The following is a 53,987-nucleotide window of genomic DNA, read 5'->3' on the forward strand; positions in this document are numbered from 1 at the left end:
GGGCGCTTGGTGTGACGCTTGTTGACCGGCAGGCGCGTTTCGTGAGAGTCTGGCCGGTTGCTCGACGCGGGTGACGACCGAAAGGTCAATTCAGCGCGAGGCAACGGCACGAGATTCAGGCGACAACAGAGTCAGCACCTATCAGCAGTGGAGCGGGAAATACGTCCCGAACTGATTGGCTTCGCGGAGGACGATCCGTGGCTGTATGAGTTCTATGACCAGTCGGGCGACCTGATCTATCTCCACGATGCCGACTGCACGCAGATCGCGTTTGAACCGGTTCGCGAACAACTACGGCTGACGTTCGCATTCGGCGACGTGGCCTATGTCGAGGGATGCCTGACCAACGCCGATGTCATTTTCACACTTGACGATGTCCGCCTTATCCTTTGCGCGCACGACGGTGGACCGATCAATGACCGGCACGGCGAATATCGCGGGCAAGTGAAGGACTTCTCGTGGTTCGGTACTCAGAGATTCGCGCTGTCGCTCATCGATTTACACATGGAATTCCGGGCATCGCGGGTCGAGTACGCGATCGCCCGACGCTGAGCAGTGTCGGGCAATCGCGCAACTCAGCGGTCAGCTGTACGTCACACCCGTCGCGTGCAGCGGGCAGTAGCCGTTGGGATTCTTCACCAGGTACTGCTGGTGGTAGTCCTCGGCATAGTAGTAGCGCTCCAGCGGCAGGACCGAGGTGGTGATCTCGCCGTACCCTGCCGACGTCATCTGCACCTGGTAAGCGGCGCGTGAGGCCTCAGCCTGTTCCTGCTGTTCGGGCGTCGTGGTCAGGATGATCGAGCGGTACTGGGTGCCGCGATCATTGCCCTGACGCATGCCCTGCGTGGGGTCGTGGTTCTCCCAGAACACCTCGAGCAGCTGCTGGAACGTGACCTTGGCTGGATCGAAGATGACCCGTACGACCTCGGCGTGCCCCGTGAGGCCCGAGCAGACCTCGTCGTACGTCGGGTGAGGTGTCTGGCCGCCGGCGTAACCGACAGAAGTCGACCACACGCCGGGGACCTCCCAGAAGGTCTTCTCCTCACCCCAGAAGCAGCCGAGACCGAACACCGCGACCTCGAAACCGTCGGGGGCCTGCGTCTCGACCGGATTGCCGAGTACGAGGTGCGTGCCACCGACCTGGAAGGGCCGGCCTTCGCGCCCCTTCAGAGCGCTGTCGGGCGTGGGAAGCTCTGACTTGCTGCGACCAAAGATCATGGTTCCACCTTTCAATGGGAGTCTACGGACTCAAGTGTGATCAGGCGCGTTCGAGCATCGCGGCGATCTCGGAGAGTCCCTTGTTGCGCGCGTGCTGCAGTGCGGTGACCCCGTCGCGATCAGCGATTGTGGGATCGGCGCCGTGGTCGAGGAGCGATTGGACAATACGTTGCCAAGGATCGGTGCCCTTGCCGAGGATCACGGCTTCCAGAAGTGCTGTCCAGCCCAGATCGTTGACGTGATTGACCGCGATGTCAGTCGTTTCGACAACGTACGCGACGTAATCGTCATGTCCGCGCTCGCTGGCCGGAATGATCGAGATACCGCCGTACCGGTTGCGGACGGTCAGATCGGGGTCTGCCTCGAGGATGACTTCGGCCATGTCGACGCTGCCGGTGACCCCGGTGACGAGCCACGGGGTGTCGTGACGGTTGTCGAGTGCGTCGGGGTCGGCGCCGGCCGATACGAGTGCACGAGCGACGTCGACGTGGTCCTCGGTCACGGCAAGCAACAGCGGTGTGCGTTCGCGCGAGTCGCGTGCTTCCATGTCGGCGTCGGCCTCAAGCAGCAAAGCCACCTTCTCGGCGTTGCCGTTGCGGGCAGCGGCCAGGAGCTGGCGATCGCGGGCTGCGGCCGAAAGCTCGGCGTACGGATTCGCAGGCGTCGCCTCTGGAGTCGGCGCCGAGGTCGTACGGACAGGTGCGGCGTCATCGCCGTCAGATGCGCCCGACGAGCAGGACGCGACGATCATGACCGCGGCGAGAGGGATGAGGATGCGAAACGACTTCACACAGTTCACAACGTCGAAGCCGGGTTTCGTGTTCCTCTGCAGATAGTGTGTCGACCGAGGAGCGTGAGTCTTTGAGCGAGCGATATCAGGTCCCGATCGGCGTCGAGATCGCCACACAGTGGGCTTGGCGGATCCTGATCTTCGTGATTCTCGGCGCGGCCGGGGTGTGGTTGCTCCGGTACTTCTCCGAGATCACAGTCCCGATCGCCGTCGCGGTGTTGGGCACCGCGCTGACGATCGATGCCGTCAACTGGCTGCAAGGTCGTGGTCTACCTCGCGTTCTGGCGACGTTCATCGTGGTCATTTCGATGCTCGTCGCGTTCTTCGGCATGCTGGCGCTGGTCGGACAGCAGCTCTCGACTCAAGTGACGCGTCTGAAGGCCAATGTCGTGGCAGGAATCAGCCAGGTGCAGGACTGGGCCAAGACAGGGCCGCTCAACCTGACTGATGACCAGCTTCAGAGCTGGATCGAGTCGGCCAAGGCGTCCATCTCGTCCAGCGACACGTCGGTGCTGACCCGGGTGACGGAGGTCAGCACAACCCTGACGCATCTGTTTGCCGGATTCTTCATCGCCTTGTTCGCCTCGTTCTTCTTCCTCTATGAAGGCAACCGCATCTGGTCATGGATCGTGGCTCTGTTCCCGCGGGCCGCCCGCGATCGAGTCAACTCTTCCGGCCACACTGCGTGGGCGTCGCTGACGGCGTTCGTGCGGGCGACGGTGCTGGTGGCATTCGTCGACGCTGTGGGCATCGGCTTCGGCGCTTGGGCTCTGGGGGTGCCGCTGAGCTTCGCGATCGGAGTCTTGGTGTTCCTCGGTGCGTTCGTGCCGATCGTCGGTGCTTTGGCGTCCGGGATGGTAGCGGTGCTCGTCGCCTTGGTGGCTCAGGGTCCATGGACGGCGCTGTTCATGCTGATCGTGGTCATCGTGATCCAGCAGATCGAGTCGCATGTCTTGCAGCCGTTCTTGATGGGGCGTCTCGTACGGGTTCATCCGTTGGCGATCATCATGGCGATCGCGGCAGGTATCACGGTCGCAGGCATCGTCGGTGCACTCATCGCTGTGCCGCTCGCGGCCTGCCTCAACGGTGTGGTCGGCCATCTGGTCGCGGCAGCGCGAGAGTACGAAGACCCGCCCGACACCGGCGACGATCTCGAATCCGGTGTGGGTCTCGCATGATCGACGTGCACGCGATCTGTGCCGGGTTCCCGGGCGCGAACCTGACCTTTCCGTTCAGCGAGGAGACGGCCGTCTACAAGGTGGGCGGCAAGATCTTCGCGCTGACAGGTGTCGACCGGGCGACGAGCATCAACCTCAAGGCCGAGCCCGCCGACGTCACGGGACTGGTGGAGACGTATCCGGCGATCGAGCGCGGCTATCACATGAACAAGAAACACTGGATCACGGTGCAGCTCGACGGCACCCTGCCCGACCAGCTGATCAACGAGCTGATCGAAGACTCGTACGACCTGATCGTCGACAAGCTGCCGGCGCGCGATCGTCCCTAGGCGGTGACGGAAGAATCGGGTTTTGTCCGCGATTCACGGGACAAAACCCGATTCCTCCGTCCGGCTAGTGCTCGGCCGGTGCGGGGCTGGAGCGGGTGCGCAGCGGAATCTCCTTGATGAACAGCGAAATGACGAACGCCACGATCATGATCGGGATCGCCGAGATGAACACGTCGTGCAATGCGCTGGCGAAGGCGTCGATGACCTGGGATTTGAGCGGTTCGGGCAGGCCGTTGATCGCCGAGACATCGTTGGTGTCGACCGACGGGGCATTGCCGCCACCAAGGTTCTCCGCCAGATGGTGGGCCAGACGAGTGTTGAGAACCGCGCCGAACAGCGCTGCGCCGATCGTGCCGCCGAGTGTTCGGAAGAAGGTGATGGTGCTGGTGGCGATGCCCATGTGGCGTGGTTCGACGGCGTTCTGCACGATGACGGTCAACAACTGCATCGAGAAGCCGAGCCCGGCGCCGAAGATGAACAGACCGATCGCGGCCAGCCAGTAACTGCTGTCCGACTTGAGCAGCGAAAGGACGACCAAGGCCGCGACGACGATGACGGTGCTGGCGATCGGCATCGGCCGGTAGCGACCCGTTTTGGTGACCCAGTTGCCCGACGGGATCGAAGTGCTGAAAATGCCCAACACCATCGGCAACATGGCCAGGCCCGACTTGGTCGGCGACATGTCCATGACAACCTGCAGATACAACGGGATGAAGATGATCGCGCCGAACATCGCCAGGCCCACCGTCACGGCCATCGCGTTGGTCGTGGAGAAGATCGAGTTGCTGAACAGCTCCATCGGAATGATGGGTTCCTTGGCGCGCAGCTCGATCCAGATGAACAACGCGGTTCCGACGAGAGCGCCCGCGAGCAGCGAGAGCCCGAGGCCGGACGTCCAACCGTGATCGGGTCCGGCCCAGGCCAGGTACAGCAGCAGCGATGACACACCGGCGACCAGGACTCCTGCGCCGAACCAGTCGATCGTGTGCTCGCGGCGGGTGTGGGGGAGCTTGAGCGCGTAGGACGTGACGACGAGCGCGACGGCGCCGATGGGTACGTTGAGCCAGAAGATCCACTCCCAGCCCGGGCCGTCGGCGAGCCAGCCGCCGAGCACCGGGCCGAGGACGCTGGACGTCCCGAACACCGCTCCCATGTAACCCATGTACTTGCCCCGCTCGCGTGGCGGGATGACATCGCCGAGTGTGGCGAACGCCAGCGCCATCAGGCCACCGCCGCCGATTCCCTGTAGGGCGCGGAATGCGATGAGTTCCTCGATATTGCGAGCGAAGCCGCACAGCAGCGAACCCACCAGGAATGTCACGATCGCGGCCTGGAAGATCGGTCGGCGGCCGTAGAGATCGGAGATCTTGCCCCACAGCGGAGTGGCGGCAGTCGATGTCAGCAGGTACGCGGTGACGACCCAGCTCAATTTGTCGAGACCCTTGAGATCGGACGTGATGCGGGGCAGTGCGGTGCCGACGATGCTCTGGTCGAGAGCGGCGAGGAACATGCCGGTCATCAGACCGCCGAGGATCACCAGGATCTGACGGTGCGACAAGTAGGTTTCGTCAGTCGTCGGCGAGTTGTCGGTCATGGCAGAGCTCCAAGTGAGGCAGTGAGACGTACGAGGTCTTGGCGGAGACGATCGCGGTCGCCCTCATCCCACTCGGCCATGGCCGCAGTCAGGATCGTGCGGCGTTGATCGAAGGTGCGTTTGAGGGCGTCCATGCCCGCGTCGGTGATCGCCAGAATGCAGGCGCGGCCGTCGTCCGGGTCGGTCTCGCGGCTGATGAAGTCACGTTCGGCGAGTTGGTGCACGTGGCGGCTGACCGTGGAGGCGTCGAGGCGCAACGACTCCGCCAGATCCCCGAGTCGCAGTGCGCCTTGGCGTTTGAGCGTGAACAGCAATGTCGCCTGAGACCACTCGACGAGGTCGCCGTCGAGTCGGGCACGCAGTCGACGTCCGACGGCGAGTGAGAGTTGCAGGATCGCGTCTTCGGCCGACAGAGCATCCCGTTGCATGGAGCAAACATATAACAAGTTGCGGTCTGCAACTTCAACGCCGGTCAGTGGGACGGCAGTGCTCGGACGATCTCGGGATTGACGCCGGCTGTGATCGCTGCTGCCAGCGACTTGCCGCGATACCAGTCATCGGGGTCGATGCGTGCGCATCTGCCGCGAAAATCCACCAGTTGGAGGCATCCGCAGCCGCGGCGGCCAAGCATCACCAGATCGTCGAGCCGTATCGCGCTGTCACCCAAACGCGATCGGGTCACGACCAGACCGTCGCTCACGTTCGCCCGATATCTGGCCATGTCTCCCCGGACCTTTCCACGCCAGGTCCGACCAGGGCGAGCAGAGAGCTCCGGGGCGAGGCCCTCATCCCACACGTCGAATCTATCGAGAGGGAGTTCTGACGCAGCGATCCACAATTTCGTGGGCGGCTCGTCTTCGTCGAATGCGAGGATAAGTGAATCTAGAGCATCTGCCAGGGCAGAGGTGAGGCGTTCGCTGGTCAGTGACTCTGCACGAGCCAGTTCGACCTCAGGCGTTGAGCTGGGGAATCCCAGCAGGTCCGCGACACAAGAGTCATCAAGTTGTCGGCCAACCACCGAGTTGACCCAGGCGAGCTCGGTCAGCCACGTGGTGCGAGTCGTGGCAACTGCCGATTCGCTGAAACCGTCCACGACGAGTCGCCGCAACAGTTTCAGCATCTCTTCGACCACTTGCGGTACGTTCTCGCCGTTGGGATCGAGGATGAGGTCGACCTGGGTGTTCTTCTCGTCGATCCGCGTGTGAAAGACCTCCGGGGAATAGATCAGGCCAAGATCGTGGCGCAGCCGGCGCCGTGCTTCCTCGCTGAGCGCCTCACCAAGCTCACGTGCTGACTCCCAGTCGACAACCAGTGACACAGCGACCCCGACCTTGCCTGACTCGACCAGCCGAGGCGTGACGTCGACCGGCTGTCCGGACCAACGCTGTGGTGGGTTTCCAGTCGGCAGGTCCAGCGCAAGCGCAGCCGGGATCGGGCCGGTGAACGTGAGGGCAGCGTTGGACGACGTCATCCAGTCGGATGACCAGGCCGCAAGCTCGGCGGCTGTCAGGGCATAGGCGCCGGCGTGTGATGCGTTCGAGTTGCCAAGGCCGCCGAGTCCGAATCGGTAGGTCAGCAGTCCGGCGGTGGAATTGTCGGTTCCGGCCTCGGTCCGCAGTACTGACTTCTCCAAGTCGAGGTCTTCCGACGAGACGTTGCCGATTGAGTGGAGTGCTCGGCTGATGTCGTTCAGGAACGTCGCGACGTCATCCGGCTCGCCAGTCGCGTAGAGCATCAGCGACTCGTCGGACACGACACCAGAGCTCTGCACGTGGAGCGGTTCGATCATGCGAAAGACCAGATGCTCGATCAGGTGGGTGATGCCCATCAGATGGGCCGGTTCGTCGCGATGCCCGACGCCCAAGATGAGCGTGCCGGTCAGAGGACCGGGTAGATCTGCCCAGCGGACCGGGATTCCCCGATGGGTCGTGGTGTGCACCTCAGGGAACATGGCGCAGATTCTCGCACAGCCACTACGTTGGTGAGGTGGATCTCAACGACGTGCGGGCCGCCCGCGAATTGCTCGATGGTGTGACCGAGACGACGCCCATGGCTCACTCGCGTTGGCTGAGCGCGAAGACCGGCCAGGACGTCTTTCTCAAGGCCGAGAACCTCCAGCGCACGGGATCGTTCAAGATCCGTGGCGCGTACGTGCGGATCGCAAGGCTCAGCGAGGAGGAGCGCTCGCGGGGTGTCGTGGCGGCGAGCGCCGGCAACCATGCGCAGGGAGTCGCCCTGGCCGCGTCGCTGTTGGGGATCACATCGACGATCTTCATGCCCGAGGGGGCCGCACTACCCAAGGTCGCCGCGACAGAAAGCTACGGCGCTGATATCGAGTTCCACGGTGCAGGCGTCACAGAAGCGCTGGTTCCTGCACGCGCGTTCGCCGAGCGCACGGGAGCTGTGCTGATACACCCGTTCGACCACGAGGACATCGTGGCGGGTCAGGGCACGGCGGGTCTCGAGATCTTGGAGCAATGCCCCGACGTCAAGACGATCCTGGTGCCGCTCGGCGGCGGGGGTTTGGCTGCCGGCATCGCATTGCTGCGCACGGAGCGTCCGGATCTGCGGATCGTCGGTGTCCAGGCCGAGGCGGCGGCGGCATTTCCCGCTTCGATCACCGCCGGGCATCCGGTGCTCGGGGCGATGGGCGTGACGATGGCTGACGGTATCGCTGTCGCGCAGCCTGGGGACATCCCGTTCGAGATCTTGTCCTCGCTGCTCGATGAGGTCATCACGGTCAGCGAGGAGTCGCTCAGCAGTGCCCTGATCTCGCTGCTCGAACGCGCCAAGATGCTGGTCGAACCCGCCGGTGCCGCTGCCGTCGCGGCACTGCTCGAACGTCCCGGGGCGTTCGAAGGCCCGGTCGTGGCGGTGTTGTCGGGTGGCAATATCGACGCGCTGGTGTTGCTCGACGTCATCCGGCATGGATTGGCTTCGGGCGGACGATTCGCGCACTTGCGAGTCAGGATCTCCGACCGTCCCGGCGCATTGATGGCGTTGTTGACGACCCTCGCTGAGATGCAAGTCAATGTCTTGAACGTCAACCACGACCGATCGTCCGACGCCCTGCCCGTGCGGCAGGTCGATGTCGACATCGAAGTCGCCACCAGGGGCCCGCAGCACCGCACGGAGGTCAAGACCAAGCTGGCCGACCTGGGCTACAAGCTGCTCTAACTGAAAATGTCGGCGGTTCTGGGTCGAACCGTGACCGGTATTGACCCAGAACCGCCGACATCTGCTGCGGCGCCTGCGGCGCCTGGCTAGAAGGGTTTGGCTTCTAGTAGTTCTACTGTGATGGATTTGCCGTTGGGCGTTTCGTAGGTGACGGTGTCGCCCGCCTTCTTGCCCAGGATCGCGGCACCGAGCGGCGAGGTGGGGGAGTAGACGTCGATGTCGACGGTGCTGTCCATGCTCAGCAGCTCACGCGAGCCGAGCAGGAACTTCTCGGTCGTGGTGTCGCCGGCAAAGCGGATCGTGACGATCATGCCGGCCTCGGCGAGGCCGTCGTCGGCAGGCTTCTCACCGACCTCGGCTTTGCGCAACATGGCTTCGAGCTGGTCGATGCGGGCTTTGGTCTTGCCCTGTTCCTCACGGGCGGCGTGATAGCCGCCGTTCTCTTTCAGATCGCCTTCGTCGCGTGCGGCAGCGATCTTGGCCGTGATATCGGCCCACACCTCGCCCTTGAGGTGCGCGAGCTCCTGCTGCAGACGCTCATAGGCCTCCTGGGTCACCCAGATGGTGTCGGACTGAGTCGGCTGAGTCATGCGAGTGCTCCTTTACGTGCTGCACCCCGGGCCAGCGCCCAGGGTGAACTTGCAAGGCTAGCACTCAATCAGCGGCGACACACGTTCTCAGGACACCGTTGACGGCTTTGCGCTCGGTCTCGATCGTCGTGGTGACGCGGACCTTTTCTTTGTCCGATGCGGGGACGTCGATCGTCTTCTCGCCGACGATCGTGTGATCAGCCGCCTGGGCGTAGACCGTGCAGCGTACGGCCAAAGGATCGGGTCGGATCACGTCGAGTTTGATCGCGACCTGCTTGTCGTTGATCACGTCGTAGCCCCACAGGCGGCCGGTGACCGGGTCCTTCTGGAATCCCACCCAGGCCGCGAAGGCGATGCCGAGGGCGATACCGACGGCTGCGACGGCGGGCCACAGCCATCGTGGACGCTGGCGGGTTCCGTAGCGCGAATTCAGGTCGGTCACGTCTCACAGTGTCTCAGGCGCGGCCCAGCCCGGCGAGGACGGCCGCCTTGGAACACCCGGATGCTGCGCGGTGTTGGTCCGAGTGCAAGGATTTGGGTACGTCTTTGAAGGAGAACCGTGGCCGAGAAGCTTCGTCTCATGCATGTGCATGCCCACCCCGACGATGAGTCGAGCAAGGGTGCGGCGTCTACCGCGAAGTACGTCGCCGAGGGTGTCGACGTCCATGTCGTGACCTGTACGGGTGGTGAACGTGGTTCGATCCTCAATCCGCAGTTCAAACATCCCGGTATCGAGGACAATCCCGACCTGATCACCGAGATCCGTCGCGAGGAGATGGACCGCGCCCGCGAGATCCTCGGCGTCACGCAGGACTGGCTGGGTTTCGTCGACTCCGGCTGGCCTGAGGGCGACCCCAAGCCGCCGTTGCCCGAAGGCTGCTTCGGCCTCATATCGGTCGAAGAAGCCGCTGAGCCCCTCGTCCGGTTGATCCGGTCGTTCAAACCGCACGTCCTGACGACGTACGACGAGAACGGCGGCTACCCGCACCCCGACCACATCATGTGCCATCTGATCAGCGTCCATGCCTATGAAGCCGCTGCCGATCCGAGCCGCTACCCCGACGCGGGTGAGCCGTGGCAGGTCTCCAAGCTCTACTACCACCTGGGTTGGAGCTGGGACCGCATGGAAGCCATCGCCAAGGCGCTGGAATCGCATGGCCTCGACAATCCGTACGCCGAGCGTTTCGAGAACTGGGAGCGCAAGCCCGAGGACGAAGCGCGCCTCACGACCCGCGTCGAATGCGCTGAGTACTTCCCGGTGCGCGACGCGGCGCTGCTCGCCCACGCGACGCAGATCGATCCGGAGGGCTGGTTCTTCGCAGTTCCCCACGAGGTGCAGGCCGAGGCCTGGCCCACCGAGGACTATCAGCTGGTCGACTCCAAGGTCGAGACGAGCGTCCCCGAGACGGATCTGTTCGCCGGACTGCGCTGAGCCTTACTCAGGACGTCGACGCCAGGCGGGGATCTCGGCATTCGTCACAGCCCGCAGGACCCACTCGGCGGGTCCGTAAACGTGACGTTTGAGCCACCAGGTGCTCAGCCCGATCTGTGCGCAGAAGACGATCGGCACGATCGCCAACACGACGATCGGCGATAGCTGATCGACGAGGCCTAATCCGTATCCGGTGAAGAGCACCCCCAGAACGGCCGACTGGAGTAGGTAGTTGGTCAACGCGATCTTGCCCATCGGGGCGAGAACTCGCTCGATCTTCGCCCCGGATGCGGTCGTGAACAGGGTCAGACCGAGCGCGACGTAGCTCGCGGTCAGAAACGGGGCCGTGATCTGTCCGATGCCGAAGGCAACAGTCTCGATACCGCCGCCGGGAGCGAAGGTCGCGGCGCTCGCATAGAACGCCGAGCCGCCGAGGCCAACGGGCAGGCCGATCCGGATGATGTGACGCAGTTGACTCGCATAGCGCTGGGGATCGGCGAAAACCTTCTTGCGTCCGGCGGCAAAGCCGAGGAAGAACATCGCCATCGCGCTGGGTGCCTGGATGATCGCTATCACCGCGATGGTCTCGCCCAGGTGATGGGAATGGAAGGCGAGTGCATCGGCGGCGCTGCCGCTGAAGGCGGAGAGTTTGGTCGCGGTTTCGCTGCTCGTTGATCCCGTGAACTCGCCCACAGCGAGCTGCGCGATACCGAGCAACGTCCACAATGTCGCTGCTGTGATGACTATCCACGCTGCGATCTTGACCGCGCGCTGGGGACGCAGATTCCGGCAGGCGATCAACACGAGGCCGAGGATCGCGTACGTCGACAGGATCTCGCCGTAGTAAAGCAGAGCGCCGTGTGCGAGCCCGATCGCGAGCAGCCCGCCCTGACGTCTGACCATGCGGGGAATGAACGCTGTCTCGGCCCGTTCCGCAGCGGCCATCTGCAAGGTGAAGCTGTATCCGAACAAAAATGAGAACAACAGATAGAACTTGGTCTCGAAAAGCAGCTCGACCAAGAAACGGACACCGTGGTCGAGAGCCGAGTCGTAGGTCGGGTTGGTACTCGTCGAGGCGTAGTAAGGATCGGCGAACGCCCAGATGTTGACTGCGAGAATGCCGAGCAGAGCAAATCCCCGTAGAGCGTCGACGTTGAGCAGGCGGACGTTGCGCTTGTCGGTGGTCGTGGTCATGACGGATCTTTCTGTATGAGGTCGGTGACGATGACCCGCAGGGCGACCGATTGCGCCGCCGGGTCGAAATCGGGATCGGCGGCCACGCGTGAGAACAGTCCGTCGGTCAGTGCTGCGATCCAGGTGGTGATCTGACTGATGGGCAGATCGCTTCGGACCTGGCCGGCCTGATCGGCCAACGCCAGGAGCGCGGCTATCCCGTCACGCAGCGCCAGGTCATTGGCTTTGAACAGTGTCGCGACGGCTTCGTCGCGATGGGCAATTGCCGCGATCTCGAGGGCAAGGCCGGAGTACAGCGGGTCGCTGGCCAGGGCGCACACATCATCGAGAAAGCCCAACAGCGCGGCCAGCGGGTCAGCTGCCTGGGTGAGCTCGTCCAGATGTGCACGGAGCTCGACGCCGTCCCGTTCGACGAGCGCGATCAATACGTCGTGCTTCGTTGCAAAGTAGTGGAACAGATTGCCGGCACTCATTCCTGCCAGAGCACAGATATCGGACGTCCGGGTGGCGCTGTATCCGCGCTCGGCGAAACACTGTGCGGCCGCGTCGAGCAGGTCCTTCTCGCGCGCAGCCCGGGCGGCGTGGTCGACAGTTCGCACGGTCAACTCCTCTCACGTCAGTAATCATAGATTGAGTGCTCAGTTAATTATTACACAATTGCGGGTTGGTAGGTCAGTCAGCGGTTTGTCACCCAGGTGACAACTTGTGCGCTTTGTGCACGTCGAGATCGCGATCGCTGTTGACGCCGTGATGTGGCGAGCGCAGGGTGGTGCACAAGGTACTGAGGAGACAGTATGAAACTACTGATAGGCGGCTGCACGATTGTTGTGTCGTTCGCCGTCGGGATCGGACTGTCGCCGGCGTTCGCAGCAGGTTCTCACCCGACGGCATACGTCAAGCTCTTTGGGAACAGTACGTCCTGTGCATATGGCCGCGCGTCGGTCAATGACGACAGCAGGAGAGCTGGGTCAAAGACGTCGAACTTCGCTGGTTGCAATACGTCGAATTCTCACAAGAATGTTCCGGCCGGGTACCTCGGCGCATACGTTGAAGTTCGCAGTAATGCGACTGGCAAGACGTGCGGTATCGGCACGATGCAATACAACGGGTCATCGGCGTGGACCAAGGAGCGCACTACCCCCATTACTAGTCAGTCAGAGTCAAACTGTCCGCTGCCGGGGATGTACTTCGCCGTGAGCCAGAACGTGCGGTGGTCCGATGCAGGCGACCCGTATTACGAGACGATCGTGACGCCCAAGGCCTACAAATTCAACGTGCGACGTGCGTAGCGTAGGCGACGAGGAGAGATGATGAAGAGAACTTCCTGGAAGGTTGCCGTTGCGGCTGGTGCGCTGACAGTCCTAGGTGGGTACATGGCTGGAAGTGTGATCGCAGCCAGCGCTGACGAGGACACGTCTCAAGCGTCTGAACCAACCGTGACCGACGGCAGCTTCCCGGTGAAACCTGAGCCGCTTCCTGACATTGGTCACGGCAAAACGGTCGGAGACTGGTCAATTGAGACTCCTCTGGACGAACGCCCAGATTTCTACCCGGTAGCCCTGGAGGATGGTACTCCGGGCTACGTCAAACGAAGTGACATCGACGACGAGTTGGTGTTGCCATTGCTGCCAGAGGGCGTCGTTCGCAAAATTGACAAGAAGATACTCAGAGCAGCGGAACTTAGACAACGCACCGTCCTGGTACAGCCGAACGCGAAGGGCGAGATCTGGGTCGACGTCTACGCTGACGACGCGAAAACGGTCATCGGCAAGAAGATGATGGACGACGTCTCCGACCCGCCGCCGTCCGACTACTGACTCTCACAGTCTCGGGTCGACCGGTTCGCTTTCCATCGCGAGCACCGCGAAAACGCACTCGTGAACCCGCCACACCGGCTCGCCTGACGTGGCCCGGCGCAATGCCTCCAGGCCGAGGGCGTACTCGCGGAGCGCCATCGAGCGCTTATGGCCCAGATTGCGGTCGCGCAGCCTGGCCAGGTTCGCGGGTTCGGTGTAGTCGGGGCCATAGATCAGGCGCAGGTACTCGCGGCCGCGCACCTTGATGCCGGGCTGCACGAGCCCCTTGGGTCCGCGCACGAAGTTGGCGAGGGGCTTGACGACCATGCCCTCCCCGCCCGACGCGGTCAGGTCGGCCCACCAGTCGATTCCGGCGGTGACCGAGGATGGGTCCGTCGTGTCGACGACGAGTCGTCGGGTCGTCGCAAACAAGGCCGGTCCGGCGGTGACCAGGCGATCGGCGAGACCGAGGTGCCACAAGTGGTCACGGTCCTCGTACGTCGCGCCGTTGGTCGCGAGCAGCTGGAACGGCGCGATGGACAATCCGTCGGTTCCCGAGACCGGCCACGAGTAACGTCGGTAGACCGCTCGCATCCCCTCGACGTTGCTCGCCCGCTGCGCTGTGCGTCGGGTCAGCGCTGCGGTGTCGATGCCGCGGGCACCGGCCCGGGTGAGCATGTCGAGGGCTGCGGGAAGAGCCGATCGTGCTGCCGTCCCGACCGCGGCGTACTGCGACCGGATCAGGTCGATGGCCTTGGCCGACCACGGCATGATCTCGGAGTCGAACAGCATCCACTCGGTGCCGAGTTCGTCCCAGAGTTCCGCGCCGGATGCAGCAGCGGCGAATGATGCCAAGACCTTCTGCTCTGTCTCAGCGTCGAAGAATGCCCGACCTGTCCGGGTGTGGATGACCCCGGTGCCGTCGCGCCGCACCGAGATCACGGCCCGTGAGCCCATGTGCTTCTCTTCGCACACGACCTCGGTGACGCCGGTCTTGGTGAAGTGATTGAAGGCTTCGGCGGGGTGTTCCAGATGATCCGGGAGAACCGACGTGTCGCACGGCGACATCGTGGGAGGCAAGTACATCAGCCTGGCGGGGTCGATCGCGAAACGGCTCATGACCTCCAGGGCTCCCGCGGCATTCTCCTCGCGCAGCGATATCCGCCCCATCGTGGACGTCTCGACGATCCGCGGGCCGAGCACATCGTCGAGACGCAGGATGTCGGGATCACGTGGCGGCGGGGCCAAGGGACGCACCGGCTCGTAGTAGACCTCGCGGGCCGGAACGCTGACGATCTCCCGCTCGGGGTAACGCAGAGCCGTGAGTGCGCCACCGAACACGCAGCCGGTGTCGAGGCACATCGTGTTGTTGATCCACTCGGTGTGCGGCACGGGGGTGTGGCCGTAGAGCACGGTCGCCTGGCCGCGGTACTCCTCGGCCCAGGGGTACCGGACGGGCAGTCCGAACTCATCGGTCTCGCCGCTCGTGTCGCCGTACAACGCGAACGAGCGGACCCGCCCGGACGCCCTGCCGTGATAGCTCTCCTTCAGGCCCGCGTGGGCGACGACGAGGCGCCCCTCGTCGAGGACGTAGTGCGCGATGAGTCCGTCGACGAACGATCGGACGTCCTTGCGGAAATCGTCGCTCTCGGCCTCCAGCTGAGCCATCGTGGTCTCGAGCCCGTGGCTGAGCTTGACGGCACGTCCATCGAGGGCGCGCAGCAGCTTGGCCTCATGGTTGCCGGAGACGCAGAGCCCATGGCCTGCCCGCACCATGCCCATCGCCAGACGCAGGACGCCGGGGGAGTCGGGACCACGATCGACCAGGTCGCCGACGAACACGACCTGACGGCCGTCAGGATGCCAAGCGTCGACGGGACGGTCCTGGTCGTCACGGACAAGCGCGTAACCGAGGCTCTGCAACAGTTCTTCCAGCTCGGTCCGACAGCCGTGAACGTCGCCGATGACGTCGAACGGTCCGCTGCGGTCGCGCAGATCGTTCATGAGCTTCTCGCGCACGAACGTCGCCGCTTCGACCTCCTCGACCGAGCTGAGGACGTGCACCGAGCGGAAGCCTTCGCGGCGCAACCCTTTGAGTGAACGGCGCAGTTGGTCGTGTTGCCGCTTGACGACGTGAGCGCCGAGATTTCTGTCGGGACGGGAGGCATTGCGCTCGACTCCGAGTGACACCGGGAGATCAAGCACGACCGCGACCGGGAGCACGTCATGAGCCTTGGCCAGCGCGATCAGACTCTTGCGGGCCTGCGGTTGCACGCTGGTCGCGTCGATCACGGTGAGCCGACCGGCTTCGAGCCGTTTGCCGGCGATGAATTCGAGCACCTCGAATGCGGCACTCGTCGCGGATTGGTCGTTCTCGTCGTCCGACACGAGGCCGCGGCAGTGATCGCTGGAAATGACCTCAGTAGGGGTGAAGTGTCGCGCGGCGAACGTCGATTTGCCCGATCCACTGGCGCCGATCAGGACGATGAGCGAGGTCTCGGGGATTCTGAGAACTGTCATGAGTCGGCCGCCGTCCGGATGAAGAGGGCGAGCTGGGTCGGCGGCCCAACAACCGGATCGTCCCCACCCACGGGACGGTGCTCGACGGTGTAGCCGTATGTGGCGGCAGTCGCGGCGGCCCACGCGGCGAATTGTTCGCGCGTCCACTCGAACCGGTGATCGGGGTGACGCATCGCACCGGCAGCGAGCGCCTGGTAATGGACGTTGTACTCGGCGTTGGGCGTCGTCACGACCACCGCGCGCGGTTGCATGTGGCCGAAGACATTGGCCGTCACGGCCGGTAGGCGCTCGAGGTCGATGTGCTCGATGACTTCCATCAGCACCGCGGCATCGAGTCCGACCAAGCGGGGATCCTGGTACTGCAGCGACGACAGCCACAACGACAGCCGCTCTGCCTGACGTTCGGTCATGGTCTCGACGTGCAGTCGTCGTTCAGCCGTGCGCAACGCGATATCGCTGACCTCGGTGCCGATGACTCGGTCGATGCCTTGCAGGTCGAGCAGCTTGCCGATCAAGGCGCCGGGACCGCAGCCGAGGTCGACGACGCTGGTCGGCCGCAATGAAATGAGCGCCTCGATGACGGCGTCGTGGCGCAGAGCCACGAGCGGACGCGGGCGGTCCTCGTCCACCGCGGGCAACTCGACACCGTCGAGTTCGGACAGCCGGGTCAGCGCTTCGGTGGCCATGCTGCGCTGATGCGCCAGGTAACGCCGACTGATGAGTTCGCGTTCGGGATGGGTCGAGAGCCAGCCCTCGCCGGCCCGCATGAGCTTGTCGACCTCGTCGTCGGAAACCCAATAGTGTTTGGCGCCGTCGAGCACTGGCAAGAGGACGTACATGTGGTTGAGCGCATCGGCGAGCCGGATCTTGCCTGTCAGCGTGAGCCGCACGTACGTCGAATCACCCCACTGGGGCACGTCGGGATCGAGCGGGAGCGACTCGGCCGCCACGTGCCACCCCATCGGCTCGAACATCCGGGTGACGAGCTCGGTACCGCCCGGAACGGCCGGGATGTCGATCGTCAGGGGGATCGGGGCATCGGCGATGTCTTGTCGACTGTCGCAGCGACCGCCGAGCGCGGTGCGAAAGATCTTGCCCATCGCGACCGACAGCAGCGACGACGCGGCATACGGGCGATCGTTGACGTACTGGCCCAGCGAGAACGCCTGCTGCTTGGCGCCCTTGCCCTTGACCAGCGCGATCGGGTCGACCTCCAGGAGCAGCGCCGCTGTGCAGCGCTGCGACGTGGACTCCGGGTAGAACACGTGTGCCTGACCGCCGTGGACGTCGAATGACTGCAGACGGTCAGGGTGCTTGTGCAGCAGAAAGCCCAGATCGGACGCGTCAAGGAGCACATCGGACTGTTCCGCGGAGATGGTCAGGAGCACGTGTGCCAGTGTGACAGGCGGCCCCCTCGACGTTGCTAGAGCGAGTACGTCAGGGATATCTCGTAGCCGTCGTCGCTGTGCCCGGCAAGATTGATCGAGGCCTCGCCGGTCATGCCTTCGAGCCCTCCGGTGCCCATGCCCTCGACGATGTGGAGCGTGGCCCGTACGGCCTCGGCATCGTGCTCGCCGATGTGCTGGAACACCAAGGATCCGTCATGGCCGTCGATCGATCCGGTGAATTGCTCGAAGCCGGCCACTGGAGCTGTGCCGGGGCGGTAGGAGATCAGATACGCCACGGTGCCGGTGCCCTCGATGGACCCGGAATAGGAGTAACTGGTGTCAGCTCGAGAGAACCCGCGGGTCGGATACTTCACGCCGTTGACTTCTGTGGCATCCCCATCGACGTCGACGATGACTTGCTCGTTCCAGGAGGAGACGGTGAACCTGCCGGTGGTGGTGTGTGTCGTGGTCATATGTCGACCGTAGGAGCTGCAGCTTGGCCAGATCTTGAACAAACGCGACACTGTGGATATGACCGATCCACGAGGGCGGGGTGATGCGGCGATCGTGCGGCCGTCGACGTCCGCACGACATATCGACGTGTCACGGATCGTTCCGTCCGCGCGCTGGTCGCGGCACGTCGAGTACTACTGGATCGTGCGTTGGGAATGTCCTGAACCGTACGACCAGCAGGTCATCCCGCAACCGTGTGTCACTCTTTCGTCAGAACTGCGTGACGGCGTGCCGAGACTGCTGGTCAACGGCATCTCGCGGGAGCCGTTCGTCCGGACGCTGCACGGTGCGGGGCATGTGCTCGGCGCGACGTTCAAGCCGGCGAGCTTCCGCTCGATGTTGCGGGCCGATCTGAGCCAGGTGGCCGGTCGGGTCATACCGTTCGGTGACGTCGTGGGGCCGCCGGATGCTGGCTGCGCCGCCGAGATCCTGCGCCCGGCCGCGGCTGACGATCAGATGGTCGAAGCGCTCGAGGCGCACCTCGATGCATGTGGCGCAGAGCCGGATCCGCTGGCCGATGAGCTCAACGCGCTGGTGCGACGTGCGGAGCTCGATCACTCCGTGACCCGGGCCGATCAGCTGGCCGACCTGGCCGGGGTCAGCTTGCGGACCTTGCAGCGCCAGTTCACCGCATACCTCGGGATCGGCCCGAAGTGGGTCGTGCAGCGATTCCGTCTGCTCGACGCGGCGGCTGCGGCGCACGCCAGCGGGCGAACCGACTGGGCGGCGCTCGCGGCCGAGTTGGGCTTCGCCGATCAGGCCCATCTGGTGCGGGCATTCACCTCGGTTGTGGGGATCCCGCCGCGGGCGTATGAGCAGCAGGCCTGAGCTTGCAGGTGTTCTACAGCGCGTAGTATGAACCTATGCACGTTCTCGTCGCCCTCGCGAATTCCAACGTCATCGACAAGGCGCCCGCCGCCGAAGACGTCAAGCCCGGCTGGGTCGCGCTCGGCATCGTGGTGCTCTTGTGCATCGCCGTGTTCTTGCTGTGCCGTTCGTTCCTGGCCCATGCCAAGAAGGCCAGGCAGCCATGGGAGGGTGAGGACGCCAACTCCGTCGTCCGGCGCACCACCCCGCACGACCGCAGCTAGACCAGTGTCACCACGAGCACCACGAAGGTGGCGTGGAGAATGCCACTTGCGATGCTCGCGATGCCGATAGCGCGTCCTAACGGCATATCGCCGGCCCGATTCAGGATCGCGGCCATCACCGTGGTCGACATGGTCAGAGCGATCACCCCGAAGGCGATGAACTGCAGGTGGTCTGCGGTGTGCACCATGTCGTTCATGAAGTACGAGGACATGAATCCCATGGCGTAGGCGACGATCCCGACCGGGATGTTGCAGACCAGCGCCAGCACAGGGATCGAGCGGGTCATGCCGGGAGAGACCGCTTGAAAGCTCATGCGTGCATCCTCGCAGTACCTCGCTTCAGAACTCAGCCCTGGCGGCCCTTGAACCTCGGATTCTGTTTGTTGATGACGAACGTACGTCCGCGCCGACGCACGACCTGGGCGCCGGGCTGTTGCTTGAGGGAATGGAGAGAGTTGCGGACCTTCATGGGTGCTCCTGGGGTTTGATAAGACCGCGCTGCACGGCTCGGGCGAGCCGGCGCGGTACGCGGTGGGTGGTTCCGTGGATCGTGACGGGCACGAGGGCGACGGGGGTCGCCTTCCAGCTCGATCGTCGATGGCGGGTGTTGCTGCGGGACAGCTTGCGCTTGGGGACAGCCATGGTGATTCCTTCTGGTCGGTGGCTCAGGCGTTCTGGCGGATGGGACCGAGCCATGGTTCGTAGCCGTCCTCGTCGCTCTCCCAGATAGTTCCGCGGACGGCGATCTCGTCATCGGTGAGCAGACAGCGATGGAACAGGGCGACCAGCTCGTCGCGGTCGTCGTCGATACCGGTGACGAGAATTCGGGTGTGAGGTTCGCTCGTGCCGTGCTCGCACACGCCGACGCTGAGCTGTCCGCCCGCGCCATCCCATTCGCAGACGCTGTCGTGGCGGGTCGGCAGCCAGAAACAACCCCGGGAGCGACGGGCGCCGCCGCCCAGGTGTTCGAGATTGGCCATCAGACGTTCGGGATGGAATGGCCGGTCCGAACGCAGCTCCACGGTCCATGCCTTCCCCGTCCTGACCAGACCGACGGGCTGCGTGTGCCCTGGATCGACCCATGCTTCGGCGTCGTCGTGGTGGCGCCGGGCGCCGACGATGCTCGCAGTGTCGAGTTGAAGGTGATCGAGTACCTCGCCGGCATCCGGTCGCAGCAGCATCGACACGAGGTGGCGGTCGGTCTCGTCGATCTCACCGACCACGACGATCGAATCGGCGTACTCGATCAATGCTGCGTGCACTTCGGCCACCCCGCGGGAATCTTCTGGGGATGTCTCGAGGTGACGCTCGCGCAGCAGGTCGTCTCCGAGCAGGTCGGCGCGCGCAGTCGGCCCGTTGACGACGGCGAGGACTGACGCGATGTGCAGCTTGGCGGCGATGACCTCGTCGTGGTCCAGGATCCGGCAGATCTGGTCGGCTCCGGCCGCGACCGGCAGGTGGGCGATGATCGAGCCCCAGCGGCCGTCATCGGCCAGCCGCTCGAGCGTCGGCATGATGTCCTCACGTAGGGCGCAGCTGACGCAGGCATGCTCGAGGTCGAACGACAGCTGCTCGACGATGCCACCCTGGTCGCTGACGACGCGGGTCAGGATCTGTCGGTCGACGTCGATCGAGTGGCGGACGTTGACCGCGTTCGGTGCGTCCCACTGGAGTCCGATCATGGCGTGCGCCATCGCGTCGGCGTTGACGCCCGTCAGCAGCACCAAGGGAGTCGTGGTCATGACGCGGTTCCGTAGCGGCGGTTGAACTTCTCGACTCGTCCTTCGGTGTCGAGGACGCGTCCCTTCCCGGTCCAGAAGGGATGGCTCGCGGTCGACACGTCGACGTCGATGACGGGGTAGGTGACGCCGTCGAGGTCGATCGTCTCCTTGCTGGTGAGCGTCGACGCCGACACGAAGACGAGGTCACCGGACTTGTCGCGGAATGCCACCGGTGCGTACGCCGGGTGGATGCCCTTCTTCACGTGGAACTCTCCTGATAGTCTTAATGGGAATGATTGTCATTCTACACAAGGAGGCAAATATGTCACGCAGATGCCAGGTCACAGGGGCTGAGGTGGGGTTCGGGCACCACGTCTCGCACTCGCATCGTCGGACCAACCGGCGCTTCGACGCCAACATCGGCCGCAAGCGCTACTGGGTGCCGAGTCTCGGACGGCACGTCACACTGCGCGTCAGCGCGCGGGGGATCAAGGTCATCGACGTCCGCGGCATCGATTCCGTGGTTGCCGGAATTCGAGCCCGAGGGGAGAAGATCTGATGGCTGGCAAGAGCAGCGACATCCGCCCCATCGTCAAGCTACGGTCGACCGCAGGCACCGGATTCACGTACGTCACCCGCAAGAATCGCCGTAACGACCCCGAGCGCATCGCGCTGCGCAAGTTCGATCCGGTCGTACGACGGCACGTCGAGTTCAAGGAAGAGCGCTGATGGCGAAGCAAAGCAAGATCGTCGCCAACGAGCGACGGCGCGTGATCGCCGAGCGATATCGCGCCCGCCGCGACGCTCTTCGATCTGCGAGTCGCGATATTTCTCGACCATTGGCTGAGCGGCTGGCCGCGAGCCGGGCGCTCTCCGAGTTGCCCCGGGATTCCTCGCCGGTGCGCGTTCGCAACCGTGATCAGGTCGATGGTCGTCCGCGCGGATACGTGGGGGTCGCCGGCCTCTCGCGCATCCGCTTCAGGCAGGCGGCCCATCGCGGCGAGCTTCCGGGCATCACCAAGTCGAGCTGGTGAGGTGGGGACCCGATGATCGGGACTTGGGGGAGTCGGGCAGGAGGCCCCACGGACTAGCATCGGAGCGGTGACGTTCAGAGCTGTCGTGGGTGCCGCCGAGGTCTTCCAGGTGACCGAGCTCGCCGAGTGGCCGTTCGCGCTCGACGAGATGTTTCCCGAGGCAGCCGAGGCCGGGCTTGACGGTTCCGCCGGTTTGGTCCTGGCGATCCATGCCTACGTCATCCGTATCGGCGGCCGCGCGATCGTGGTCGACACCGCAAACGGCAATGACAAGCAGCGGCCGAACCTGCTGCCGCACCACTTGTTCTCGACGGACTTCCTGCGGCAGTTCGCCGGGACAGGCGTCCGGCCTGATGAGGTCGACCTCGTGGTCAACACGCATCTGCACCCCGACCACTGCGGCTGGAACACGTGGCTCGACGGTGACGTCTGGCGGCCCACCTTCGCCGCGGCGATGCACCTGTTCGCCGCCTCGGAACTGGCCTGGATCGAGCAGCTGAAGGCGCAGCACGATCTCGACGGCGTCGCGGCCGACCTAGTGAGGATGTACGACGACAGCGTGCGTCCGGTGCTCGACACCGGGCGATGGGAGCTGGTCGACGACGAACAGGTCATCGCTCAGCACGACGGCACCACGGTGACGGTGCGAATGGCGCCCGGTCACACCAAGGGGCACCTCGTGGTCGAGATCAGACACCCGAGCGGTGGCGCCGTCATGTCGGGCGACCTGATCCATCACCCCGTCCAGCTCGCGCATCCCGATCTCTGCCAGGGCGGCGACGCCGATCCCAGTGTCGCTCGCGCCAGCCGGGAGGCGTTGCTGCAGCGCTGCGTCGACGAGAACCTGCTGCTCATGCCGAGCCACTTCGCGGAGGACGCGCCGTTGCGGGTCGATCTCGACCAGCAGGGTCGCGCGCAGGTCACTCCGCTCGACCCGACTCAGCTCGGCCGGTGATGTTGTCCCGTTGAACGGGATTTTGGTGTGGGCTGGTCGAGCTCCGCGCGACAGGCTTTCCTCGTGGCCGAAGAGGCCGCAACGGACCAGTTGCGAGGATCAAGATGTCTGCTGTCGGCAAGCCCCTGGTGATCGGGGTCAACGTCAACGAGAACACCATGCGCGTCCCCAATCCGCACGTGCCGTGGACCGCCGAGGAGATCGCGCAGACCGCCGCTGACGCCGAGCAGGCTGGTGCGACGTTGATGCACTTCCACGCCAGGACATCTGACGGCGGTGCCGACCACACCGCCGGCGGCTACGCCGAGGTCGTGCGGGCAGTACGGAGTCGCAGCTCCCTGCTGCTGGCGCCATCGATGGCCAACCTGCCGGGAAACAGCGTCGACCAGCGCCTGGCCAACATCGCCCCCAACCAGGACGATCCTGAGACGAGCGTCGACCTGTTGCCGATCGACATGGGGTCGGCCACGATGGACTTGTTCGACCCGGTCGCCAGTGAGTACGCGACCGACGATCGGGTCTTCGTCAACTCGACCGCGCAGATAGCCGAGCTGATGCGGCGGGCACCGCAGCTGGGTCTGACGCCCTACCTGGCGTCGTTCAACCTCAGCTGGACCCGCGGCATCCTCGCGCACCACGCGGCCGGCCGACTTCCTGCGCCGTTGGCGGTCGTCTTGGTCCTGGGCGGTGAGGAGTTCGTCGCCGCACACCCCACGACGGCCGCCGGCGTACGGGCGCACGTCGACCTGTTCCCGACTGACCTCCCCGTCGAGTGGCTCGTGTCGAGCTACCGCGGGGACGTGCTCGAGGTGGCAGCCGACGTGATCGCGACCGGTGGCCACGTTGTGGTCGGCACGGGCGACTACCCCCACACCGAGCGCGGCTGCCCCACGACCCCCGAGCTGGTGGCGCAGGTCGCCGAGATCGGACGGGACCTGGGACGCCGGCCGGCCACGTTGAGCGAGACCCACCAGATGTTGGGAGTGACGCATCGTGCGAGTCGTTGACGAGCTGGACACCGCCCCACTCCTGGTCCTGGAGAACGCCGGGCTTCGGGTGTGGGTCATGGACTCCATCGCCTTTGCATCGACCGAGCTGCGCGGAGACGTCATCGTCACTGGATCGCACGGCGGCACCAGCGCCGGCGAGTACGCGGCATCGTTCGGCGTCGCCGTGGTGGCGTGCAACGATGCCGGGATTGGCAAGAACCAGGCCGGCACGGCCGGGCTCGCCGCCTTGGACAGCAGCGGGATCGCCGGGATCGGGGTCGGACATGACACCGCCCGGATCGGCGACGGTCTCGACACGTGGGAGAGCGGACGCGTCAGCTACGTCAACGCCCGCGCCCACGAGCTGGGCATCCGGGTCGGCCGGCCAGTCAAGGAGCAGCTGGCCTTGCTCGTCGCACGGGAGGGTGACTCAGATGTTTCGTGACGTGGTGTGGTCGAACGGCGGTGTCGACATCGTCGTGATGGACAGCATGTCCCAGACGACCGACGGCGACCGAGGTGCCATCGTCGTGGCGGGATCGAACGGCGGACAGGAGTCCGGCCGGGTGGGCGTGCACGCCGGATGCGCGTTCGTGCTGCTCAACGACGCCGGCATCGGCAAGGACCGGGCCGGAGTCGCCGGGCTGGACGTGCTCGAGGCCGCGGGCATTCCCGCTGCAACGGTCAGCCATGTGTCGGCCGAGATCTCCAACGGGCCCGACATGTGGGAGCACGGCGTCGTGTCGACGGCCAATCCGGCAGCCACCGACCTGGGCTTCGGGCCCGGCGCACTGGCACGCCCACTGCTCTTGGCCCTCGGCACGACCCTTGCGAACCCACCTGGAGGAAACCCATGAGCGGACAGCTGCTGAACCGGCGCGAAGACTTCGTGAAGGAGGCGCTCGACGGGCTGGAGCTCGCGCACTCCGATCTGATCCGAGTGCATCGCGACCCGCTGTTCGTCGTCCGTCGAGAGCTTGCGCACGGCAAGGTGGCGCTGGTGTCGGGAGGTGGATCGGGGCACGAGCCCCTGCACACGGGCTTCGTCGGCACCGGCATGCTCGACGCCGCAGTGCCCGGTGCGGTCTTCAGCAGCCCGACGAGCCTGCAGGTCAGGGCCGCCGTCGAAGCCGTCGAGACAGGTTCCGGAGCGGTCGTCATCGTGAAGAACTACACCGGCGACGTGCTGAACTTCTCGATCGCCGCCGAGCTGCTCGACGAGCGGGCGATCGAGATCGTGGTGGTCGACGACGACCTGGCGACCGATGGCCAGCAGGAGGGCGGACCCGGACGTCGCGGCACCGCCGCCGTCGTCGCGGTCGAGAAGATCTGCGGTGCGGCGGCCGAGCGCCGGGCCCCGGTCGGCGAGGTCGCGGCGATCGGCCGCGACGTGGTGGCCCGATCAGCGACCCTCTCGGTCGCCTTCGAGGCGTGCACGAATCCGTTGACCGGGCTGCGTTCGTTCGACCTGGCCGAGGACGAGATCGAGTTCGGCGTCGGGATCCACGGTGAGCGCGGCGTCGAGACCCGCACGGCGGCTCCGGCTCACGAGCTCGTCGCCTCGGTCGTCGATCCGCTCGTCGAACGCCTCGGCCTGCGGCGGGGTGACGACGTCATCGCGATCGTCAACGGGCTCGGTGCGACGTCGCCGTTGGAGATCGGGGTCGCGACCCGCGAGGTCCACCAGGCGTTGTCAGGCGCGGGCATCAACGTCGCTCGCACTCTGGCGGGTCCGTATGTCACAGCGCTCGACATGAAGGGCTTCTCGGTGACCCTCACCTCTGCGTCTGCGCAGCTGATCGACCTGTGGGACGCGCCGGTGCGTACCCCGGCCCTGGCCCGATGACCACGAACAGGAGCACCATGACGATGCCTACTGACGACAGCCTGCTGAACTTGACTGGGGCGGACATGACGGCCTGGCTCATCGCGTTCGCCGAACGGGTCATCCGCGAGGTCGACACGCTGACCGACCTCGACCGACGTGCCGGCGACGGTGACTTCGGCTGGAACATCAGCTCCGCGCTGGAGCGCGTGACGCCCCGTCTCGCTGAGGACGCGGATCGGTCACCGGGCCAGATCCTGGAGATCGTCTCGGAGTCGTTCCTCGGCGCCGGCGGCACCAGCGGAGCACTCTTCGGACTGTGGTTCGGGCGGCTCGCGAAAGGTCATGACGGTGCCTGGGATGCGACCGAACTCGCCCGGGTTGTCGTCGACGCGACCGCTGCGGTGCAGCGACTCGGCGGGGCGCAGGTCGGGCACAAGACCATGGTCGACGCCATGGTCCCTGCCACGGCCGCCCTCGACGAGAGTCGGGATCTCCCGTGGCGTGCCGCTGTTGCCGCCGCAGCGGCCGCGGCCGCAGAAGGTGCCGCGTCGACCGAGCAGATCGTCGCCGTCCGGGGTCGGGCCAGCTATGTCGGTGAACGGGCTCGGGGCGTCATCGACCCGGGTGCGTTGGCCGTCGCATGGTTCTTCGCCGCAGCAGACGGGGTGACGGCATGACCATCTTGGCCGACAAGGTCATCGTCACGATCGCCCCGACCGGTGGCTTCCTGACCAAGGAGCACACCCCGTACGTGCCGACCCAGCCGCAAGACATCGCTGACGACGTCGCGCGATGCGTCGATGCCGGCGCGAGTGTCGCGGCCCTGCACGCCCGTCGCCCGGACGATCTGGCGACGTGCAGCGCCGAGATCTACCGCGACATCAACGACCGGGTCCGGCAACTGCGCGACGTCGTGATCAACAACTCCACCGGCGGAGGCGTGACCGGAGACCTGCTGCGCGTGCGCGACGACGGCTCGCGCGTCATCGACTGGGACGCCCGCTGGCAGGGACTCGACGGCGGCGCCGACACGTGCACCCTCGACGCCATCACCGCCTACGTCACGGCGCCCGACGGCACCGAAGTGCTGATGGACACGCCGACGCAGAAGGCCATCGCGCTGGCCGCTGCGATGCTGGAACGCGGCATCAAGCCGGAGTGGGAGGCCTTCAGCCCCACCCACCTGGCCCGTGAGGTGTCGATGCTGACCGCGCTGGGCTTCGACACTCCGCCGTTCAACGTCAACCTGGTGCTGGGCCTCGACTCGTCGTTCCAGAACGCCCTGGCATACACGCCGGCCAACCTGCACTTCATGGTCGACGCGCTGCCCGAGGGCTCGGTCTTCAACGTCAGCATCAGCGGGCCTGACCAGATGCGGGGGCTGACCCATGCCCTCACGCTCGGCGCCCATGTGAGGGTCGGCATCGAGGACAACGCCTTCCTGCGTCCCGGCGAACCCACCGAGAACGTTCGGTTCGTCGAGAACATCGTCGAGATCATGGCTCGGCTCGGGCTCGAGCCCGCCACTCCCTCGGAGGCCCGCGAGATCCTCGGGCTTCCCACCCGAAAGGCCGACGCTCATGTCGAGTGACACTCCGTCCCACCGCCTCCGCTCGCAGGACTGGTTCGGTGGCAAAGACATCAACGCGTTCATCCACCGTTCGTGGATGAAGAGCCAGGGCACGCCCGACCGGATGTTCGACGGACGTCCCGTCATCGGCATCTGCAACACGTTCTCCGACCTCACGCCGTGCAATGCGCACTTCCGTGACCTCGCCGAGGCGGTTAAGCGGGGCGTCATCGAGGCCGGCGGCTTTCCGGTCGAGTTCCCGGTCATGTCGTTGGGCGAGACGATAGTCCGGCCGACGACGATGCTCTACCGCAATCTCGTCTCGATGGACGTCGAGGAGTCGATCCGGGCCAATCCGATCGACGGTGTCGTGCTGCTGTGCGGCTGCGACAAGACGACTCCGTCACTGCTGATGGGTGCGGCCAGCTGTGACCTGCCGACGATCGTCGTGTCCGGCGGGCCGATGCTCAACGGACGGATCAAGGGGCGCACGGTCGGCAGCGGCACCTCGCTGTTCGAGATGAGCGAGGACGTGCGCGCGGGCCGGGTTACCGAGTGCGAGTTCCGGGCCGCCGAGTCGTCGATGTCGCGGTCGCCAGGCCACTGCAACACGATGGGCACGGCCTCGACGATGGCGTCGCTGGTCGAGGCCATGGGCATGTCCCTGCCCGGCAATGCGGCGATCCCTGCGGTCGACGCCCGCCGCCGCCTGCTGGCGCAGGACTCCGGCCACCGGATCGTTGAGATGGTCCGTGAAGACCTGAAGATGTCGCAGGTCGTGACCCGAGACGCGCTTGAGAACGCGATCAAGGTCAATGCCGCGATCGGCGGCTCGACCAATGCCGTGCTGCACCTGCTGGCGCTGGCCGGACGGCTGGAGGTCCCGCTCGAGCTCGACGAGTTCGGCGAGCTCGTCGAGGGCATCCCGCTGATCGTCGACCTGATGCCCGCCGGCCGGTTCCTGATGGAAGACCTCTACTACGCGGGCGGGCTGCCGGTCGTCCTGAAGGAGCTCGGTGCGATCTTGCACGAGCAGGCGCTGACGGTCAACGGCTCGACGATCGGCGAGAACGTCGCCGATGCGGAGTCGTGGGACAGCGAGGTCATCCGCACCGTGGCAGATCCCTTGCTCGCCGATGCGGGCATTGCGGTCCTGCGGGGGAGCCTCGCCCCGTCCGGTGCCGTCATCAAGCCTGCCGCTGCGTCGCCGCACCTGCTGCGACACACCGGCCCGGCACTGGTGTTCGAGAACATGGACGACTTCCGGGCCCGCATCGACGACCCCGAGCTGCCGGTCGACGAGAACACCGTGCTGGTGCTGCGGCACGCCGGTCCGCAGGGATTCCCGGGGATGCCCGAGGTCGGCAACCTGCCGTTGCCCAAGAAGCTGCTCGCAGCCGGTGTCACCGACATGGTCCGGGTCTCGGACGCCCGGATGAGCGGCACCGCCTTCGGCACGGTCGTGCTGCACGTGGCGCCCGAGGCGGCAGCGCGTGGCCCGCTGGCCGCTGTGCGCGACGGCGACCTGATCAGCCTCGACGCGGCAGCCGGAAAGCTGGATTTGCTGGTCGAGGCCGATGAGCTGGAGCGGCGGCTGGCCGAGGTGGCCCCGCGTGAACGTCCCGCATCGGGCTACTCGCGGCTCTACGTCGACCACGTGATGCAGGCCGACCAGGGCGCCGACTTCGACTTCTTGGTCGGGATGCGGGGAGCGGAGGTGCACGGTGACAACCACTGAGACCACACCGGTCGACGCAGCGCCGCAGCCTCTGGTTGTCGTGGTCACCGGCGCAGGCAGCGGGGTAGGACGCACCATGGCGCGGGCGCTGCTCGGCGCGGGGCACCACGTCGTGCTGGCCGGACGGACGGTTGCGGCGCTAGATGAGACCGCTGCCGGTGCAGATCGTGCACTCGTCGTGCAGACCGACGTCACGTCCTCAGCCTCTGTACGGGCGCTGTTCGACCACGTGGTCGAACGCTTCGGACGGGTCGACGTGATGGTCAACAACGCCGGAGTCTTCGGTCCCGCCGTCACGGTCGATGCCCTCACGGACGACGACTGGGCCGCTGTCGTCGCGACCAACGTGACGGGAACGGTGTTCTGCGCACGGGAGGCAGTGCGGATCATGCGTGATCAGTCGCCCGGTGGCGGCAGAATCATCAACAACGGCTCGCTGTCGGCCCATGTCCCGCGGCCGGCGAGTGTCGCGTACGCCGTGAGCAAGCACGCCATCTCAGGACTGACCGCCTCGATCAATCTCGACCACCGCTCGCACGGCATCTGCTGCACCCAGATCGACATCGGCAACGCCGCCACCGCGATGACCGCAGGGGTGGGCATAGATGCGCTCCAGCCTGACGGGACCCGGCGACCGGAGCCGACGATAGATGCTGCTCACGTCGGTGACCTGGTGGTGCAGCTCGTCGCGCTGCCGCTCGACGTCAACGTCCCGCAGCTGACCGTCATGGCACGGGAGATGCCGTTCGCGGGTCGCGGCTGAGCCAGTTCAGCGAGGCTCAACCGCCTTGCAGCACCGGGCGCACGATCGAACGCGCCTCGGCGAGATCGCGCGAGATCGTCAACGCCGTCGTGCGCACGGCCGCATCCATGCGGTTGGCGTCGATGCGTCCCACTACCCCGGACATCGACACCGCTGCGAGCAGGGTGCCGTCGGGGGCCAGGATCGGCGCGGCGACGCCGACGATCGTCGGGAGCGACTCTTGGCGGTCAATCGCGACGCCGCGTTGGCGGATCTTGTCGAGCTCGGCGTCGAGCACCTGCCGGTCGACGATCGTGTGGTCGGTGAACCGTTGCAGCCGCGGCGGGTAGGAGACGTCCTCAGCGGGGGTGAAGGCCAGCAGCACCTTGCCCGATGCGCTCGCGTGGGCCGGCCACCGGCCCCCGGAGTGCTGGGGCAGGCGCGGTCCCTCGCGACCGCGGAACACCTCGAGGTGGACGACGTCGAAGCCGTCAAGCAGGGCCAGCCCGACGTTCTGCTGGGTCGCCTCGTGCAGCGTCGACAGGTGGCGCTTGGCCGCCTCGCGCAGGCTCCGCTGCCTCGGGACCGCCTCGCCGATCTCGAACAGCAGCAGGCCCGGCCGGTAGTCGACGCCGTCGCGCTCGAGCAGCCCGACGCGGACGAGCTCTGGCAGCATCCGGTAGACCGTCGACTTCGGCAGACCAGTACGACGGGTCAGTGCTGCTGCACTCAACGTCCCCTTGCTGTCGCGGAACTGCTTGAGGATCTCGGTCGCCCGTCCGACTGCGGTGGTCTCGCCGTCGAGTCGGTGGAGGGGGCTCATGAGCGTCAGACGCCGGTCGGCGCTGCCTCCTGCCGGGAGAGATGATCGAGTGCGATGTCGACGAGCATATCTTCCTGACCGCCGATCAGCTTACGACGACCAACCTCTGTCAGCAGCTCACGCACGTCCATCCCGTAGGTGCCGGCGACACGTTCGGCATGCCGCAGGAAGCTGGAGTAGACGCCCGAGTAGCCGAGGGTCAGGGTCTCGCGGTCGACGCGCACGGGACGGTCCATGAGCGGTCGGACGAGGTCGTCGGCCGCGTCCTGCAACGCCGCCAGGTCACAGCGGTGGTTCCACCCGTTCAGCGTCGCGACGGCGACGAACGGCTCAAGCGGGCAGTTGCCGGCACCTGCGCCGAGACCGGCGAGCGATGCATCGACGCGGAACACGCCCTCCTCGACTGCCGTGAGGCTGTTGGCGACCGAGAGGGAGAGGTTCTCGTGCGCGTGGATGCCGATCTGCGTCGTCGGATCGAGAACCTCGCGGTACGCACGGACGCGGGCGGCGACGCCGTGCGGGGTCAGATGTCCGCCAGAATCGGTGACGTACACGCACTGGGCGCCGTACGACTCCATGAGGCGGGCCTGCTCGGCGAGCTGGGTCGGCTCCGCCAGGTGGCTCATCATCAGAAAGCCCGACACGTCGAGCCCGATCTCGCGGGCGTGGGCGATGTGCTGGGCCGAGACGTCGGCCTCCGTGCAGTGGGTCGCGATCCGCACCGACCGCACACCGAGGTCGTGCGCGCGGTTGAGGTCGTGGACCGAGCCGATGCCCGGCAGGAGCAGCGTCGTGAGCCTGGCCTGCTTGATGACGTCGGCGGCTGCTTCGAGCCACTCCCAGTCGGTGTGCGAGCCGGGGCCGTAGGTCAGCGACCCGCCGGACAGTCCGTCGCCGTGCGACACCTCGATCGCATCGACCCCGGCGGTGTCGAGGGCCGATGCGATGCGGCGTACGTCGGCGGGGGAGATGCGGTGGCGGATCGCATGCATTCCGTCGCGAAGGGTGACGTCCTGGATGTAGAGGTCGGTCATCGGGCAGCCTTTGCAGGTGAGCGGGTGGCCATGGTCTCGGCGACACGCAGCGCGGCCGAGGTCATGATGTCGAGGTTCCCGGCGTAGGCCGGCAGGTAGTGGGCGGCGCCCTCGACCTCGAGGAACACCGAGATCTGATGCGTGACCGGCGGGGACGCTGCGGGCAGGAGTGTGTGGACGGGCTCGTCGGCCTCGACCTTGCGGAACTGCACCTCCTGCTTGAGCCGGTACCCCGGCACGTACTCCGCGACGGCGGCGACCATGCCGACGATCGACTGACGGATCTCGTCGTGGTCGGCGTCCCCGATCAGGCAGGTGACCGTGTCGCGCATGATGAGCGGTGGCTCGGCCGGGTTGAGGATGATGATGGCCTTGCCGCGGCCGGCACCGCCGACCTGCTCGATCGCGGCCGAGGTCGTCTCGGTGAACTCGTCGATGTTGGCACGGGTGCCGGGCCCGGCTGAGCGGGACGAGATCGACGCGACGATCTCGGCGTAGGGCACCGGAGTGATACGGCTGATCGCCGCGACGACGGGGATCGTGGCCTGCCCGCCGCACGTCACCATGTTGATGTTCGATGCGTCGAGATGAGTGTCGAGGTTGACCGGAGGTACCACGAACGGGCCGATCGCTGCCGGAGTCAGGTCGATGAGGCGCTTGCCGAAGGGCGCCAGTTTCGCGGCATTCGCCTCGTGGGCCTTGGCGCTGGTCGCGTCGAGGACGATGTCGATCGAGTCGAAGCCGTCGAGTGCGATGAGTCCGTCTACTCCGTCGGAGATCGTCGGCACGCCGTACGACGCGGCGCGTGCGAGACCGTCGGATGCCGGGTCGATGCCGACCAGCGCGGCGATCTCCAGGGTCGTGGAGAGTCGGAGGATCTTGATCATCAGATCGGTTCCGATGTTGCCGGAGCCGATCACGGCCACTTTGGTACGAGTCACGAAAAGCTCCTCAGCCTAATCAGTCAGAAGCTCCACTGTGCGGGGAGGCGATGTCACGCGACGAGGGACGAGTCCCGATGATCGGGACGTATCTGTCGAACGTCCTCTCCTGGTCTGGTTGGGCTGCGTCAGCTGTCTCGACCCGCGACAAGAGGCGATTCACGGCGTGTCCCGGGCCCGTCATGGCAGGGGTTTCGACTACGTGTCCCGATCAACGGGACCGCGTTGTGTCGGCGGTCACAAGTCGCGGTCTAGGTTCGCCACAGAAGCCACCAGCACGACGGATGGAGACCTGTATGACCAGCCTGACCGAACGAGACGTCGGTGCCGCCGGCTCCCGATCGACGGCCCGGCGTGACGTGCGGCCCGTGGTGCTCGGGGCACTGGGCTGCGTCCTGGCCCTGGGCGCGTGGGAGCTCGCCTCCCGCCTTGCCGTCGTGCCGCCGACCGAGGTGCCGCCAGCGTCCGAGGTACTCGTGCTGCTGGCCAAGATGGTCACCGAGTCGACGTTCTGGTCGGCCGTCGCCGACACGATGACGCAGTGGGCCCTCGGATTCGGCCTCGCCGTCTTCATCGCCGTCCCTGCCGGGCTCGTGCTCGGATCGTTCGAGATCGTGTGGCGGGCCTTCCGGCCCGTGATCGAGTTCTTCCGCACGGTCCCGGGCAACGTCCTGATCCCGCTCGCGATCCTGCTGTGGGGGCTGAGCCTGAACAGTGCGGTCTTCTTGATCGTGTTCGGTTGCGTCTGGTCGCTCACGATCCAGACGATGTATGGCGCACACGACGTCGAGGAAGGTGCGCGGCACACGGCGCGGGCGTTCCAGCTCAACGGCTGGGAACGAGCCCGTTGGGTCATCTTGCCCAGTGCCCTGCCGCACATCGCGACGGGACTGCGCATCGCGTCCGCGACGGCGCTGATCGTCGCGGTGAGCGCCGAGATCCTGATCGGTGTCGACGGGATCGGCAAGGACATCGCGCTGGCCAGGACCGCCGGTGCTGTCGACCGCATGTACGCGCTGATCCTCGCCTCCGGTGCGCTCGGCATCACGATCCACCTGATCTTCTCCCGCCTGGAACGTCACTTCCTGCGCTGGCACGAATCACAGAGAGGGACGGGCCGATGAGGTCGCAACGTCTGACATATCTCGCCGTCGAGATCGGCACGACCGTCGTGCTCGTCGCGGCGGCCTGGATCTATCTGGCCGGCGATCGAGGTTATGCCTGGACCTCGGTGCCCACGATGCTCGAAGCGTTCCGGGATGCCTGGATCTTTGACCGATTCACTTCCGACGTGCTGCCGAGCCTGCTGCGCCTGGCCCTCGGCTTCTCGGCCGCCGTGATCGGCGGAGTCGCGTTCGGCATCCTGCTCGGGGTCAGCGACGTCGCCCGCATGTTGTGCCTGCCCGTCGTCAGCTTCTTGCGGTCGATCCCGGCCGTCGCGATGCTCCCGCTGTCGATCGTGCTGTTCGGCATCGGCACTGGTCAGAAGGTCTCGATCATCGCCTTCGTCTGCTGCTGGCCCGTCGTGCTCAACACCGCGGACGGCATCGCCTCGCTCAACTCGACCATGATGCTGACCGCTCGCTCCTACCAAGTGCGTGGCACAGAGCTCGTCCGGCACGTCATCATCCCCGGCATCATGCCGCGCATCTTCGCCGGCATGCGGGTCAGCCTCTCGCTGGCCGTACTCCTGCTCGTGACGAGCGAGATGGTCGCCGCGACCAGCGGTATCGGCTACTTCGTGTGGCAGGCGCAGCTGACCTTCTCGATCCCCGACATGTGGGCCGGGATCATCCTGCTCGGCCTGTTGGGCTACGGGCTCAACCTCATCTTCAACGCCGTCGAACGCCGGGTCTGTGCCTGGGACACCTCCATGAAGGGAAACCGCCGATGAGTCTCCAGGCTCCAGAGATCTCCACCGCCGCGAAAGCCGTGGCGCAGCCGCTGCTGCGGGTCGAAGGGATCTCCAAGACGTACGTCAGCGACGGGCGAGAGATCCGCGCGATCGGCGACATCTCGTTCGACGTCGCCGAGAACGAGTTCGTCTCGATCGTCGGTCCTTCGGGATGCGGCAAAACGACGCTGCTCAAGTGCATCTCCGGGCTACTGGAGCCCAGCGGCGGACGGGTCAGCCTGCGGGGCAACGACGTCGTCGCCCCGCCGAAGGAGCTCGCCGTCGTCTTCCAGGACTACAGCCGTTCGCTGTTCCCGTGGATGACGGTGCGACGCAACATCGCCCTGCCGTTGCGCAAGCGCGGTGATGCGGCCGCGTCGAGGCGCCAGGTCGCCGAGGCGCTCAAGGCCGTCGGACTCGACAAGTTCGGTGAGAGCTATCCCTGGCAGCTGTCGGGCGGCATGCAGCAGCGCGTCGCGATTGCCCGGGCGCTGGCCTACCAGCCGCAGGTGCTGCTGATGGACGAGCCGTTTGCGTCCGTCGACGCGCAGACCCGTGCCGACCTGGAAGATCTCGTGCTCCGGGTGCGTCGTGAGTTCGGCATCACGGTCGTGCTCGTGACCCATGACATCGACGAGTCGGTCTACATGGGAGACCGCGTCGTGGTGCTCGGCAAACCGCCGACCACCGTCCAGCACGAGCTGGTAGTCGACCTCCCAGAAGTCCGCGACCAGATCAGCACCAAGGAGCTGCCTGAGTTCGCCCGCCTCCGCGCGCAGGTCTACCGGGCGATCAAGGGCGAGCCGACGGCAGAACCCTCGGCCGACTGAATCTCGGAACCCCCTCTCGGGACCCCATCTCGGAAACCGCCAGTCATGACTACCAACAAAGGAATCCACACATGAAGCTCACCTACTTGCGCAAGGGACTTGGTCTCGCGACCGCTCTGGTCGCACTCGTGACGATGTCGGCCTGCGGCGGCAGCGCGTCCGACGACAACGACCAGGCCGCCGGAGATGGCGAGCTGACCAAGATCGTCGTCGGGATGCAGTCCGTGACGCCATTCGTCCAGGTGCCGCTCGGCGTCGACAAAGGGCTGTTCAAGAAGCACGGCCTCGACGTCGAGGTCAAGATCATCTCCGAGGCGACGACGATCCCGCCGGCCGTGCTGGCTGACCAGATTGACTTCGCGGCCTGGTCATATGCGAGCTTCGCCTCGCTGGCCAGCAAGGACCTGCCGCTCATCACGGTCGGCCCCGGCGACACCGCCGGTACGGATCTGGCCTCTGACTACACGCAGCTCGTGACGACCAAGAAGTCCGGCATTGCCGCGACCAAGGATCTCGCCGGCAAGAAGATCGCGACCAACTCGCTGGCCTCGCTGTCGGAGGTTCAGACGCGCGTCGCGCTGAAGAACGCCGGTATCGACCCGGACTCGGTCGAGATTGTGCCCATCCCGTACGCCAACCAGGGTGCTGCGCTGGCCAGTGGCCAGGTCGACGCGGCGCAGATGGCTGAGCCGTTCTTGACCAAGGCCAAGAAGGACTTCGACATCGTCTCGCTGGATGCGCTCGACGTCGCGATCATGCCGAATCTGCCGGTGTCGACGTGGTTCACGTCGAAGAAGAAAGTTGAGCAGGACCCGGACGTCGTCCGCAAGTTCCAGCTCGGACTGCGCGACTCGTCGGAGTACGCGCAGTCGCACCCCGACGAGGTGCGGGCGTTCCTGCCGGAGTTCTCCGGCGTCGATGAGTCGATCGTCGCCGACATGATCCTGCCGACTTGGGTCACCGAGGCGGATCCGGCGAAGGTGCAAACCGTCGTCGACAAGATGTACGAGTTCGGTGCGGTCGACAAGAAGATCGACATGTCCGACTACATCACGGACTTCCCGCTCAAGGACTGACTCTCCGCAGAGGGGCCAGGCGATCTCGCCTGGCCCCTTGTGGTGTTCAGGGGGCCTCTTGACGCATCACTTGTTTTTTGCAAGTGTGAAGTTCTTGACCTAGAGAACATGAGAGAGACCACCATGACTGCGATGTTCGTCAACATGCCAGTGACCGACCTTGACCGCGCGAAGGCGTTCTACACGGCGCTCGGCTACACGATCAACCCCAAATTCACCGACCACAACGCTGCTTGTGTCGTCGTCGAGGAAGATCACAACTACTTCATGATCCTGGTTCGTGAGTTCTTCCAGACCTTCACCGATCTCCCACTGGGCGACCCGGCCGTGAGTCCTTCGACTGCGGTCGCGATCTTCCAGGACAGCCGCGAAGATGTCGATGCCATCGTCGCCAACGGACTTGCTGCCGGTGGCTCGGAGGCGCGTCCTGCCTCCGACTACGGCTTCATGTACCAGCGTCAGCTCACCGATCCCGACGGCAACATCCTCGAGTTCGGCTGGATGGACCCGGTTGCCGCAGAGCAGGGCCCCGAAGCCGCCGCGAATCAGCAGGCCTGAGCCTGTGGCCGCGCGTGACTACGGTCAGTACTGCGGTGTCACGCGCGCCCTGGAACTCGTGGGAGAGCGCTGGGCACTGCTCATCGTCCGCGACCTGCTAGTCGGACCGCGTCGCTACGGCGAGCTGGCCGAAGGGCTGCCGCGCATTCCGTCGAATATCCTCGCGTCGCGGCTCAAAGACCTTCAAGCGGCCGGCATCCTGCGTCGGGCGCCACGCTCGCGGGTCATCGTCTATGAGCTGACGCCTTACGGCCGTGAGCTCGAGCCCATCGTGCTGGCGCTGGGGGCGTGGGGATTCAAAGCGATGGGCGATCCGCGCGAGGAGCAGATCATCACGCCCGACTCGATGACGATGGCGCTGCGGACCGCTTTCCGGGCCGATGTGGCCTCGGGCCTTCCGGCGACCTCGTACTGGGCGCGCTTGGGCCCTGCTGAGTTGTTCGTCCGGGTCGACGGACCTGTGCTCGAGGTGAGCCGCGGGGACGGGCCGGCCGACCTGGCTTTTGCTGCAGGACCCGGCATCCGTCAGCTCATCTCCGGCGAGCTCGCTGCTGATCGCGCGATCTCGACTGGTGTAGTCGAGGTGTTGCGGGGCCGCGGCGATCTGCTGGAGCGGTTTGCGAACACATTCCACCTCGCGGCGTGAACGCTACGGACGCGGTGTGCGTCTCGTCTAGGACAGGCGAGATCAGAGCCCGGTCGCCAGCCAGACAGTCAGACCTGAGAGGGCGATCAGCGCTACGTTCATCAGCGACTGCTGCTTCTCTCCGCGACGCAGGTGCACGCCCGTGGCCAGGACCTGCAGCGTGGTGAAACCGATCGCAGCCAGTATGGCGAGAACGACCGCGACACCGGTCAGAGGTGGCAGCACCAAACCGATGGCTCCTAGGAGCTCCACGACGCCGATCCCGCGAACCGCTGGCATCGCGACGTCGGTGCCGGCCCACGCCATCATCGGTTGGAGCTGTTCTTGACTACGTACGATCTTCAGCAAACCGCCGTAGAGGTAGAACGCAGCAAGCGGTGCGGCAATGATCCAGTAAGCGGTTTCCACGGATGGCTCCTTGGTTATCGTTGGTAACTGGCACCATGATGGGTAACTTTTGAGAGGTCTACAAAAGGCACATCGGTGTGCCTGAGACATGGGAGACTGCATGTCGAAGTACGAGAAGTCGTGCCTGATCCGCGGCGACGGCGGTCGCGCGATCCGAGGCATCCTTGACCGGATCGGCGACAAGTGGACTCTCCTTGTCGTGGCGACGTTGGATGGTCCGCCACTTCGCTTCTCTGAGCTCCAAGCCCGCATCCCAGGCATCTCGCAGCGGATGCTGACGCGTACCGTGCGGAATCTCGAGCGCGACGGATTGGTGTCACGAACCGTGTACGCACAAGTCCCGCCCAAGGTCGAGTACGCGTTGACGGCGACTGGCCGGACCCTGATCGAACCGGCCGTGGCACTCGCCGAGTGGGCCGTCGACCACAATCCGGAGATCGAGCACAACCAGGCCGCCTATGACGCGGGCGGTAGCGAGCCCGCTGAGGGCTGAGGCCGGACAGATTGAACGGGAACTAGCTGGTGAGACTGCTCGAAATAGTGAAAACCCCACCACGCGAGCCGTTGATTTGCTGAGATGCTCTTGGAGCGGGAAGCGCCCGCGCTCGGAGGACTCCCCATGAATTCACCACGACGTACGTTCGGCATGCGCTTGGCAGCCTTGGTAGCGGGAACCAGCACCGTCTTTGCCGTGACGGTGATGGCTGCGACCCCGGTTCAGGCATCCACGACCTACGAGAACGTCTTCGGTGGAGTGACCTACACGTTCAGCGACGCCAATCCGAACGACGGGGCACGAGTCACCGGCTACACGCCGAACCCCGGCCAGACCGAGGTCACGATCCTGGCCAACGTCCCGCTCGGCGGTGCGTCCCGACCGGTCAGAGGCATCAACTCGTCTGTGTTCGCCAACGAGAACGACCTGACGGCGGTCCACTTCAACGGGACCAACCTCAAAGACATCGGCACGGCAGCTTTTTCGCAGTCCAGCGTCGCAGCGGTGACCCTGCCGAGCAGTCTCACCTTCATCGGCAACGACGCTTTCCGCAATGTCAACTGGAAGAACGTCGTCATCCCGAACAACGTCACCTTCGTCGGTATCCAGGCGTTCTACGACGGACTCGTCGAGACCGTCGTGATCGGCAATCACGTCACGTCGGTCAACGAGGGTGCGTTCGGTGCCAACAACAATCTGCGGTCGGTGCGATTCCTGGGGGCGCCGCCCGCCACCATCTATCCGGCCACCGGTGGTCTGGCTCCCGAGTCGTTCGAAACGGACGGTGCCAACCCGCTGGTCGTGCACTATCCGGCAACGTATGCCGCTGCTTACGGATTCCCCGCGACGACCTGGAGGGGTTACTCCACGATGAAGGGCCTCGCCCCGACCGTCACCGGCAAGACTCGTGAGGGGCGCACGCTCACTGCGCGCACGGGGACCGTGGTGCCGGCCGGCGCGACCCCGACGTCCTTCACCTATACCTGGTACGCGAACGGTGTCCGAGTGACGCAGGGTGCTGCGAACACCCTGTTGTTGGCCAAGCGGCACGCAGGCAGGCGCATCAGCGTCGCCATCACGTCGACCTCGCCAGGTCCTGACTCCGAGACGAAGACGTCAGCCAAGACGTCGCCGATCAGCTCGCGGTACAAGCGCCTCGTGCTGTCGACCCGTTCGGTCAAGAAGGGGACCGCGTTCGTCGTCAGCGCAACCGGGCTGAAACCCCACCAGAAGGCCAAGATCCAGCTCGACGGGAAGACCCGATGGAGTGGCAGAGCCGACGCCAGCGGCAACGTCTACAGGTCCGTGAAGTTCAAGTCGAACACCAAGGCCGGCAAGCGCACCGTCAAGGTGACCGCCAAGAAGACCAAGGGCAAGCCGAAGTTCAGCATCGGCACCAAGGTGAGATACCACAAGTAAGGCTCGGTTGGGCAGGGGTTTGATACACGCAGCCTAGGGTTGGGCCATGGCCAACCGTCTTGCTTCGGCAACCAGCCCCTACCTTCAACAGCATGCCGACAATCCCGTCGACTGGTGGGAATGGACGCCCGAAGCGCTCGAGGTCGCCAAGACGCTTGATCGGCCGATCTTGCTGTCGGTCGGCTACGCGGCCTGTCACTGGTGCCACGTCATGGCACACGAGTCGTTCGAGGACGTCGCGACGGCGGCGTATATGAACGAACACTTCATCAACATCAAGGTCGACCGCGAAGAACGGCCCGATATCGACGCCGTCTACATGCGCGCGACTCAGGCCATGACCGGCCAAGGCGGCTGGCCCATGACCTGCATCCTCACGCCGCACGGTGAGCCGTTCTTCGCCGGCACGTACTTCCCGCCCGAGCCGCGACAGGGCACTCCAGCGTTCACCCAGGTACTCCAAGCACTATCGGAGGCGTGGACCCAGCGCCGCGATGAAGTGCTGACCGTCAGCCAGAACGTCATGCAGCATCTGGGCGAGACGATCGATCCGGCCGGGGGAGCGGTCGGGCCTGACGAGCTCGATGCCGCCGTGGCCAACCTGGCGAAGTCATACGACGCCGAGGCCGGTGGGTTCGGGACGAGCCCCAAGTTCCCGCCGTCCATGGTGTTGGAGTTCCTGCTTCGCAATGGCGCCCGCACAGGTTCGCAGCAGGCGCTCGACTTGGTTTCCGGGACGTGCGAAGCCATGGCACGCGGCGGCATGTACGACCAACTGTCCGGTGGATTCGCCCGCTATAGCGTCGACCGGTTCTGGCGGGTGCCCCACTTCGAGAAGATGCTGTACGACAACGCCCTGCTGATGCGGGTCTATCTGCACTGGTGGCGTCAGACCGGTTCGCCGCTGGCCGAACGGGTCGTGCGCGAGACCGGACGGTTCATGATCGACGAGCTGCAGACGCCCGAAGGTGGATTCGCGTCCGCGCTCGACGCCGACAGCGATGGCCACGAGGGCACGTTCTATGTCTTCAATCCGAATCAGTTGATGCGCACGCTCGGTGCCGAGGACGGTGCGTGGGCCGCGCAGCTGCTCAGCGTGACAGGACCCGGAACGTTCGAGCGAGGCTTCTCCACATTGCAGCTCCTGGAAGATCCCGACGATCCGAAACGATGGGCCGACGTGAGGGCCAAGCTGCTGGCCGTGCGCGCAGAACGCACGCGACCAGCCCGTGACGACAAGGTCGTGGCGTCCTGGAACGGGCTGGCCGTCTCGGCGCTCGCCGAAGCCGGAGTTCTGCTCGATGAGCCCGATTTCACTGAAGCCGCAGTCAGGGCGGCCGAGTTGCTGGTCGACGTCCACCTGACCGGTGGGTTCGCTCGGACATCTCGTGACGGTGTGTCCGGTGCGAACTCCGCGGTGTTGGAAGACCACGGCTCGGTGGCCGAAGCCTTCCTGACTCTCCTCGGAGCCACCGGGGATGCGGTGTGGCTCGACCGCGCTCGGCGGCTGCTCGACCGGGTCGTCGACCACTTCGTTGACCCGGACGGAGGGTTCTTCGACACTGCCGACGACGCCGAAACACTGGTCGTGCGTCCCAAGGATGCTTCCGACAACGCCTATCCGTCCGGAACCTCCGCGGCAGTCCACGCGCTGATCGCATTCGGAGCCGTCACCGGCGAGAACCGGTATCGCACGGCGGCTGAGACGGGCGTTGCTTCGGCGGCGAATATCGCGATCCAGGTACCGCGCTTCGCAGGCTGGACCCTCGCTGCGGCGGAGGCACTCGTCGCGGGTCCTCTGGAGATCGCGGTCGTGGGCGACAAGGCCGAACGCAAGGCGCTGCACCACGCCGCCCTCATGCTGCCGTCCCCGGGCGCCGTCGTCATCGCGGGCGAACCGGGTCTGCAGATCCCGCTGTTCGAGCAACGAGGCATGGTCGACGGCCGACCGGCCGCGTACGTCTGCCGAGGATTCGTCTGCCAGCGCCCGGTCACGACAGTCCCGGACCTGCAGCAGGCGGCACGGTCCTGACAGCCGTCTCGTCAGATCATCGTGGTCAGGACGCCCCCATCTGCTCGTAGCGCCGCCCCGTTGGTGGCTGAAGACAATGGGCTCGCGAGGTAGAGGGCGAGATGCGCGATCTCGGCAGGCTCGATAAACCGTTCCAGCAAAGACGTCTGATTGCCGCCGATGATCGCTGCCTTCAGGTCGTCGGTGGACATGGACTGGTGCTGGGCGATCTCGCTCACGGTCTGTGCCACGCCATCTGAATAGGTCGGTCCGCCGAGGATCGTGTTGACCGTGACATCCGTTCCCCTCGTGAGCTTGGCGAGGCCATTGCTGAGGGCGAGCATGGCGGCCTTCGTCACCCCGTAGTGCACCATGTCGGCGGGAACGTTGACCCCTGACTCACTGCCGATGAAGATGATGCGGCCGCTCTTCCTGGCGAGCATGCTCGGCAGCACATGGCGTGAAAGCCGGACGCCGCTCATGACATTGACGTCGAAGTAGCGTTGCCATTCCGTGTCGAGGATGTCATTGAACGGGGCGAGGCCGAAGAGGCCGACGTTGTTCACGAGGATGTCGAGGTCTTCCAGCGCGCTCAGCCGCTTTCCCGCCTGGTCCGGGTCCGCGAAGTCGGCAGTGACACCGCTTACGTCCGCGCTGGGGGAGACGGCCTTCAACTGACGCACTGCGTCGTGCATGCGACGCTCGTCGCGTCCGTTGATGACTACCGTGGCGCCTTCTCTGACGAGGCCCTCCGCGATTGCGTACCCAATACCTTGTGTTGAACCACTGACGAAGGCTCTTTTGCCTTCCAGTTGCAGATCCATGGTGCGCTCAGCATTCCTCTCGGTGTTGTTCAATGAGGAAGATTTACTTTCTCAGTCAAGTAAATACTCGTCTAAATAACTTTCTTGGTCAAGTCAATGTGGTGATGCTGAGGCGTCGAGGCAAGTAGCATGTGTCCATGGAAGATTCCATCGACCGATCGAGGTTCGACGACGAAACGCTGCAGACGTGGGCTGCTCTGGCAACTGTCCTCGAGTGGCTTCCCACGGCGCTGGACGCACAGTTACAACGCGACTCCGACATGACTCACTTCGAGTACGGAATCTTGTTCGCGCTGTCAGGAGCAGCTGACCGCACGCTCCGCATGAGTACTCTCGCGAGCTACTCGAACAGCTCCCTGTCACGCCTGTCGCGAGCCGTGGCACGACTTGAGACCAAGGACTGGGTACGACGTGAGCCCGACCCTCGCGACGGGCGCTACACGCTGGCCACCTTGACGGATGCCGGAGCGCGCACGGTGGAGCAGGCCACGCCGGGCCATGTGGAGACGGTCAACCAGCTGGTCTTCGACCCGCTGACCTTGAGTCAGGCGAGACAGCTCAGGAACATCAGCGTTCGGATATCTCAGGCGATACGAGCCGAAGAAGGCTGGCAGTCAACGTAGAAAGTCGAGGAGGTCAGTGCTGCTGGTAAGCCAGCAGGCTGACGCCGATGTAGTGCACGATGAACGCCGCGATCGTGAACGCGTGGAAGATCTCGTGGAAGCCGAAGTACTTCGGCGACGGATTGGGCCATTTGAAGCCATAGACCGCCGCGCCGATCGAGTACAGCGCACCGCCGCTCAGCAACAGGACAAAGACGGGGGTCGAGGCCTCGGAAGCGAACTCGGGCAGATAGAGCACCGCGGCCCAACCCAGGAGCAAGTACAACGGAACGTACAACCAACGAGGCGCGCCGATCCAGAAGATCTTGAACAGGACGCCGAGCAGCGCGCCGCCCCACACGAGCGACAACATGATCGCCGCGTGTTTGTGGCTCAGTAGCAGCAGTGAGAACGGTGTGTAGGAACCGGCGATCAGCAAGAAGATATTGGCGTGGTCGAAGCGTTTCCAGAAACCACGCACCCGGTCCGACCAGGTGCCGCGGTGGTAGACCGCGCTGACCCCGAACAGCATCATCGAACTGACCATGAACACTGCGACGCCGGCGCGAACCAGCATGTCGTCGGAGATCACGAGCATCACGATGAACGCGAAGAAGGCCAGCGGGACCGTGATCGCGTGCAGCCAACCGCGGAGCTTGGGCTTGATCTCCTCGACGGTCTCACGAAGGCGCTCTGTCGCTTCGTGGACGGCACCCTCGGGCGCATGGTTGGTCATGGGGTCAGCTTATTGCACGGAAGCCAACGGGCACGCCGGTTCGGGGCAGGATCGCCGCTGGCCGATACGCTGTGGCCATGGGTTTCACTGATCTCGTCTACGGGGCGTACGAGCGCCGCCTCGCACACGGGCTCGACCCGGCCAAGATTCCGCGGCATGTCGGGGCGATCGTCGACGGCAACCGGCGGTGGGCCAAAGGCGCCGGAACGAAGTACGAAGACGGCTATCAGGCCGGGGCCAACAAGATCTCCGAATTCGCCGATTGGTGCGACTCCCTGGGCGTCGAGATCGTCACCTTGTGGGTGTTGTCGACCGATAATCTGCAGCGCGCTCCCGAGGAGCTCACGAGTATTCTCGCGGCGGTCGAAAGGCTGATGGAGCGTCTCGTCGCCGAGCAGCGCTGGCCGATCTCGGTCATCGGAAACCTCGACCTGCTGCCCACCGAGGCCGCAGCGCGGATGAAGCGTCTGGCCGATTCGACAGTCGGCGTGCAAGGCATGCGCGTCAATATCTGCGTCGGCTACGGCGGACGCCAGGAGCTGACCGACGCGATGCGTTCGCTGCTGCTCGATCAGGCATCCAAGGGACGATCGCTTGAAGAGGTCGCCGGCACGTTGGTCGTCGACGATATCGCCGAGCATCTCTATACGAAGGGGCAGCCCGATCCCGATCTCGTGATCCGCACGTCGGGCGAGCAGCGTCTGTCGGGGTTCCTGCTGTGGCAGAGCGTCCACTCGGAGTTCTATTTCTGTGACGCGTTGTGGCCGGCGTTCCGCCGGGTCGACTTCCTGCGCGCGATGCGCTCGTACACACTGCGCCAGCGCCGCTTCGGTCAATAGGTCGCTGTTTCGCAAGCCCGTCGGTTGAGGTGCGAGGCCGCTTGCGGCCGAGCCTCGAAACCCCGGCTCGTGGTTTCGAGACGCCTGCTCGTTCCTCGCAGGCTCCTCAACCAGCGAGGGGGTGGGTGTTCATGTTGCCGTTACTTTGTGATCAGCGTGTCTTGCGGTCAATAGTCGGTTCGCCGTCTTACGTTGAGGGTGTGTTGATGCTCGCCCCTGAGCCCCGAATCCCAGCCCACGAGTAGGGCCGGCGCAGGGTGCGCGCGGGCTCGTTGAGGAGACAGCTATGACTGCATCACGCGCATCCAAGCAGGTCCCGAGCGCTCGCCGCACGTATGTCCTGGACACCAGCGTCCTGCTTGCGGATCCACAGGCAGTCAACCGGTTCCACGAGCATGAAGTGGTCATCCCGGTCGTCGTGATCAGTGAGCTGGAGGGTAAACGGCACGATCCGGAACTCGGCTACTTCGCGCGCAGTGCCCTGCGATTCCTCGACGATCTGCGGGTCGAGCACGGGATGTTGGACGTGCCGTTGCCGATCGGCGATGAAGGCGGAACGATCCGGGTCGAGCTGAACCACACCGACTCGTCCTCGCTGCCGTCGGGATTCCGGCTGGGCGATAACGACACCCGCATCCTGTCGGTCGCGCGCAATTTGGCGAACGAGGGACTCAACGTCACGATCGTGTCGAAGGACCTGCCGATGCGGGTCAAGGCATCGGCCGTCGGCCTGGTCGCCGAGGAGTACCGCGCGGAGCTCGCGCAGGAATCGGGCTGGACCGGCATGCGGGAACTGGAGATCGACGGCCTGGACCTCGATGCGCTGTACGAATCTGGGACGCTGGATCTCCCCGAGGCGCGGGAGCTCCCGTGCCACACGGGCCTGGTGCTCGTCTCTGAGAAGGGCAGCGGTCTTGGCCGGGTCACCGCCGACAAGGAGGTGCAGCTGGTGCGGGGCGACCGCGACGCCTTCGGCATCCACGGCCGCTCGGCCGAGCAGCGTATCGCCCTCGACCTTCTGCTCGATCCCGAGATCGGCATCGTCTCCCTGGGAGGCCGGGCCGGAACCGGGAAGTCGGCGTTGGCCCTCTGTGCGGGACTCGAAGCCACGATGGAGCGTGGCTTGCACAAGAAGGTTGTGATCTTCCGCCCGCTGTATGCCGTCGGCGGCCAAGAGCTCGGCTATCTGCCGGGCAGCGAGTCCGAGAAGATGGGGCCCTGGGGACAGGCGGTGTTCGACACCCTCGGCGCCGTCACGTCGCCCAATGTCATCGAGCACATCCTCGACCGCGGAATGCTCGAGGTGCTGCCGCTGACACATATCCGCGGCCGTTCGCTGCACGATTCTTACGTCATCGTCGACGAGGCACAGTCGCTGGAGCGCAATGTCTTGCTGACGGTGCTCTCGCGGATCGGCGCGAACTCCAAGGTCGTGCTGACCCACGACGTCGCACAGCGCGACAATCTGCGGGTCGGTCGGCACGATGGCGTCGTCGCCGTGGTCGAAAAGCTCAAGGGTCACCCGCTGTTCGCCCACGTGACGTTGACCCGGTCGGAGCGCTCACCGGTGGCGGCGTTGGTGACCGAAATGTTGGAGGACGTCACGTTGTAAGACATCGATCCGACACGTTGGTCGATATCGCCGGGACCGGGCGCTCACGTGTGGCAAAGTTGCGCACGTGAGCGCACCGGGGAGACACGCTTCGCTGGCACGGCGCTACGCCTGCCTGGCCGCTGCGGCGATGACGATGATCACGCTGGCTGGGTGCGGCTCATCCGGCCAGGGCGTGGGCTCCGTACCGACCTTGCATTGGTACGCCGGGCCGGATCGAGTCGATCCGGCCGCGCTGGCGAAGACGTGCACGGATCAGGCGGCCGGCAAGTACCGGATCGTCGCCGAATCGCTGCCCGCCGACGTCACGGCCCGCCATGACGAGCTGGTCCGGCGGTTGTCCGCCAAGGACGAGAGCATCGACCTGCTGAGCCTCGATTCGGCGTTCACAGCGGAGTTCGCGGCAGCGGGGTTTCTTTCTCCCGTTCCGACGGCACTGGGCGCCGCGCAGCGGACGGGGATCGCGCCTGCTGCCCTGGCGGCGGCGTCATACCGCGATCAGCTTGTGGTCGTTCCGTGGTTCCTGAACCCGCAAGTGCTGTGGTTCCGCGGCAATATCGCCGAACGGGCTGGACTTGACACCAGCAAGCCGATCACCTGGGACGACCTGATCGCCGGCGCTCAACGCCTCGGCGTGACGATCCAGATCCACGATCCCGATGGCAGCGGGCTCGGCGACTGGGTCAACGCGCTCATCGCGGGCGCCGGCGGCAGCATCGTCGACGGGGCGGGCCGTGACGCGGCGGTGGGAATGGACTCCGATGCCGGTCGATCTGCAGCTTCCGTGGTGGAGTTCTTCCACGATTCCGATGTCGGACCCGGGCCGTCGGTCGACGCGCTCAAGACGTTCGCCTCGCCGACGGGAGGCTTCCTGATCGCCTCGGCGTCGGCCGTCGCCGATCCCGCAGTTGCCTCGGTCGCCGGCGATATGGTTGCGACCGGCTATCCGACCATCGCCGACGCGACGGTGGCGCCCTTGCGCGGAATCGGGTTGGCAGTGCCCACGCACGCCCCGAACCCCGCGCAGTCGTATGCAGCGATCGAGTGCTTGACCGCTGCCGAACAACTTCGGACGCTCGTGGTCGACGCCCAGCAGAGCGTCAGCCGCCTGACGACGTTCGAACAGGCTGAGGTTCGAGCAGCCTTCCCTCAGGCCAAGGTCGCCGGTCAGGCTCTCAAGACCGGCGTCACGGCTCCGGTTACGCCGTACGGGTTCCAGGTGCTTCGTGCGCTCGATGAGACGTGGCGCCCCGTGGCCGAAGTGTCGCAGGATGTGACCCCTGGCAAGTCGCAGGCGGCGGTCGAGGCCGCGGTCGGAGGGAAGATCCGATGAGGGGATGGCGTCTGCTCGCACCTGCCGTCGCGGTGCTCCTCGCAGTGACGGCGTGGCCGATCGGTCGTGCCGTCTGGCTTTCACTGTCGACGTACCCGCAGACCAACCCCGATGACCGGTCGTTCGTGGGCGCCGACAACTACGTCGACGTCCTGACGAACCGATCATGGTGGATCGCGGTGGCGGCGACGATCGCGATCGTCATCGTCCTGGTCGTGCTCCAACTGCTCCTGGGGCTCGCCTTTGCCGCTGCGCTGAGACGTCTCGCCGTCACCTGGCCCGTCACCCGATTGCTGGTGCTGCTGCCCTTCGCGATGCTCGCGGTTGTCTCGGCTGTGGCATGGCGCGATGCGGTGACCACCGGATACGTCGCTGCATGGTTCCGTATCGACGATCCTGGGCCTTGGGTCCAACTGGTCGCGGTCTCGCTGGGCGAGGTGTGGCGCGGTACCGGCATCACCGCGGTCATCTTGATGGCGGGCCTGTTGCGTGTCTCGCCCTCGCTCATGGCATCGGCGGTAGCCGACGGAGCGACGAGTTGGCAGCGATTCCGCCGGGTCGTGATCCCGGCGATCGCGCCCGCCATCGCGGTGGCCGCCACATATCGTGCGCTCGATGCCGTGAGGACACTCGAGGGACCGCTACTGGTCGATCGCGTGGGAGCTGACGGTCGAACCGTCACGGCTTTGGTGTGGGAGACGACGTTCTCGTCGTTCGAGCTCGGGCTCGGTGCGGCAATGTCGGTGTTGCTGCTGGTTCTGGCGGCATTGGTGGCAGTCGTGTTCATGTCCCTCCTACGCGTGAGGAGGGTCCTGTGACTCCGTCTGTGCTGTCTCGCCTGTGGGCTTCGGGACTGTCATTCGCTCTCGGCTTCGGTGCTGGAACCTACGGCATCATCATGATCGCCCGCCCCGATCTGTGGTTGTGGATCGTGGTCGCCGCGCTGCTGATGGCAACCGGTGCCGCGGGCGTGCTGTTCGCCGACACGCCCCGGCCGATCTCGTTCTGGGCGGTGCTCGGGGTCGAGGTCTTCGTGATCTTCACACTCGTCCCCTTGCTGTGGACGTTCACGCTCGCGACGACCCCTGACGGCGTCACGGCACAGACTCTGCTGCCGCAAGACATCAGTTGGCAGACGTTCGGCGATGCCCTGGGCTCGGACACCTTGCGCCGAGCAGCCGGCACATCGTTCCTGGTCTCGGTACTGGCGACGGTGATCGCGATGCCCCTGGCCGTCGCGGCAGCGTTTGCTTTCGTCCGACTCCCGGCGCGGGGTAAGCGCATCGCCTACGGCCTGGTTGTGGCCACGTTGCTGATGCCGGTGGTGGCTCTCGCCGGACCGTTCGCCGATCAGCTCATGGCTTTCGGCCTCTACGGTTCCCGTGTGGCACTGGTCGTCCCGGCTCTCGTCATCGCACTACCTCTGGCGATCTGGCTGAGCGTGACCGTTTTTCGGGACGTGCCGTGGACGCTGCTCGACGCCGTGCGGGCCGACGGTGCGACGCGTCGCCAACGCATCCGCCATTTCGGCGTCCCGAATCTGCTGCCCGGTCTGCTCGTCGTGGCGGGACTGGTGTTCGTGGCAGGTTGCAATGATTTCGTCCTCGGTGCAGCGCTCGCACCGGATGAACGGACTTTGCCGCTGCCTGCGACGCTGATGCTCGCAACTGAGCAGGTCGACGGCTCGAGCGCAGCTGTCGCCGCGGCGGGCCTGCTGTGGCTGGTGCCCGCGGTCGTCTTGCTGCTGCTGTTCCCGCGTCGGATCAACCAACTCCTCGGAAGGTCGTATCGATGACCTCGATCGAAGTTCGCAATCTCACGATCGCCGACCGGGCCGGTGGGCGTCCGTTGCTGGACGACATCAGCCTGTCGGTGCCGGACGGTTCGACACTCGCGATCACCGGGCCGTCCGGGGCCGGCAAATCGCTCCTGCTGCGTACTCTTGCCGGGCTGCAGGAACAGACCTCCGGCGAGATACTGCTCGATGACCAGAGCGTCGACGACCTGGGTCCGCGTGGCCGCGACCTGGCGATGGTGTTCCAAGACTTCGCCCTCCACCCGCACCTCGATGTCTTCGACAATCTGGCGTTCTCGTCGACATTGCGCCGTGGCCGCGACAAGGCCGAGCTGGCGGAGCGGATCAGGGAGGTGGCCGATTTCCTGGCGCTCAGCGAGGTGCTCGACCTCAAGCCGTCCGATCTCGACGACGGTCAGCGGCAGCGGGTCGCGCTCGGGCGTTCCCTCGTCCGCGATGCGCGAGCGTACCTGCTCGATTCGCCGTTCTCGGAGCAGAGTGACCGGGTCCGATCGCACGTGCGATCGGTCACGACCCAGTGGCAGCACGAGAACCAGCGGACATCGATCTTCACGACCAACAGCGTCGAGGAGGCACTCAGCACCGCCGACAGAGTTGCCCTGATGCACCAAGGATTCATCCACCAGGTCGGCACACCCCGCGATCTGTACGAACGTCCGGCCGACATGTTCGTTGCCGGCTATCTCGGTGCACCGCCGATGAACCTCGTGCCGGCGTTCCCGATGGGACAGCAGCTGGTGTTGCCGCTGACCACGATGTTGCTGGACGCGCCGTTGCTCGAACGCATCGGCGACCGTGGAGTCGTCGTCGCGGGAATCCGTCCCGAGCACTGCTATGACGGATCCGGTCCGTACGCCGCGTCGGTGACCGACCGGGTCGAGATCACGACACGTATCGACGACGTCGAATGGCGCGGCAGCTCGCAGTTCGCGTATCTCGGCTACGAGATCGAGCCGGCCGTCGAGGAACTGCTCAACGAGGTCGAGGATCTGCTGGAGTTCGACCTGTTCCAGAACTTCATGGTGGCCGAGCTCGCGGCGGACAGTACGTTAAAGCCCGGCATGTCGATCCGCGTCGTGATTCCGCGCCAGCGGGTCCATATCTTCGATCCGGAGACTGGCGAGAACCTCACGCTCGCATGACGGCGGCGACCCGCACCCAACACGCGATCGGCGGGACGCTTGCGGCGGTACTCGCGGCGGTCTACGCCGCTGTCACCCTGATCCGCTTCGACCGTTTCACGATCGCCTCATTCGACAACGCGATCTTCGAGCAGGCGATCAAGAGCTACTCGGGGTTCGGTGCACCGATCGTCGATATCAAGGCGCCGGGGTACAACATTTTGGGCGACCACTTCTCGCCCATCACGGCATTGATCGCCCCGTTCTATCGGATCATCCCGTCGGCGCAGACGATCCTGCTGGCTCAGGTCGTATTGATCGCAGTGTCAATTTACGTCATCGCCATGCTCGCGATGCGGTATGTCGGCACGGCTTTCGGCGTCGCGATCGGTGTCGCGTACGGATTGTCGTTCGGCATCCAGTCAGCCGTGGAGGCCGACTTCCACGAGGTGGCCTTCGCAGCACCGTTGCTGGCGTTGGCCGGTGCGGCGTATGTCGATCGACGGTTTCCAGCGGTCGTCGGATGGTCATTGCCGCTGATGTTCGTCAAAGAAGACATGGGCGTCACCGTCGCCGTGATCGGCTTCGTCGTGTGGCTCGCCGGTGAGCGGCGTCGCGGTGTGGTCCTGGCCCTCGTCGGCGTGGTCGGGGCGGCGCTGGTCGTGCTTGTCGTCATTCCGGCGTTCAATCCTGACGGGGTGTATGCGTACGCGCACCAGGGTGATCGCGGCCGGTTCGAGGTGCTGTTCGACCAGCTCGATCGTAAAGCCGCGACGCTGCTGCTGACGGTGGCGATCACCGGACTGGCGGCGTTGTGGTCACCGTGGGCGCTTGTGGCGGTCCCGACGCTGTTGGGCCGGTTCGTCAACGACGTCCCGTTCTACTGGGGCACCGAATGGCACTACTCGCTCGTCGTGATGCCGATCGTCTTCGTCGCCATGATCGACGCGATCAGGCGCGAACCCCGGTTGAAATGGACGACTCCCGCGGCCCTGATCGTCGGCGGATTCATGATGGTCAACTCGCCTGTGGCGGCCCTGGCCGATTCGGCGACCTACGACGAGCCCCCTCGCGCGGAGCAGGCGCGGATGGTGCTGTCGCTGGTGCCCGACGGCACGAGCGTCGAGACCGATATCGGCCTGATGAGTCACCTGGTTACGGACCACACGGTCTATTGGCTCGGCTCAGTGGGCGATGCGGTTCCCGACTACGTCCTGTTCGACACCGCTGCCGGGATCGGCTCCCCAGAAGACATCGTCGGATACGCCGAAGAAAAGCACGGCGGCACCTACCGCCTGATCTACGACAACCAAGGCTACAAACTAGCCCAACGCTCATGAGTCACTGAGTAACGCACGAGGAGTCACTGAATTACACGATGCGTGTAATTCAGTGACTCCTGAGTGGTGATTAAGTGACTCGCGAGCGTTAGGGGTGGGTCATGGACATGACGTCCAGGGCTTTGTCCAGGTCGGCTTCGCTCACTTCGCCTCTTTCGACGAAGCCCATCTCGATGACGACCTGGCGGATCGTCTTCTTCTCCTTGACCGAGACCTTGGCGACCTTCGCGGCGTTCTCGTAGCCGATGTAACGGTTGAGCGGCGTCACGACCGACGGCGACGACTCGGCCAGGAACAGGCAGCGCTCCTCGTCGGCGACGATGCCGTCGATGCACCGGTCGGCCAGGACGCGCGAGGCGTTGCCCAGCAGGCGCATCGACTCCAAGATGTTGCGGCCGATGACCGGCAGCATGACGTTGAGCTCGAACGAGCCCGACGCACCGGCCGTCGCGATCGTCGCGTCATTGCCGATGACCTGTGCGGCGACCATGAGCGTGGCCTCGGGCAGGACGGGGTTGACCTTGCCGGGCATGATGCTCGATCCGGGCTGCAGATCGGGCAGCTGAATCTCCCCGAGGCCCGTACGCGGACCCGAACCCATCCACCGCAGGTCATTGCAGATCTTGGTCAGGCTGACGGCGATCGTGCGCAGCTGACCGGACATCTCGACCAGACCGTCGCGCGCGCTCTGTGCCTCGAAGTGGTCGACGGCCTCGGTGATCGGCAGGCCCGTGTTGGCCGCGAGGATCTCGATGACCCGCTGCGGGAAGCCGATCGGCGTATTGATGCCGGTGCCGACGGCTGTGCCGCCGAGCGGAACCTCAGCGGTGTTCGGCAGCGCCGACTCGACCCGCGAGATGCCGCGACGGATCTGCTGCGCGTAGCCCGCGAACTCCTGGCCCAGCGTGACCGGCGTGGCATCCATGAGGTGCGTGCGGCCGGACTTCACGACGGAGACGAACTCGGCGGCCTTGCCCTCAAGCGACTTCGCAAGGTGATCGAGTGCGGGGATCAGCTCGTTGGTCGCCGATGCGGTGGCGGCCACGTGGATCGACGTCGGGAAGACGTCATTGGACGACTGTGAGGCGTTGACGTGGTCATTGGGGTGCACGTCCTTGCCGAGGGCCTTGGTCGCCAGCGTCGCGATGACCTCGTTGGTGTTCATATTGCTCGACGTGCCCGAACCGGTCTGGAAGACGTCGATCGGGAAGTGCGCGTCGTGGGCGCCGGTGGCAACCTCGTTCGCGGCGGCGACGATCGCGTCGGCGATGTCCTGGTCGAGGATGCCGAGCTCGGCGTTGGCCGTGGCGCAGGCGGCCTTGATCTGAGCGAGGGCGCGAATCTGCGCCGACTCGATCGGGGTGCCGGAGATCGGGAAGTTCTCGACGGCTCGCTGGGTCTGGGCGCGCCAGAGGGCGTCAACGGGGACGCGGACTTCGCCCATGGTGTCGTGCTCGATGCGGTATTCGGTCATGTGGGCACGATATCGCTGTCACGTCGGCGCGAACCGGTGAGGATCCAGTAGTCCTCCTCACGGCCCTGCAGGCGCACAGGAATCCGCGTCTCATGCACCTCGACGAAGGTCGCGGCGAGGCCCGCCAGAACGACCTCGGACGGAGCCATCGACCAGATGCACAGGCTTCCACCGGGTCTCAGCCGCGCCGCGCAGACGTCGATGAACGACGATCCGTACACCGCTGCGTTTCCGTCGTGGACGAGGAAATCGGGACCGTTGTCGACGTCGAGCACGATCGCGTCGAGCGATTCCCACGGTTGGTCGGCGACGATCGCCCGGACGTCGCCGATGGACAGCTCGGTGCGCGGGTCCGCCAGAAGGTCCCCGCCCGGGATCGTGCCATCGCGCATCCACGCCGGTATCTCGGGGTGCAGCTCGGCGACAACCACCCGGCGCACGTCTGCAGAGCCGAGCAACTCCCGCAGGGTGAAACCGAGTCCGAGCCCGCCGACGAGGATCTCGCCGGCGCCTTGGTCGAGCACGGCCCGGGCCAAGGCGCGTTCGGACGATGTCTCCTGATCGTCCATCACGAAGACCCCGTTGACCCGCAGTTCGAGGGCACCGTCGTCACGGCGACGAACGAGAGGACCAGTCATGGCGTCGAGGATAGTTACCATGGGCAGGTGGTTTCATCGACGGTCCCCGACCCGCTCTCGTTGCTGGGTGCCTGGACGCTCGCCCGCACGATCGACGACCGCAAAGGTCCGGAGACCTCGACCGTCCAA

63 protein-coding genes (1 of these 63 cut by a window edge) are annotated in these 53,987 nt (G+C 65.3%); 38 read left to right on the forward strand and 25 right to left on the reverse strand.

Annotation, left to right across the window (positions count from 1 at the left end; all coding sequences use genetic code 11):
• Positions 1 to 57 precede the first annotated feature (57 nt).
• Positions 58 to 552: a hypothetical protein gene (locus tag ACXJKC_RS04155; protein ID WP_456695411.1), complete on the forward strand. Its 495-nt coding sequence runs from the start codon at positions 58 to 60 to the stop codon at positions 550 to 552.
• Between the two features lie 30 nt (positions 553 to 582).
• On the opposite strand, the gene msrA is transcribed toward ACXJKC_RS04155, so the two are convergent.
• Complete coding sequence (gene msrA / locus ACXJKC_RS04160; RefSeq protein ID WP_456695412.1) at positions 583 to 1,218, reverse strand: peptide-methionine (S)-S-oxide reductase MsrA; 636 nt, start codon at positions 1,216 to 1,218, stop codon at positions 583 to 585.
• Positions 1,219 to 1,258: 40 nt separating this feature from the next.
• On the reverse strand, positions 1,259 to 2,008 hold the full coding sequence (locus ACXJKC_RS04165) for an ankyrin repeat domain-containing protein (RefSeq protein WP_456695413.1): 750 nt from the start codon (positions 2,006 to 2,008) through the stop codon (positions 1,259 to 1,261).
• Positions 2,009 to 2,079: 71 nt separating this feature from the next.
• On the opposite strand from ACXJKC_RS04165, the gene ACXJKC_RS04170 reads away from it, so the two are divergent.
• Positions 2,080 to 3,186, forward strand: coding sequence for an AI-2E family transporter (locus ACXJKC_RS04170; protein ID WP_456695414.1), 1,107 nt, complete (start codon positions 2,080 to 2,082; stop codon positions 3,184 to 3,186).
• Positions 3,183 to 3,515 (forward strand): MmcQ/YjbR family DNA-binding protein, encoded by a 333-nt coding sequence (locus ACXJKC_RS04175; protein ID WP_456695415.1) that lies wholly within the window; start codon positions 3,183 to 3,185, stop codon positions 3,513 to 3,515. Before ACXJKC_RS04170 ends, ACXJKC_RS04175 begins: the two co-directional genes overlap by 4 nt.
• A 64-nt stretch (positions 3,516 to 3,579) precedes the next feature.
• Here ACXJKC_RS04175 and ACXJKC_RS04180 read toward each other — a convergent pair whose 3' ends face one another.
• Genes ACXJKC_RS04180 through ACXJKC_RS04190 form a run of 3 tightly spaced genes read right to left on the reverse strand, consistent with a single transcriptional unit; the run spans position 3,580 to position 7,060 of the window.
• Positions 3,580 to 5,109, reverse strand: a complete 1,530-nt coding sequence (locus ACXJKC_RS04180) for an MDR family MFS transporter (RefSeq protein WP_456695416.1) — start codon at positions 5,107 to 5,109, stop codon at positions 3,580 to 3,582.
• Positions 5,106 to 5,537 (reverse strand): MarR family winged helix-turn-helix transcriptional regulator, encoded by a 432-nt coding sequence (locus tag ACXJKC_RS04185; RefSeq protein ID WP_456695417.1) that lies wholly within the window; start codon positions 5,535 to 5,537, stop codon positions 5,106 to 5,108. The genes ACXJKC_RS04180 and ACXJKC_RS04185 overlap by 4 nt, the downstream gene beginning before the upstream one ends.
• A gap of 44 nt (positions 5,538 to 5,581) precedes the next feature.
• Positions 5,582 to 7,060 carry an insulinase family protein gene (locus ACXJKC_RS04190; protein WP_456695418.1) on the reverse strand — a complete coding sequence of 493 codons (1,479 nt, stop codon included), beginning with the start codon at positions 7,058 to 7,060 and terminating at the stop codon, positions 5,582 to 5,584.
• 35 nt (positions 7,061 to 7,095) lie between these two features.
• Between ACXJKC_RS04190 and ilvA the strand changes: the two genes are divergently transcribed.
• Positions 7,096 to 8,286, forward strand: a complete 1,191-nt coding sequence (gene ilvA / locus ACXJKC_RS04195; RefSeq protein WP_456695419.1) for a threonine ammonia-lyase — start codon at positions 7,096 to 7,098, stop codon at positions 8,284 to 8,286.
• An 86-nt stretch (positions 8,287 to 8,372) separates the two neighbouring features.
• On the opposite strand, the gene greA is transcribed toward ilvA, so the two are convergent.
• Entirely contained in the window at positions 8,373 to 8,876 is a 504-nt protein-coding gene (gene greA, locus ACXJKC_RS04200) for a transcription elongation factor GreA (RefSeq protein WP_456695420.1), read from the reverse strand.
• Positions 8,877 to 8,940: 64 nt separating this feature from the next.
• Positions 8,941 to 9,318, reverse strand: coding sequence for a DUF4307 domain-containing protein (locus tag ACXJKC_RS04205; RefSeq protein WP_456695421.1), 378 nt, complete (start codon positions 9,316 to 9,318; stop codon positions 8,941 to 8,943).
• A 117-nt stretch (positions 9,319 to 9,435) separates the two neighbouring features.
• On the opposite strand from ACXJKC_RS04205, the gene mca reads away from it, so the two are divergent.
• Entirely contained in the window at positions 9,436 to 10,308 is an 873-nt protein-coding gene (mca, locus tag ACXJKC_RS04210; protein ID WP_456695422.1) for a mycothiol conjugate amidase Mca, read from the forward strand.
• A gap of 3 nt (positions 10,309 to 10,311) precedes the next feature.
• On the opposite strand, the gene ACXJKC_RS04215 is transcribed toward mca, so the two are convergent.
• Positions 10,312 to 11,502, reverse strand: a complete 1,191-nt coding sequence (locus ACXJKC_RS04215; protein WP_456695423.1) for a DUF418 domain-containing protein — start codon at positions 11,500 to 11,502, stop codon at positions 10,312 to 10,314.
• Positions 11,499 to 12,101 (reverse strand): TetR/AcrR family transcriptional regulator, encoded by a 603-nt coding sequence (locus ACXJKC_RS04220; protein WP_456695424.1) that lies wholly within the window; start codon positions 12,099 to 12,101, stop codon positions 11,499 to 11,501. Before ACXJKC_RS04220 ends, ACXJKC_RS04215 begins: the two co-directional genes overlap by 4 nt.
• A 711-nt stretch (positions 12,102 to 12,812) precedes the next feature.
• Here ACXJKC_RS04220 and ACXJKC_RS04225 point away from each other — a divergent pair.
• Positions 12,813 to 13,319 carry a hypothetical protein gene (locus tag ACXJKC_RS04225; RefSeq protein WP_456695425.1) on the forward strand — a complete coding sequence of 169 codons (507 nt, stop codon included), beginning with the start codon at positions 12,813 to 12,815 and terminating at the stop codon, positions 13,317 to 13,319.
• A gap of 3 nt (positions 13,320 to 13,322) precedes the next feature.
• Here ACXJKC_RS04225 and ACXJKC_RS04230 read toward each other — a convergent pair whose 3' ends face one another.
• Genes ACXJKC_RS04230 through ACXJKC_RS04240 form a run of 3 tightly spaced genes read right to left on the reverse strand, consistent with a single transcriptional unit; the run spans position 13,323 to position 17,679 of the window.
• Positions 13,323 to 15,818 carry a polynucleotide kinase-phosphatase gene (locus tag ACXJKC_RS04230; protein WP_456695426.1) on the reverse strand — a complete coding sequence of 832 codons (2,496 nt, stop codon included), beginning with the start codon at positions 15,816 to 15,818 and terminating at the stop codon, positions 13,323 to 13,325.
• Positions 15,815 to 17,206, reverse strand: a complete 1,392-nt coding sequence (locus tag ACXJKC_RS04235) for a 3' terminal RNA ribose 2'-O-methyltransferase Hen1 (protein WP_456695427.1) — start codon at positions 17,204 to 17,206, stop codon at positions 15,815 to 15,817. Before ACXJKC_RS04235 ends, ACXJKC_RS04230 begins: the two co-directional genes overlap by 4 nt.
• A gap of 35 nt (positions 17,207 to 17,241) precedes the next feature.
• Positions 17,242 to 17,679, reverse strand: a complete 438-nt coding sequence (locus ACXJKC_RS04240; protein ID WP_456695428.1) for a DUF3224 domain-containing protein — start codon at positions 17,677 to 17,679, stop codon at positions 17,242 to 17,244.
• A gap of 58 nt (positions 17,680 to 17,737) precedes the next feature.
• Between ACXJKC_RS04240 and ACXJKC_RS04245 the strand changes: the two genes are divergently transcribed.
• Both ACXJKC_RS04245 and ACXJKC_RS04250 read left to right on the forward strand, forming a co-directional pair.
• Positions 17,738 to 18,547 carry an AraC family transcriptional regulator gene (locus ACXJKC_RS04245; RefSeq protein ID WP_456695429.1) on the forward strand — a complete coding sequence of 270 codons (810 nt, stop codon included), beginning with the start codon at positions 17,738 to 17,740 and terminating at the stop codon, positions 18,545 to 18,547.
• Between the two features lie 35 nt (positions 18,548 to 18,582).
• Positions 18,583 to 18,810: a hypothetical protein gene (locus ACXJKC_RS04250; protein WP_456695430.1), complete on the forward strand. Its 228-nt coding sequence runs from the start codon at positions 18,583 to 18,585 to the stop codon at positions 18,808 to 18,810.
• Here the strand turns inward: ACXJKC_RS04250 and ACXJKC_RS04255 are convergent.
• The 5 genes from ACXJKC_RS04255 to ACXJKC_RS04275 are packed head-to-tail and all read right to left on the reverse strand — an operon-like array spanning position 18,807 to position 20,794.
• Positions 18,807 to 19,124: a hypothetical protein gene (locus tag ACXJKC_RS04255; protein WP_456695431.1), complete on the reverse strand. Its 318-nt coding sequence runs from the start codon at positions 19,122 to 19,124 to the stop codon at positions 18,807 to 18,809. The genes ACXJKC_RS04250 and ACXJKC_RS04255 overlap by 4 nt on opposite strands.
• Before the next feature lie 32 nt (positions 19,125 to 19,156).
• Positions 19,157 to 19,279 (reverse strand): type B 50S ribosomal protein L36, encoded by a 123-nt coding sequence (gene ykgO, locus ACXJKC_RS04260; RefSeq protein ID WP_456695432.1) that lies wholly within the window; start codon positions 19,277 to 19,279, stop codon positions 19,157 to 19,159.
• Positions 19,276 to 19,452 carry a 50S ribosomal protein L32 gene (rpmF, locus tag ACXJKC_RS04265; protein WP_456695433.1) on the reverse strand — a complete coding sequence of 59 codons (177 nt, stop codon included), beginning with the start codon at positions 19,450 to 19,452 and terminating at the stop codon, positions 19,276 to 19,278. Before rpmF ends, ykgO begins: the two co-directional genes overlap by 4 nt.
• Positions 19,453 to 19,475: 23 nt before the next feature.
• Positions 19,476 to 20,552, reverse strand: coding sequence for a GTP-binding protein (locus ACXJKC_RS04270; RefSeq protein WP_456695434.1), 1,077 nt, complete (start codon positions 20,550 to 20,552; stop codon positions 19,476 to 19,478).
• On the reverse strand, positions 20,549 to 20,794 hold the full coding sequence (locus ACXJKC_RS04275) for a type B 50S ribosomal protein L31 (protein WP_456695435.1): 246 nt from the start codon (positions 20,792 to 20,794) through the stop codon (positions 20,549 to 20,551). Before ACXJKC_RS04275 ends, ACXJKC_RS04270 begins: the two co-directional genes overlap by 4 nt.
• 59 nt (positions 20,795 to 20,853) lie before the next feature.
• Between ACXJKC_RS04275 and rpmB the strand changes: the two genes are divergently transcribed.
• The 12 genes from rpmB (at position 20,854) to ACXJKC_RS04335 (ending at position 29,408) form a co-directional block, all read left to right on the forward strand.
• Complete coding sequence (gene rpmB / locus ACXJKC_RS04280; protein WP_456695436.1) at positions 20,854 to 21,090, forward strand: 50S ribosomal protein L28; 237 nt, start codon at positions 20,854 to 20,856, stop codon at positions 21,088 to 21,090.
• The gene (gene rpmG / locus ACXJKC_RS04285) at positions 21,090 to 21,260 is read left to right on the forward strand and encodes a 50S ribosomal protein L33 (protein WP_456695437.1); all 171 of its coding nucleotides are present in this window, start codon (positions 21,090 to 21,092) and stop codon (positions 21,258 to 21,260) included. The genes rpmB and rpmG overlap by 1 nt, the downstream gene beginning before the upstream one ends.
• A complete protein-coding gene (gene rpsN / locus ACXJKC_RS04290; protein WP_456695438.1) occupies positions 21,260 to 21,565 on the forward strand; it encodes a 30S ribosomal protein S14 in 306 nt (101 codons plus the stop codon). The genes rpmG and rpsN overlap by 1 nt, the downstream gene beginning before the upstream one ends.
• Positions 21,566 to 21,632: 67 nt before the next feature.
• Positions 21,633 to 22,520 (forward strand): MBL fold metallo-hydrolase, encoded by an 888-nt coding sequence (locus tag ACXJKC_RS04295; RefSeq protein WP_456695439.1) that lies wholly within the window; start codon positions 21,633 to 21,635, stop codon positions 22,518 to 22,520.
• A 104-nt stretch (positions 22,521 to 22,624) separates the two neighbouring features.
• Positions 22,625 to 23,527 carry a 3-keto-5-aminohexanoate cleavage protein gene (locus ACXJKC_RS04300; RefSeq protein WP_456695440.1) on the forward strand — a complete coding sequence of 301 codons (903 nt, stop codon included), beginning with the start codon at positions 22,625 to 22,627 and terminating at the stop codon, positions 23,525 to 23,527.
• Complete coding sequence (locus ACXJKC_RS04305; RefSeq protein WP_456695441.1) at positions 23,514 to 23,954, forward strand: hypothetical protein; 441 nt, start codon at positions 23,514 to 23,516, stop codon at positions 23,952 to 23,954. The genes ACXJKC_RS04300 and ACXJKC_RS04305 overlap by 14 nt, the downstream gene beginning before the upstream one ends.
• Positions 23,944 to 24,366, forward strand: coding sequence for a hypothetical protein (locus ACXJKC_RS04310; protein WP_456695442.1), 423 nt, complete (start codon positions 23,944 to 23,946; stop codon positions 24,364 to 24,366). The genes ACXJKC_RS04305 and ACXJKC_RS04310 overlap by 11 nt, the downstream gene beginning before the upstream one ends.
• The gene (locus ACXJKC_RS04315) at positions 24,363 to 25,355 is read left to right on the forward strand and encodes a dihydroxyacetone kinase subunit DhaK (protein WP_456695443.1); all 993 of its coding nucleotides are present in this window, start codon (positions 24,363 to 24,365) and stop codon (positions 25,353 to 25,355) included. Before ACXJKC_RS04310 ends, ACXJKC_RS04315 begins: the two co-directional genes overlap by 4 nt.
• A gap of 17 nt (positions 25,356 to 25,372) precedes the next feature.
• Positions 25,373 to 26,014, forward strand: coding sequence for a dihydroxyacetone kinase subunit DhaL (gene dhaL, locus ACXJKC_RS04320; protein WP_456695444.1), 642 nt, complete (start codon positions 25,373 to 25,375; stop codon positions 26,012 to 26,014).
• Positions 26,011 to 26,928, forward strand: coding sequence for a 3-keto-5-aminohexanoate cleavage protein (locus ACXJKC_RS04325; protein ID WP_456695445.1), 918 nt, complete (start codon positions 26,011 to 26,013; stop codon positions 26,926 to 26,928). The genes dhaL and ACXJKC_RS04325 overlap by 4 nt, the downstream gene beginning before the upstream one ends.
• Positions 26,918 to 28,645, forward strand: coding sequence for an IlvD/Edd family dehydratase (locus ACXJKC_RS04330; protein ID WP_456695446.1), 1,728 nt, complete (start codon positions 26,918 to 26,920; stop codon positions 28,643 to 28,645). The genes ACXJKC_RS04325 and ACXJKC_RS04330 overlap by 11 nt, the downstream gene beginning before the upstream one ends.
• A complete protein-coding gene (locus ACXJKC_RS04335) occupies positions 28,632 to 29,408 on the forward strand; it encodes an SDR family oxidoreductase (protein WP_456695447.1) in 777 nt (258 codons plus the stop codon). The genes ACXJKC_RS04330 and ACXJKC_RS04335 overlap by 14 nt, the downstream gene beginning before the upstream one ends.
• A gap of 16 nt (positions 29,409 to 29,424) precedes the next feature.
• On the opposite strand, the gene ACXJKC_RS04340 is transcribed toward ACXJKC_RS04335, so the two are convergent.
• From ACXJKC_RS04340 to ACXJKC_RS04350, 3 genes are read right to left on the reverse strand one after another with little or no spacing between them, the layout of a single operon-like run.
• Complete coding sequence (locus tag ACXJKC_RS04340; RefSeq protein WP_456695448.1) at positions 29,425 to 30,210, reverse strand: IclR family transcriptional regulator; 786 nt, start codon at positions 30,208 to 30,210, stop codon at positions 29,425 to 29,427.
• 5 nt (positions 30,211 to 30,215) lie between these two features.
• Positions 30,216 to 31,244, reverse strand: coding sequence for a 4-hydroxy-2-oxovalerate aldolase (gene dmpG, locus ACXJKC_RS04345; RefSeq protein ID WP_456695449.1), 1,029 nt, complete (start codon positions 31,242 to 31,244; stop codon positions 30,216 to 30,218).
• The gene (locus ACXJKC_RS04350; RefSeq protein ID WP_456695450.1) at positions 31,241 to 32,185 is read right to left on the reverse strand and encodes an acetaldehyde dehydrogenase (acetylating); all 945 of its coding nucleotides are present in this window, start codon (positions 32,183 to 32,185) and stop codon (positions 31,241 to 31,243) included. Before ACXJKC_RS04350 ends, dmpG begins: the two co-directional genes overlap by 4 nt.
• A 296-nt stretch (positions 32,186 to 32,481) precedes the next feature.
• On the opposite strand from ACXJKC_RS04350, the gene ACXJKC_RS04355 reads away from it, so the two are divergent.
• The 6 genes from ACXJKC_RS04355 (at position 32,482) to ACXJKC_RS04380 (ending at position 37,189) form a co-directional block, all read left to right on the forward strand.
• Entirely contained in the window at positions 32,482 to 33,309 is an 828-nt protein-coding gene (locus ACXJKC_RS04355) for an ABC transporter permease (RefSeq protein ID WP_456695451.1), read from the forward strand.
• Positions 33,306 to 34,079 (forward strand): ABC transporter permease, encoded by a 774-nt coding sequence (locus ACXJKC_RS04360; RefSeq protein WP_456695452.1) that lies wholly within the window; start codon positions 33,306 to 33,308, stop codon positions 34,077 to 34,079. Before ACXJKC_RS04355 ends, ACXJKC_RS04360 begins: the two co-directional genes overlap by 4 nt.
• Positions 34,076 to 34,909, forward strand: a complete 834-nt coding sequence (locus ACXJKC_RS04365) for an ABC transporter ATP-binding protein (protein WP_456695453.1) — start codon at positions 34,076 to 34,078, stop codon at positions 34,907 to 34,909. The genes ACXJKC_RS04360 and ACXJKC_RS04365 overlap by 4 nt, the downstream gene beginning before the upstream one ends.
• Before the next feature lie 71 nt (positions 34,910 to 34,980).
• On the forward strand, positions 34,981 to 35,985 hold the full coding sequence (locus ACXJKC_RS04370) for an ABC transporter substrate-binding protein (protein WP_456695454.1): 1,005 nt from the start codon (positions 34,981 to 34,983) through the stop codon (positions 35,983 to 35,985).
• A 108-nt stretch (positions 35,986 to 36,093) separates the two neighbouring features.
• The gene (locus ACXJKC_RS04375) at positions 36,094 to 36,543 is read left to right on the forward strand and encodes a VOC family protein (protein WP_456695455.1); all 450 of its coding nucleotides are present in this window, start codon (positions 36,094 to 36,096) and stop codon (positions 36,541 to 36,543) included.
• 4 nt (positions 36,544 to 36,547) lie between these two features.
• Entirely contained in the window at positions 36,548 to 37,189 is a 642-nt protein-coding gene (locus tag ACXJKC_RS04380) for a winged helix-turn-helix transcriptional regulator (RefSeq protein WP_456695456.1), read from the forward strand.
• Positions 37,190 to 37,231: 42 nt separating this feature from the next.
• Here ACXJKC_RS04380 and ACXJKC_RS04385 read toward each other — a convergent pair whose 3' ends face one another.
• Positions 37,232 to 37,597, reverse strand: a complete 366-nt coding sequence (locus ACXJKC_RS04385) for a DoxX family protein (RefSeq protein ID WP_456695457.1) — start codon at positions 37,595 to 37,597, stop codon at positions 37,232 to 37,234.
• 100 nt (positions 37,598 to 37,697) lie between these two features.
• Here ACXJKC_RS04385 and ACXJKC_RS04390 point away from each other — a divergent pair, with 100 nt between their 5' ends.
• The 3 genes from ACXJKC_RS04390 (at position 37,698) to ACXJKC_RS04400 (ending at position 41,544) form a co-directional block, all read left to right on the forward strand.
• Complete coding sequence (locus ACXJKC_RS04390) at positions 37,698 to 38,090, forward strand: winged helix-turn-helix transcriptional regulator (protein ID WP_456695458.1); 393 nt, start codon at positions 37,698 to 37,700, stop codon at positions 38,088 to 38,090.
• A 126-nt stretch (positions 38,091 to 38,216) separates the two neighbouring features.
• Positions 38,217 to 39,512, forward strand: a complete 1,296-nt coding sequence (locus ACXJKC_RS04395) for a leucine-rich repeat domain-containing protein (protein ID WP_456695459.1) — start codon at positions 38,217 to 38,219, stop codon at positions 39,510 to 39,512.
• 46 nt (positions 39,513 to 39,558) lie between these two features.
• Positions 39,559 to 41,544: a thioredoxin domain-containing protein gene (locus ACXJKC_RS04400; RefSeq protein WP_456695460.1), complete on the forward strand. Its 1,986-nt coding sequence runs from the start codon at positions 39,559 to 39,561 to the stop codon at positions 41,542 to 41,544.
• Positions 41,545 to 41,555: 11 nt separating this feature from the next.
• Here ACXJKC_RS04400 and ACXJKC_RS04405 read toward each other — a convergent pair whose 3' ends face one another.
• Positions 41,556 to 42,380 carry an SDR family NAD(P)-dependent oxidoreductase gene (locus ACXJKC_RS04405; protein ID WP_456695461.1) on the reverse strand — a complete coding sequence of 275 codons (825 nt, stop codon included), beginning with the start codon at positions 42,378 to 42,380 and terminating at the stop codon, positions 41,556 to 41,558.
• A gap of 104 nt (positions 42,381 to 42,484) precedes the next feature.
• Between ACXJKC_RS04405 and ACXJKC_RS04410 the strand changes: the two genes are divergently transcribed.
• Positions 42,485 to 42,970 (forward strand): MarR family winged helix-turn-helix transcriptional regulator, encoded by a 486-nt coding sequence (locus ACXJKC_RS04410; protein ID WP_456695462.1) that lies wholly within the window; start codon positions 42,485 to 42,487, stop codon positions 42,968 to 42,970.
• A 13-nt stretch (positions 42,971 to 42,983) separates the two neighbouring features.
• Here the strand turns inward: ACXJKC_RS04410 and trhA are convergent, their stop codons facing one another.
• Positions 42,984 to 43,685, reverse strand: coding sequence for a PAQR family membrane homeostasis protein TrhA (trhA, locus tag ACXJKC_RS04415; RefSeq protein ID WP_456695463.1), 702 nt, complete (start codon positions 43,683 to 43,685; stop codon positions 42,984 to 42,986).
• 77 nt (positions 43,686 to 43,762) lie between these two features.
• Between trhA and ACXJKC_RS04420 the strand changes: the two genes are divergently transcribed.
• The 7 genes from ACXJKC_RS04420 (at position 43,763) to ACXJKC_RS04450 (ending at position 51,746) form a co-directional block, all read left to right on the forward strand.
• A complete protein-coding gene (locus ACXJKC_RS04420; RefSeq protein WP_456695464.1) occupies positions 43,763 to 44,524 on the forward strand; it encodes an isoprenyl transferase in 762 nt (253 codons plus the stop codon).
• Positions 44,525 to 44,810: 286 nt separating this feature from the next.
• A complete protein-coding gene (locus ACXJKC_RS04425; protein ID WP_456695465.1) occupies positions 44,811 to 46,136 on the forward strand; it encodes a PhoH family protein in 1,326 nt (441 codons plus the stop codon).
• A gap of 67 nt (positions 46,137 to 46,203) precedes the next feature.
• Entirely contained in the window at positions 46,204 to 47,469 is a 1,266-nt protein-coding gene (locus ACXJKC_RS04430) for an extracellular solute-binding protein (protein WP_456695466.1), read from the forward strand.
• A complete protein-coding gene (locus tag ACXJKC_RS04435; RefSeq protein ID WP_456695467.1) occupies positions 47,466 to 48,287 on the forward strand; it encodes a carbohydrate ABC transporter permease in 822 nt (273 codons plus the stop codon). The genes ACXJKC_RS04430 and ACXJKC_RS04435 overlap by 4 nt, the downstream gene beginning before the upstream one ends.
• On the forward strand, positions 48,284 to 49,264 hold the full coding sequence (locus tag ACXJKC_RS04440; RefSeq protein ID WP_456695468.1) for a carbohydrate ABC transporter permease: 981 nt from the start codon (positions 48,284 to 48,286) through the stop codon (positions 49,262 to 49,264). Before ACXJKC_RS04435 ends, ACXJKC_RS04440 begins: the two co-directional genes overlap by 4 nt.
• Positions 49,261 to 50,427: an ABC transporter ATP-binding protein gene (locus ACXJKC_RS04445; RefSeq protein ID WP_456695469.1), complete on the forward strand. Its 1,167-nt coding sequence runs from the start codon at positions 49,261 to 49,263 to the stop codon at positions 50,425 to 50,427. The genes ACXJKC_RS04440 and ACXJKC_RS04445 overlap by 4 nt, the downstream gene beginning before the upstream one ends.
• On the forward strand, positions 50,424 to 51,746 hold the full coding sequence (locus ACXJKC_RS04450; RefSeq protein WP_456695470.1) for a DUF2079 domain-containing protein: 1,323 nt from the start codon (positions 50,424 to 50,426) through the stop codon (positions 51,744 to 51,746). Before ACXJKC_RS04445 ends, ACXJKC_RS04450 begins: the two co-directional genes overlap by 4 nt.
• 88 nt (positions 51,747 to 51,834) lie before the next feature.
• On the opposite strand, the gene ACXJKC_RS04455 is transcribed toward ACXJKC_RS04450, so the two are convergent.
• Together ACXJKC_RS04455 and ACXJKC_RS04460 are read right to left on the reverse strand one after the other, a co-directional pair.
• On the reverse strand, positions 51,835 to 53,220 hold the full coding sequence (locus tag ACXJKC_RS04455; RefSeq protein WP_456695471.1) for a class II fumarate hydratase: 1,386 nt from the start codon (positions 53,218 to 53,220) through the stop codon (positions 51,835 to 51,837).
• Positions 53,217 to 53,858 carry a hypothetical protein gene (locus ACXJKC_RS04460; protein WP_456695472.1) on the reverse strand — a complete coding sequence of 214 codons (642 nt, stop codon included), beginning with the start codon at positions 53,856 to 53,858 and terminating at the stop codon, positions 53,217 to 53,219. Before ACXJKC_RS04460 ends, ACXJKC_RS04455 begins: the two co-directional genes overlap by 4 nt.
• 27 nt (positions 53,859 to 53,885) lie before the next feature.
• Between ACXJKC_RS04460 and ACXJKC_RS04465 the strand changes: the two genes are divergently transcribed.
• Positions 53,886 to 53,987, forward strand: partial view of a DUF6314 family protein gene (locus ACXJKC_RS04465; RefSeq protein WP_456695473.1) — the beginning only. 324 nt of this gene lie beyond the right edge of the window; 102 of the gene's 426 nt are visible here — the first part of the coding sequence; its start codon is at positions 53,886 to 53,888; the stop codon falls past the right edge of the window.

It is taken from the genome of Aeromicrobium sp. P5_D10, assembly GCF_054049535.1.

Bases quoted from the DNA above. Each gene is read 5' to 3' on its own strand.
- msrA (WP_456695412.1), bottom strand. From the start codon at position 1,218: ATGATCTTTGGTCGCAGCAAGTCAGAGCTTCCCACGCCCGACAGCGCT.
- ACXJKC_RS04175 (WP_456695415.1), top strand. From the start codon at position 3,183: ATGATCGACGTGCACGCGATCTGTGCCGGGTTCCCGGGCGCGAACCTG.
- ACXJKC_RS04180 (WP_456695416.1), bottom strand. From the start codon at position 5,109: ATGACCGACAACTCGCCGACGACTGACGAAACCTACTTGTCGCACCGT.
- ACXJKC_RS04185 (WP_456695417.1), bottom strand. From the start codon at position 5,537: ATGCAACGGGATGCTCTGTCGGCCGAAGACGCGATCCTGCAACTCTCA.
- ACXJKC_RS04190 (WP_456695418.1), bottom strand. From the start codon at position 7,060: ATGTTCCCTGAGGTGCACACCACGACCCATCGGGGAATCCCGGTCCGC.
- greA (WP_456695420.1), bottom strand. From the start codon at position 8,876: ATGACTCAGCCGACTCAGTCCGACACCATCTGGGTGACCCAGGAGGCC.
- ACXJKC_RS04215 (WP_456695423.1), bottom strand. From the start codon at position 11,502: ATGACCACGACCACCGACAAGCGCAACGTCCGCCTGCTCAACGTCGAC.
- ACXJKC_RS04225 (WP_456695425.1), top strand. From the start codon at position 12,813: ATGAAGAGAACTTCCTGGAAGGTTGCCGTTGCGGCTGGTGCGCTGACA.
- ACXJKC_RS04230 (WP_456695426.1), bottom strand. From the start codon at position 15,818: ATGACAGTTCTCAGAATCCCCGAGACCTCGCTCATCGTCCTGATCGGC.
- ACXJKC_RS04240 (WP_456695428.1), bottom strand. From the start codon at position 17,679: ATGACCACGACACACACCACCACCGGCAGGTTCACCGTCTCCTCCTGG.
- ACXJKC_RS04245 (WP_456695429.1), top strand. From the start codon at position 17,738: ATGACCGATCCACGAGGGCGGGGTGATGCGGCGATCGTGCGGCCGTCG.
- ACXJKC_RS04250 (WP_456695430.1), top strand. From the start codon at position 18,583: ATGCACGTTCTCGTCGCCCTCGCGAATTCCAACGTCATCGACAAGGCG.
- ACXJKC_RS04255 (WP_456695431.1), bottom strand. From the start codon at position 19,124: ATGAGCTTTCAAGCGGTCTCTCCCGGCATGACCCGCTCGATCCCTGTG.
- ykgO (WP_456695432.1), bottom strand. From the start codon at position 19,279: ATGAAGGTCCGCAACTCTCTCCATTCCCTCAAGCAACAGCCCGGCGCC.
- rpmF (WP_456695433.1), bottom strand. From the start codon at position 19,452: ATGGCTGTCCCCAAGCGCAAGCTGTCCCGCAGCAACACCCGCCATCGA.
- ACXJKC_RS04270 (WP_456695434.1), bottom strand. From the start codon at position 20,552: ATGACCACGACTCCCTTGGTGCTGCTGACGGGCGTCAACGCCGACGCG.
- rpmB (WP_456695436.1), top strand. From the start codon at position 20,854: ATGTCACGCAGATGCCAGGTCACAGGGGCTGAGGTGGGGTTCGGGCAC.
- rpmG (WP_456695437.1), top strand. From the start codon at position 21,090: ATGGCTGGCAAGAGCAGCGACATCCGCCCCATCGTCAAGCTACGGTCG.
- rpsN (WP_456695438.1), top strand. From the start codon at position 21,260: ATGGCGAAGCAAAGCAAGATCGTCGCCAACGAGCGACGGCGCGTGATC.
- ACXJKC_RS04300 (WP_456695440.1), top strand. From the start codon at position 22,625: ATGTCTGCTGTCGGCAAGCCCCTGGTGATCGGGGTCAACGTCAACGAG.
- ACXJKC_RS04310 (WP_456695442.1), top strand. From the start codon at position 23,944: ATGTTTCGTGACGTGGTGTGGTCGAACGGCGGTGTCGACATCGTCGTG.
- ACXJKC_RS04315 (WP_456695443.1), top strand. From the start codon at position 24,363: ATGAGCGGACAGCTGCTGAACCGGCGCGAAGACTTCGTGAAGGAGGCG.
- dhaL (WP_456695444.1), top strand. From the start codon at position 25,373: ATGACGATGCCTACTGACGACAGCCTGCTGAACTTGACTGGGGCGGAC.
- ACXJKC_RS04325 (WP_456695445.1), top strand. From the start codon at position 26,011: ATGACCATCTTGGCCGACAAGGTCATCGTCACGATCGCCCCGACCGGT.
- ACXJKC_RS04330 (WP_456695446.1), top strand. From the start codon at position 26,918: ATGTCGAGTGACACTCCGTCCCACCGCCTCCGCTCGCAGGACTGGTTC.
- ACXJKC_RS04340 (WP_456695448.1), bottom strand. From the start codon at position 30,210: ATGAGCCCCCTCCACCGACTCGACGGCGAGACCACCGCAGTCGGACGG.
- dmpG (WP_456695449.1), bottom strand. From the start codon at position 31,244: ATGACCGACCTCTACATCCAGGACGTCACCCTTCGCGACGGAATGCAT.
- ACXJKC_RS04355 (WP_456695451.1), top strand. From the start codon at position 32,482: ATGACCAGCCTGACCGAACGAGACGTCGGTGCCGCCGGCTCCCGATCG.
- ACXJKC_RS04360 (WP_456695452.1), top strand. From the start codon at position 33,306: ATGAGGTCGCAACGTCTGACATATCTCGCCGTCGAGATCGGCACGACC.
- ACXJKC_RS04365 (WP_456695453.1), top strand. From the start codon at position 34,076: ATGAGTCTCCAGGCTCCAGAGATCTCCACCGCCGCGAAAGCCGTGGCG.
- ACXJKC_RS04370 (WP_456695454.1), top strand. From the start codon at position 34,981: ATGAAGCTCACCTACTTGCGCAAGGGACTTGGTCTCGCGACCGCTCTG.
- ACXJKC_RS04375 (WP_456695455.1), top strand. From the start codon at position 36,094: ATGAGAGAGACCACCATGACTGCGATGTTCGTCAACATGCCAGTGACC.
- ACXJKC_RS04390 (WP_456695458.1), top strand. From the start codon at position 37,698: ATGTCGAAGTACGAGAAGTCGTGCCTGATCCGCGGCGACGGCGGTCGC.
- ACXJKC_RS04395 (WP_456695459.1), top strand. From the start codon at position 38,217: ATGAATTCACCACGACGTACGTTCGGCATGCGCTTGGCAGCCTTGGTA.
- ACXJKC_RS04400 (WP_456695460.1), top strand. From the start codon at position 39,559: ATGGCCAACCGTCTTGCTTCGGCAACCAGCCCCTACCTTCAACAGCAT.
- ACXJKC_RS04410 (WP_456695462.1), top strand. From the start codon at position 42,485: ATGGAAGATTCCATCGACCGATCGAGGTTCGACGACGAAACGCTGCAG.
- trhA (WP_456695463.1), bottom strand. From the start codon at position 43,685: ATGACCAACCATGCGCCCGAGGGTGCCGTCCACGAAGCGACAGAGCGC.
- ACXJKC_RS04420 (WP_456695464.1), top strand. From the start codon at position 43,763: ATGGGTTTCACTGATCTCGTCTACGGGGCGTACGAGCGCCGCCTCGCA.
- ACXJKC_RS04425 (WP_456695465.1), top strand. From the start codon at position 44,811: ATGACTGCATCACGCGCATCCAAGCAGGTCCCGAGCGCTCGCCGCACG.
- ACXJKC_RS04435 (WP_456695467.1), top strand. From the start codon at position 47,466: ATGAGGGGATGGCGTCTGCTCGCACCTGCCGTCGCGGTGCTCCTCGCA.
- ACXJKC_RS04445 (WP_456695469.1), top strand. From the start codon at position 49,261: ATGACCTCGATCGAAGTTCGCAATCTCACGATCGCCGACCGGGCCGGT.
- ACXJKC_RS04450 (WP_456695470.1), top strand. From the start codon at position 50,424: ATGACGGCGGCGACCCGCACCCAACACGCGATCGGCGGGACGCTTGCG.
- ACXJKC_RS04455 (WP_456695471.1), bottom strand. From the start codon at position 53,220: ATGACCGAATACCGCATCGAGCACGACACCATGGGCGAAGTCCGCGTC.
- ACXJKC_RS04460 (WP_456695472.1), bottom strand. From the start codon at position 53,858: ATGACTGGTCCTCTCGTTCGTCGCCGTGACGACGGTGCCCTCGAACTG.